General features: G+C 64.2%; 59 protein-coding genes and 1 other RNA gene (2 of these 60 cut by a window edge). 25 read left to right on the top strand and 35 right to left on the bottom strand.

Annotated features, from left to right (window positions below):
• From HHL22_RS07065 to HHL22_RS07050, 4 genes are all read right to left on the bottom strand, one after another.
• A protein-coding gene (locus tag HHL22_RS07065; RefSeq protein ID WP_169530226.1) for an RNA polymerase sigma factor crosses the window boundary here: on the bottom strand, window positions 1-560 show its 5' portion. It extends 31 nt beyond the left edge of the window; only the first 560 of its 591 coding nucleotides appear in the window; its start codon is at window positions 558-560; its stop codon lies off the left edge, out of view.
• A 104-nt stretch (window positions 561-664) separates the two neighbouring features.
• Window positions 665-2,050: a sugar porter family MFS transporter gene (locus HHL22_RS07060; protein ID WP_206680693.1), complete on the bottom strand. Its 1,386-nt coding sequence runs from the start codon at window positions 2,048-2,050 to the stop codon at window positions 665-667.
• A 159-nt stretch (window positions 2,051-2,209) separates the two neighbouring features.
• Window positions 2,210-3,010: a DeoR/GlpR family DNA-binding transcription regulator gene (locus HHL22_RS07055; protein ID WP_206680692.1), complete on the bottom strand. Its 801-nt coding sequence runs from the start codon at window positions 3,008-3,010 to the stop codon at window positions 2,210-2,212.
• Between the two features lie 171 nt (window positions 3,011-3,181).
• A complete protein-coding gene (locus HHL22_RS07050) occupies window positions 3,182-4,945 on the bottom strand; it encodes a class I mannose-6-phosphate isomerase (protein ID WP_169530224.1) in 1,764 nt (587 codons plus the stop codon).
• 347 nt (window positions 4,946-5,292) lie between these two features.
• Between HHL22_RS07050 and HHL22_RS07045 the strand changes: the two genes are divergently transcribed.
• The 3 genes from HHL22_RS07045 (at window position 5,293) to HHL22_RS07035 (ending at window position 10,150) form a co-directional block, all read left to right on the top strand.
• On the top strand, window positions 5,293-6,147 hold the full coding sequence (locus HHL22_RS07045; RefSeq protein WP_169530223.1) for an N-acetylglucosamine kinase: 855 nt from the start codon (window positions 5,293-5,295) through the stop codon (window positions 6,145-6,147).
• A 172-nt stretch (window positions 6,148-6,319) separates the two neighbouring features.
• A complete protein-coding gene (locus HHL22_RS07040; protein WP_169530222.1) occupies window positions 6,320-7,783 on the top strand; it encodes a T9SS type A sorting domain-containing protein in 1,464 nt (487 codons plus the stop codon).
• Window positions 7,784-7,954: 171 nt separating this feature from the next.
• Window positions 7,955-10,150, top strand: a complete 2,196-nt coding sequence (locus HHL22_RS07035; RefSeq protein ID WP_169530221.1) for a GH92 family glycosyl hydrolase — start codon at window positions 7,955-7,957, stop codon at window positions 10,148-10,150.
• An 80-nt stretch (window positions 10,151-10,230) separates the two neighbouring features.
• On the opposite strand, the gene HHL22_RS07030 is transcribed toward HHL22_RS07035, so the two are convergent.
• Complete coding sequence (locus tag HHL22_RS07030) at window positions 10,231-10,680, bottom strand: hypothetical protein (RefSeq protein ID WP_169530220.1); 450 nt, start codon at window positions 10,678-10,680, stop codon at window positions 10,231-10,233.
• Window positions 10,681-10,770: 90 nt separating this feature from the next.
• Complete coding sequence (locus tag HHL22_RS07025; protein ID WP_169530219.1) at window positions 10,771-12,114, bottom strand: alpha-amylase family glycosyl hydrolase; 1,344 nt, start codon at window positions 12,112-12,114, stop codon at window positions 10,771-10,773.
• 123 nt (window positions 12,115-12,237) lie between these two features.
• On the opposite strand from HHL22_RS07025, the gene HHL22_RS07020 reads away from it, so the two are divergent.
• Window positions 12,238-12,429 carry a hypothetical protein gene (locus HHL22_RS07020; RefSeq protein ID WP_169530218.1) on the top strand — a complete coding sequence of 64 codons (192 nt, stop codon included), beginning with the start codon at window positions 12,238-12,240 and terminating at the stop codon, window positions 12,427-12,429.
• A gap of 76 nt (window positions 12,430-12,505) precedes the next feature.
• On the opposite strand, the gene HHL22_RS07015 is transcribed toward HHL22_RS07020, so the two are convergent.
• The 5 genes from HHL22_RS07015 to HHL22_RS06995 form a co-directional block, all read right to left on the bottom strand.
• The gene (locus HHL22_RS07015) at window positions 12,506-12,970 is read right to left on the bottom strand and encodes a DUF305 domain-containing protein (RefSeq protein WP_317172634.1); all 465 of its coding nucleotides are present in this window, start codon (window positions 12,968-12,970) and stop codon (window positions 12,506-12,508) included.
• Between the two features lie 215 nt (window positions 12,971-13,185).
• Window positions 13,186-14,010 (bottom strand): 1,4-dihydroxy-2-naphthoyl-CoA synthase, encoded by an 825-nt coding sequence (gene menB, locus HHL22_RS07010; protein ID WP_169530217.1) that lies wholly within the window; start codon window positions 14,008-14,010, stop codon window positions 13,186-13,188.
• 120 nt (window positions 14,011-14,130) lie between these two features.
• The gene (gene menD, locus HHL22_RS07005) at window positions 14,131-15,981 is read right to left on the bottom strand and encodes a 2-succinyl-5-enolpyruvyl-6-hydroxy-3-cyclohexene-1-carboxylic-acid synthase (protein ID WP_241737987.1); all 1,851 of its coding nucleotides are present in this window, start codon (window positions 15,979-15,981) and stop codon (window positions 14,131-14,133) included.
• A gap of 149 nt (window positions 15,982-16,130) precedes the next feature.
• Window positions 16,131-17,390 carry a chorismate-binding protein gene (locus HHL22_RS07000; protein ID WP_169530215.1) on the bottom strand — a complete coding sequence of 420 codons (1,260 nt, stop codon included), beginning with the start codon at window positions 17,388-17,390 and terminating at the stop codon, window positions 16,131-16,133.
• Window positions 17,391-17,408: 18 nt separating this feature from the next.
• A complete protein-coding gene (locus HHL22_RS06995; protein ID WP_169530214.1) occupies window positions 17,409-17,822 on the bottom strand; it encodes a hotdog fold thioesterase in 414 nt (137 codons plus the stop codon).
• Between the two features lie 151 nt (window positions 17,823-17,973).
• On the opposite strand from HHL22_RS06995, the gene HHL22_RS06990 reads away from it, so the two are divergent.
• From HHL22_RS06990 to HHL22_RS06965, 6 genes are all read left to right on the top strand, one after another.
• Window positions 17,974-18,582: a histidine phosphatase family protein gene (locus HHL22_RS06990; protein WP_169530213.1), complete on the top strand. Its 609-nt coding sequence runs from the start codon at window positions 17,974-17,976 to the stop codon at window positions 18,580-18,582.
• A 159-nt stretch (window positions 18,583-18,741) separates the two neighbouring features.
• The gene (locus tag HHL22_RS06985; protein ID WP_169530212.1) at window positions 18,742-20,508 is read left to right on the top strand and encodes a pyruvate dehydrogenase complex dihydrolipoamide acetyltransferase; all 1,767 of its coding nucleotides are present in this window, start codon (window positions 18,742-18,744) and stop codon (window positions 20,506-20,508) included.
• Between the two features lie 184 nt (window positions 20,509-20,692).
• Entirely contained in the window at window positions 20,693-21,928 is a 1,236-nt protein-coding gene (locus HHL22_RS06980) for a hypothetical protein (RefSeq protein ID WP_169530211.1), read from the top strand.
• 94 nt (window positions 21,929-22,022) lie between these two features.
• Complete coding sequence (gene hslV / locus HHL22_RS06975; RefSeq protein WP_169530210.1) at window positions 22,023-22,562, top strand: ATP-dependent protease subunit HslV; 540 nt, start codon at window positions 22,023-22,025, stop codon at window positions 22,560-22,562.
• Window positions 22,563-22,665: 103 nt separating this feature from the next.
• A complete protein-coding gene (locus tag HHL22_RS06970; RefSeq protein ID WP_169530209.1) occupies window positions 22,666-23,637 on the top strand; it encodes a deoxyhypusine synthase family protein in 972 nt (323 codons plus the stop codon).
• A gap of 226 nt (window positions 23,638-23,863) precedes the next feature.
• Window positions 23,864-24,493 (top strand): OmpA family protein, encoded by a 630-nt coding sequence (locus tag HHL22_RS06965; RefSeq protein WP_169530208.1) that lies wholly within the window; start codon window positions 23,864-23,866, stop codon window positions 24,491-24,493.
• A 72-nt stretch (window positions 24,494-24,565) separates the two neighbouring features.
• Here HHL22_RS06965 and HHL22_RS06960 read toward each other — a convergent pair whose 3' ends face one another.
• The 8 genes from HHL22_RS06960 to HHL22_RS06940 all read right to left on the bottom strand — a co-directional run bounded on the left by HHL22_RS06960 (window position 24,566) and on the right by HHL22_RS06940 (window position 26,926).
• Window positions 24,566-24,799: a hypothetical protein gene (locus HHL22_RS06960; protein ID WP_169530207.1), complete on the bottom strand. Its 234-nt coding sequence runs from the start codon at window positions 24,797-24,799 to the stop codon at window positions 24,566-24,568.
• A gap of 129 nt (window positions 24,800-24,928) precedes the next feature.
• Complete coding sequence (locus HHL22_RS06955) at window positions 24,929-25,195, bottom strand: SDR family NAD(P)-dependent oxidoreductase (protein ID WP_317172644.1); 267 nt, start codon at window positions 25,193-25,195, stop codon at window positions 24,929-24,931.
• Window positions 25,196-25,239: 44 nt separating this feature from the next.
• Window positions 25,240-25,395, bottom strand: a complete 156-nt coding sequence (locus HHL22_RS06950) for an SDR family NAD(P)-dependent oxidoreductase (RefSeq protein WP_169530205.1) — start codon at window positions 25,393-25,395, stop codon at window positions 25,240-25,242.
• Between the two features lie 82 nt (window positions 25,396-25,477).
• A complete protein-coding gene (locus HHL22_RS23985) occupies window positions 25,478-25,582 on the bottom strand; it encodes a helix-turn-helix domain-containing protein (RefSeq protein WP_241737986.1) in 105 nt (34 codons plus the stop codon).
• 3 nt (window positions 25,583-25,585) lie between these two features.
• Window positions 25,586-25,867: a hypothetical protein gene (locus HHL22_RS23980; protein WP_241737985.1), complete on the bottom strand. Its 282-nt coding sequence runs from the start codon at window positions 25,865-25,867 to the stop codon at window positions 25,586-25,588.
• Window positions 25,815-25,982: a hypothetical protein gene (locus tag HHL22_RS23975; protein WP_241737984.1), complete on the bottom strand. Its 168-nt coding sequence runs from the start codon at window positions 25,980-25,982 to the stop codon at window positions 25,815-25,817. The genes HHL22_RS23980 and HHL22_RS23975 overlap by 53 nt, the downstream gene beginning before the upstream one ends.
• A gap of 3 nt (window positions 25,983-25,985) precedes the next feature.
• Window positions 25,986-26,150, bottom strand: coding sequence for a hypothetical protein (locus HHL22_RS23970; protein ID WP_241737983.1), 165 nt, complete (start codon window positions 26,148-26,150; stop codon window positions 25,986-25,988).
• Window positions 26,151-26,389: 239 nt separating this feature from the next.
• Entirely contained in the window at window positions 26,390-26,926 is a 537-nt protein-coding gene (locus HHL22_RS06940) for a DUF1572 family protein (protein WP_169530204.1), read from the bottom strand.
• 109 nt (window positions 26,927-27,035) lie between these two features.
• Here HHL22_RS06940 and HHL22_RS06935 point away from each other — a divergent pair, with 109 nt between their 5' ends.
• On the top strand, window positions 27,036-27,449 hold the full coding sequence (locus HHL22_RS06935; RefSeq protein ID WP_169530203.1) for a helix-turn-helix transcriptional regulator: 414 nt from the start codon (window positions 27,036-27,038) through the stop codon (window positions 27,447-27,449).
• Between the two features lie 77 nt (window positions 27,450-27,526).
• A complete protein-coding gene (locus tag HHL22_RS06930; protein WP_169530202.1) occupies window positions 27,527-28,288 on the top strand; it encodes an SDR family NAD(P)-dependent oxidoreductase in 762 nt (253 codons plus the stop codon).
• A gap of 106 nt (window positions 28,289-28,394) precedes the next feature.
• Here HHL22_RS06930 and HHL22_RS06925 read toward each other — a convergent pair whose 3' ends face one another.
• From HHL22_RS06925 to HHL22_RS06915, 3 genes are all read right to left on the bottom strand, one after another.
• Window positions 28,395-28,853: a hypothetical protein gene (locus tag HHL22_RS06925; RefSeq protein ID WP_169530201.1), complete on the bottom strand. Its 459-nt coding sequence runs from the start codon at window positions 28,851-28,853 to the stop codon at window positions 28,395-28,397.
• A gap of 129 nt (window positions 28,854-28,982) precedes the next feature.
• On the bottom strand, window positions 28,983-29,225 hold the full coding sequence (locus HHL22_RS06920; RefSeq protein ID WP_169530200.1) for a hypothetical protein: 243 nt from the start codon (window positions 29,223-29,225) through the stop codon (window positions 28,983-28,985).
• 9 nt (window positions 29,226-29,234) lie between these two features.
• On the bottom strand, window positions 29,235-30,167 hold the full coding sequence (locus HHL22_RS06915) for a DUF58 domain-containing protein (protein WP_169530199.1): 933 nt from the start codon (window positions 30,165-30,167) through the stop codon (window positions 29,235-29,237).
• 317 nt (window positions 30,168-30,484) lie between these two features.
• On the opposite strand from HHL22_RS06915, the gene HHL22_RS06910 reads away from it, so the two are divergent.
• A complete protein-coding gene (locus HHL22_RS06910; protein WP_169530198.1) occupies window positions 30,485-30,877 on the top strand; it encodes a DUF3276 family protein in 393 nt (130 codons plus the stop codon).
• Between the two features lie 155 nt (window positions 30,878-31,032).
• The gene (ychF, locus tag HHL22_RS06905; protein ID WP_169530197.1) at window positions 31,033-32,133 is read left to right on the top strand and encodes a redox-regulated ATPase YchF; all 1,101 of its coding nucleotides are present in this window, start codon (window positions 31,033-31,035) and stop codon (window positions 32,131-32,133) included.
• Between the two features lie 126 nt (window positions 32,134-32,259).
• Here the strand turns inward: ychF and HHL22_RS06900 are convergent, their stop codons facing one another.
• A complete protein-coding gene (locus HHL22_RS06900) occupies window positions 32,260-33,375 on the bottom strand; it encodes a mandelate racemase/muconate lactonizing enzyme family protein (RefSeq protein WP_169530196.1) in 1,116 nt (371 codons plus the stop codon).
• A 291-nt stretch (window positions 33,376-33,666) separates the two neighbouring features.
• Between HHL22_RS06900 and dnaN the strand changes: the two genes are divergently transcribed.
• Both dnaN and gldC read left to right on the top strand, forming a co-directional pair.
• On the top strand, window positions 33,667-34,791 hold the full coding sequence (dnaN, locus tag HHL22_RS06895) for a DNA polymerase III subunit beta (RefSeq protein WP_169530195.1): 1,125 nt from the start codon (window positions 33,667-33,669) through the stop codon (window positions 34,789-34,791).
• Window positions 34,792-34,924: 133 nt separating this feature from the next.
• Window positions 34,925-35,260: a gliding motility protein GldC gene (gldC, locus tag HHL22_RS06890; protein WP_169530194.1), complete on the top strand. Its 336-nt coding sequence runs from the start codon at window positions 34,925-34,927 to the stop codon at window positions 35,258-35,260.
• Between the two features lie 276 nt (window positions 35,261-35,536).
• Here the strand turns inward: gldC and HHL22_RS06885 are convergent, their stop codons facing one another.
• From HHL22_RS06885 to HHL22_RS06845, 9 genes are all read right to left on the bottom strand, one after another.
• The gene (locus HHL22_RS06885) at window positions 35,537-36,796 is read right to left on the bottom strand and encodes an arsenic transporter (RefSeq protein WP_169530193.1); all 1,260 of its coding nucleotides are present in this window, start codon (window positions 36,794-36,796) and stop codon (window positions 35,537-35,539) included.
• Complete coding sequence (locus HHL22_RS06880; RefSeq protein WP_169530192.1) at window positions 36,796-37,032, bottom strand: hypothetical protein; 237 nt, start codon at window positions 37,030-37,032, stop codon at window positions 36,796-36,798. The genes HHL22_RS06885 and HHL22_RS06880 overlap by 1 nt, the downstream gene beginning before the upstream one ends.
• 90 nt (window positions 37,033-37,122) lie before the next feature.
• Window positions 37,123-37,290 carry a hypothetical protein gene (locus HHL22_RS06875; protein WP_169530191.1) on the bottom strand — a complete coding sequence of 56 codons (168 nt, stop codon included), beginning with the start codon at window positions 37,288-37,290 and terminating at the stop codon, window positions 37,123-37,125.
• Between the two features lie 192 nt (window positions 37,291-37,482).
• Window positions 37,483-38,022 carry a hypothetical protein gene (locus HHL22_RS06870; RefSeq protein ID WP_169530190.1) on the bottom strand — a complete coding sequence of 180 codons (540 nt, stop codon included), beginning with the start codon at window positions 38,020-38,022 and terminating at the stop codon, window positions 37,483-37,485.
• 215 nt (window positions 38,023-38,237) lie between these two features.
• Window positions 38,238-38,777 (bottom strand): dCTP deaminase, encoded by a 540-nt coding sequence (gene dcd, locus HHL22_RS06865; RefSeq protein ID WP_169530189.1) that lies wholly within the window; start codon window positions 38,775-38,777, stop codon window positions 38,238-38,240.
• A 112-nt stretch (window positions 38,778-38,889) separates the two neighbouring features.
• A complete protein-coding gene (locus tag HHL22_RS06860) occupies window positions 38,890-39,894 on the bottom strand; it encodes a hypothetical protein (RefSeq protein ID WP_169530188.1) in 1,005 nt (334 codons plus the stop codon).
• A 101-nt stretch (window positions 39,895-39,995) separates the two neighbouring features.
• On the bottom strand, window positions 39,996-41,282 hold the full coding sequence (gene hemL, locus HHL22_RS06855; RefSeq protein ID WP_169530187.1) for a glutamate-1-semialdehyde 2,1-aminomutase: 1,287 nt from the start codon (window positions 41,280-41,282) through the stop codon (window positions 39,996-39,998).
• A gap of 2 nt (window positions 41,283-41,284) precedes the next feature.
• Window positions 41,285-41,665 (bottom strand): DUF2750 domain-containing protein, encoded by a 381-nt coding sequence (locus HHL22_RS06850; RefSeq protein WP_169530186.1) that lies wholly within the window; start codon window positions 41,663-41,665, stop codon window positions 41,285-41,287.
• 39 nt (window positions 41,666-41,704) lie between these two features.
• Entirely contained in the window at window positions 41,705-43,423 is a 1,719-nt protein-coding gene (locus HHL22_RS06845; protein WP_169530185.1) for a tetratricopeptide repeat protein, read from the bottom strand.
• A gap of 321 nt (window positions 43,424-43,744) precedes the next feature.
• Between HHL22_RS06845 and HHL22_RS06840 the strand changes: the two genes are divergently transcribed.
• Both HHL22_RS06840 and HHL22_RS06835 read left to right on the top strand, forming a co-directional pair.
• Entirely contained in the window at window positions 43,745-44,434 is a 690-nt protein-coding gene (locus HHL22_RS06840; RefSeq protein ID WP_169530184.1) for a DUF1361 domain-containing protein, read from the top strand.
• Window positions 44,435-44,972: 538 nt separating this feature from the next.
• Window positions 44,973-45,536 carry a hypothetical protein gene (locus HHL22_RS06835; RefSeq protein WP_169530183.1) on the top strand — a complete coding sequence of 188 codons (564 nt, stop codon included), beginning with the start codon at window positions 44,973-44,975 and terminating at the stop codon, window positions 45,534-45,536.
• 110 nt (window positions 45,537-45,646) lie between these two features.
• Here the strand turns inward: HHL22_RS06835 and HHL22_RS06830 are convergent, their stop codons facing one another.
• From HHL22_RS06830 to guaA, 3 genes are all read right to left on the bottom strand, one after another.
• On the bottom strand, window positions 45,647-47,188 hold the full coding sequence (locus tag HHL22_RS06830) for a glycosyltransferase family 39 protein (RefSeq protein ID WP_169530182.1): 1,542 nt from the start codon (window positions 47,186-47,188) through the stop codon (window positions 45,647-45,649).
• Window positions 47,189-47,303: 115 nt separating this feature from the next.
• Window positions 47,304-47,996: a type 1 glutamine amidotransferase gene (locus HHL22_RS06825; protein ID WP_169530181.1), complete on the bottom strand. Its 693-nt coding sequence runs from the start codon at window positions 47,994-47,996 to the stop codon at window positions 47,304-47,306.
• Window positions 47,997-48,180: 184 nt separating this feature from the next.
• Complete coding sequence (gene guaA / locus HHL22_RS06820; protein ID WP_394354445.1) at window positions 48,181-49,731, bottom strand: glutamine-hydrolyzing GMP synthase; 1,551 nt, start codon at window positions 49,729-49,731, stop codon at window positions 48,181-48,183.
• Between the two features lie 321 nt (window positions 49,732-50,052).
• On the opposite strand from guaA, the gene ffs reads away from it, so the two are divergent.
• From ffs to HHL22_RS06785, 7 genes are all read left to right on the top strand, one after another.
• An RNA gene (ffs, locus tag HHL22_RS06815) (signal recognition particle sRNA small type) lies at window positions 50,053-50,149 on the top strand.
• Window positions 50,150-50,275: 126 nt separating this feature from the next.
• Entirely contained in the window at window positions 50,276-50,479 is a 204-nt protein-coding gene (locus HHL22_RS06810) for a fructose-6-phosphate aldolase (RefSeq protein ID WP_169530179.1), read from the top strand.
• Between the two features lie 100 nt (window positions 50,480-50,579).
• Window positions 50,580-51,257, top strand: coding sequence for a cell division ATP-binding protein FtsE (locus tag HHL22_RS06805; RefSeq protein ID WP_169530178.1), 678 nt, complete (start codon window positions 50,580-50,582; stop codon window positions 51,255-51,257).
• A gap of 99 nt (window positions 51,258-51,356) precedes the next feature.
• Window positions 51,357-52,250, top strand: a complete 894-nt coding sequence (locus HHL22_RS06800; protein WP_169530177.1) for a glycosyltransferase family 2 protein — start codon at window positions 51,357-51,359, stop codon at window positions 52,248-52,250.
• Window positions 52,251-52,358: 108 nt separating this feature from the next.
• Entirely contained in the window at window positions 52,359-53,507 is a 1,149-nt protein-coding gene (locus HHL22_RS06795; protein WP_169530176.1) for a DegT/DnrJ/EryC1/StrS family aminotransferase, read from the top strand.
• The gene (locus HHL22_RS06790; RefSeq protein ID WP_169530175.1) at window positions 53,504-53,824 is read left to right on the top strand and encodes a hypothetical protein; all 321 of its coding nucleotides are present in this window, start codon (window positions 53,504-53,506) and stop codon (window positions 53,822-53,824) included. The genes HHL22_RS06795 and HHL22_RS06790 overlap by 4 nt, the downstream gene beginning before the upstream one ends.
• A protein-coding gene (locus HHL22_RS06785) for a Gfo/Idh/MocA family protein (protein ID WP_169530174.1) crosses the window boundary here: on the top strand, window positions 53,809-54,719 show its 5' portion. Its footprint extends 127 nt past the window's final position; only the first 911 of its 1,038 coding nucleotides appear in the window; the start codon lies at window positions 53,809-53,811; its stop codon lies beyond the right edge, outside the window. Before HHL22_RS06790 ends, HHL22_RS06785 begins: the two co-directional genes overlap by 16 nt.

Here is a 54,719-nt window from a genome sequence, read left to right as displayed (position 1 = left end):
AACACCAGCAGCAGCGCGGGCGGCAGCACCTGGCGCAGCCGCTTGATGGCCTGGTGCACCAGGTTGCGCACCGACTGCGGGTTGAGGTCCATGATTTCGGCGATGCGGTCGTAGCCGAAGCCGTCGAAAAACTTAAGATGTAGCGCCTCGCGGTGCCGGTTGCTGAGCTGCCCGAGGGCCGCCAGCAGCTGGGCTTGCTGCTCGCTGGTCAGCTGCTGGGCAATCAGGAAGTCTTCGGGCGAGTGCTGCACGGGAGCCTCGTCGAGGTAGCCGGTTTGCAGGGCCGAGCGGCGCTTCTGGGCCCGCCGCTCGTCGGTGATGTGGTGGCGCAGGGCGGTGAAGAGGTAGGGCCGGGTTTCGGCCACGGGCCCTAGGCCCTGGCGGCGCTGCCACAGCCGCTGAAACAGGTTCTGGATGCAGTCCTTCACGGCCTCCTCATCGCCCAGCAGGCGCATGCCATAGCGGTACAGCTCGTCGTAGTGCGCCAGGAAGATGCGCTCGAACGCCTGCTTGCTGCCCGCTAGAAAGTCGTTCCACAGCGGGGCATCGGGCGGCGTCATAGCAACGGAGGAGGTTAGCGCGGGAGGGGCCGAAAAGTTAAGGATGAAGTTTGCTTAAACGTATTAGCAAGCTCGGACAACTGCGCAGGGCAGCGCGGCCCCGCCTAGTGCCAGCTCCGCTCAATCTCCTCCAGCGAGCGCCCCTTGGTTTCGGGCACGCCCCGCCACACAAACAAGAAGGTGAAGGCCGACAGCGCCGCGTAGAGCCCGAACGCGCCCCCTAGGCCCGCCGCCTTCACCAAGGAAAGGAAGGTGTAGGAGATGAGCGTGCAGGCGGCCCACAGCGCCACCGTGGCCAGCGAGGCCGCCCGGCCGCGCACGGCGTTGGGGAAAATCTCGGCGATAACGACCCACACGCCCGGCCCCAGGCCCACCGCGAAGCAGGCCACGTAGAGCATGATGAAGCCCAGCAGCCACGGCCCCGACGCCCCCACGTGCAAGGCCGCCACCAGCGCCCCTAGGGCCAGCGCCATACCGCCCGAAGCCAGCAGTAGCAGCGGCTTGCGCCCCACCCGGTCGATAACGAACAGCGCCACGATGGTGCCCGCGAAGTTGATGCCCCCGATAAGCGCGTTGGCCCCGATGGCCGACGAGGCGCTTTGCCCGCTGTGCTCGGTGAGGATGAGGGAGCCGTAGTACAGGATGGTGTTGATGCCCGTAACCTGCTGCAACACCGCCAGCACCACCGCGATGCGCAGCGGCCGGCGCAGGCGCGGCTGACTCAGGCTGGCGGCCTCGCCCTGCTCTTCGGCCAGGGCAGCCTGGATTTCGGCGGCCTCAGCGGTAGCGGCGGCGGGGCCGTTGAGGCGGGTGAGGGTGCCGAGGGCCTCGGTGTCGCGGCCCTGGCCTAGCAGCCAGCGGGGGCTTTCGGGCACCAGCAGCAGCGTGAGCATGAAGAGCAGCGAGGGTACGGCGGCGGCGGCAAACATCCAGCGCCACGAGGCCAGACCCAAATCGGCGAGGTAGTAGCTGGCGACGTAGGCCAGCAAGATGCCCGTCACGATGGCCAACTGGTTGAGCGTGACCAGCCGGCCACGGATGCGGGCCGGCGCGATTTCGGCCAGGTAGAGCGGCACCAGCAGCGAGGCCACCCCGATGGCCAGGCCACCCGCCAGCCGCGCCAGCACAAACTCGGTGAGCGTGCGCGGCACTGCCGCCGCCAGCGCCGACACCGTGAACAGCGCCGCCGCCCCAAACAGTAAGCGTTTCCGCCCGTAGCGGTCGGTGAGCCAGCCGGCCACCGCCGCGCCCGCCACCGCCCCAAACAAAATAGCGCTGGCTGCCAGCTCGGTTTGCGCGTCGCTCAGGCCGAAGTCCTTCTTCAAGAACACCAGCGCGCCGTTGATAATGGCCGTGTCGAAGCCGAACAGCAGCCCGCCCAGAGCCGCCACGGCCCCGATGAGGTACACGTAGGCGGCATTGACGGGCGGGGCGGGCGGCCCGGCTACCGCTTGGCGGTAGGGAGGGCCGGGAGCAGCTTGCATGGACATAGCAGGGTGGGAAAAGGAAATAAGTGTTTGTTTGGAGGCGGCTCACCCCCCGGCCCCCTCTCCTTCAGAGAGGGGGAGCCTAACGAAAGCAAATGACCGCGCCGCCGTGGCTCCCCCTCTCTGAAGGAGAGGGGGCCGGGGGGTGAGGCCCTCCCACCTTCACACCCGCAGCACCTCGATGCCGAGGGCGCAGAAGGGCGCCACCTGCTCGTCGGTGGCGCCGGTGTCGGTGATGAGCCGGTGCACCTCGGCGGCGGGGCAAATGAGCGAGGTAGTGACGGTGCCGAGCTTGGTGTGGTCGGCCACCACGATGCGCTGCTTGGCCTGCCGCACCATCACCTGGATGATGGCCGCCTCCTCTGGGTGCAGCGAGGTGAGGCCCTTTTGGGCGTCGATGCCGTTGACGCCGATGAAGACCTTATCGACAAAAAACTGCCCTAGGGCCTGCGCCGTGGCCGGGCCCACCAGCGAAAACCAGCCGCCCGTGAGGAAGCCGCCCGTCACGAACACGCGCACGTCGCTGCGGTGGCTCAGCTCCATGGCCACGTTCACGGTGTTGGTCACGACCGTGACGCCCGCGCCCGGCCGCAAACTGCGCGTGACTTGGGTGGTAGTGGTGCCGGCCGTGAGCGAGATGATTTCGCCCGGCTGAATGAGGGCGGCGGCGGCCAGCCCGATGCGGCGCTTCTCGGCCAGGTTGCGGTCGATTTGCTCGTGGAAGCTAGAATCGTAGCGGAAGGGCTCGTAGAGCAGCGGCTCGCGGGGCACGGCGCCGCCGTGGGTGCGCCGCAGCCGGCCGCGCTGCTCCAGCTCCATAAGGTCGCGCCGCACGGTAGCCACCGATACGCCAAACTGCGCAGCGAGCTCATCAACGGCCACAGTGCCAGCTTGCAGCAGCTTTTCGACGATGGTTTGGGCGCGCACGGCCGCGGCATTATCGGGAGTAAGGAGGTCAGACACGGGAAGTAATGGTTTTAATAAGAACGTCATGCTGAGCGAAGTCGAAGCATCTCTACCGCGCCGTTCGGGTGTCGTTCAACGAAGCGGTAGAGATGCTTCGGCTGCGCTCAGCATGACCGCCTTTTTTTGCGCTATATTCTGTATCATAAGCAGTTGGGGCGGCCCTAGGGGCTAGGTGCGCACGTAGGCCTTCATGGTGGCGCATTCGGTGCCGACGGCCGGGCCGTGGGGCCGGATGGTGTAGGCGCCCACCGCGGCGGGCACGATAAACGTTTCGGCGTAGTGCACCACGTAGGGCTCGAAGGCGCCGGTGGGGCTTTCTACCACGGCCTCGGCGCCCTGCACCAGGTTGAGCACCTGCACGCCCCCTAGGGTATCGTGCGGCACCGGGCCCGTAAACCAGTGGCGGCGCGTTTCGATGAATTCGCGCTCGTGCAGGCCGGTGCGCTCCTCGCGCCAGCCTTCGCCGCGGGCTACCTCCTGCACCTGGTTGACGAGGTGCTGCTGCACCCAGGCGGTAGTGCGGTCGGGCTGGATGTTGGCCGCGCCGTGCGCCAGGTGGATGGGCCTAGGCTGGCCGTCGAGGCCCAGGCGCGCCCAATCCCAGAGCTTGAAGGTGAAGATGTAGGGCGTGGCCGAAATCTCCAGCACCATACCGCCCGCCCCCGAGCAGTGGATGGTACCCGCCGGAATGAGGAAGTGGTCGTGCCGGTGGGCCGGAAACTCGTTGATATACTCGGCCGCCAGAAACGGGGCCGCGGGGTCGTCCTGGGCGCGCTGCAAGTCGGCCAGCATAGCGGGCAGCTTCGCGCCCTCCTTGAGGCCCAGGTACACGGTGGCGCCGGGCGCGGCGTCGAGCATATAGTAGCTCTCGTCCTGGGTGTAGCTGAGGCCAAACTTATCGAAGGCGTACTCGGTGAGCGGGTGCACTTGCAGCGAGAGGTTGCCGCCACCCACGGTGTCGAGGAAGTCGAAGCGGATGGGAAACTCGGTGCCGAAGCGGCCGTGCACGGCCTCGCCCAGCAGCTCGCGCGGGTGGGCAAACACGAGGTCGAGGCTCGGGATTTCGACCCGCGCCGCGCCAAAGCCCAGCAGCAAAGAGTTTTCCTCGAGCACGCAGTCGAAGCCCCAGGCGTAGTTGGGCGGGCCGTCGGGCAGGTCGAGGTGCTCGCGCATCCACTGCCCGCCCCAGGGTCCGGGGTCGAAAAACGGCACCACCCGAAACGGCCGCCGCACGGTGGCCGCCAGTGCCGCCCGCAGGTCGGCGCCAGCAATGAGCTTAGGCGCGGCGGGGTCGTTGGTATCGAGCAGGAAGTCGGCGCGGGGCAGGGTTTGCTTCTTGAGGCGGTCGGCCGCGCGCCAGTCCACAAAGTAGGCCCGCTTGTACTTCAGGCTGGCTTTCTCGGCGAAATTGTCGCTTCCCAGGTTGGCGATGTCGCCGCGCCGCTGCCGCAGCTGGATTTCCCAGCGGGCCAGGTCGGCGTACACCAGCACGGTGGGGCTAGGGCACACCAGCGTGGCCCCGGTGCCCAGCACCAGCACCAGCTGCCCGGTGGCGGCGGCCAGCGTGGCCTGCGCCACCTGCATCTTCTGCGGGTCCAGGAAGTCGCGCACCGTCAGGCCGTTGAGCCGGCCGAATACCGGGTCGTCGGTGAGTGGGCCGGCCACCAGCGCGTCGAGGTCGGCGGGGGCGCGGTAGAGGTCGTCGGCCACCAGGCACAGCGCCGGGTGCAGGGCCTCGGTGAGGGCCTGGCGCAGCGGCCCTAGGGCGGTGCCGGGGTAGCACTCTACGGCCAGCACCAGCGGCTGGCCGGGAGTGGCATGGGCGGGTAGCGCCGCGCGCAGCGCCGCCCCGATGGCGGCCCACCCCGTTTGGCAAGCCTCGGCTTTGGCCACCGGCACAAAGGGAAACTTGTCGTAGTTGGAGGTGCGCATCGGGTAGAAGAAGGGTGGAGGGTGGAAAAGGAGACAAAGCAGGGAGTCGCGCCAGTACCGTGGACGCTGCGAGTCCGCGCGTACCACTGCTCGGCTGAGCAAACTCGCGGACTCGCAGCGTCCACGGTACTGGCTGGCGCAGTCACTCAAGCAGGCGGGGCTGCTGCGAGCTTGCGACTGCAAATATTGAAGGTAAAAATGTTTGTTTTGTGCCTAAACGAGCAAAATAATTTTTATTTTCTCCAATCTGCCCGTTTACTTTGCTATCCGCTTGGCCCGTGCTGCTGACAATTGCTTGCTAACCCAGGCCATTTTGCCCCTGCGGGCGCTACTCCTTTTCCCACCCTATGATTCTGATAGCAGACGGCGGCTCTACCAAAACCACTTGGTGCCTGGTTGATGCCCACGGCACGCGCTCCCTTTTCCACACCGAAGGCTACAACCCGGAGTTCATCAGCACGGCGGGCATCATCGCCTCGCTGCGCCAGCACCTGCCGGCCACGCTGGCGCCCAAAGCCATCACGGAGGTGCACTACTACGGCGCCAGCGTCGTGACGCCCGAGCAGGTGGCCACCGTAGCCGATGGCATGCAGGAGGTATTCAGCCAGGCCCGCGTGGTGGTGGGACACGACCTGCTGGCGGCGGCGCGGGCGCTGCTGGGCCGGCAGCCGGGCTTCGCGGCCATCCTGGGCACGGGCACCAACTCGTGCCTCTACGACGGCGAGCAGATTACCCACAACGTGGACTCCCTAGGGTACTTCCTGGGCGACGAGGGCAGCGGGGCCTTCCTGGGCAAGGCGCTGCTGCGCGACTATTTGCGCGGCCAGATGCCTGCCGAGCTGGAGGCCAGCTTCCGGGCCACCTACGGCCTGGGGCGCGATGCCATTTTAGACCGGCTTTACAACCAGCCGTTTCCGAACCGCTTCGTGGCCAGCTTCGCCAAGTTCGCCTCCGACCATTACCAGGCGCCCTACTGCCAGCAGCTGGTGGCCGAGGCCTTCGACCTGTTCTTTAAGAATATCATTTGCAAGTACCCGGCCTACGAGGCGCACACCTTCAACTGCGTAGGGTCGGTGGGCTACAACTTCCGCGAGGTGCTGACCCAGGCCGCCGCGGCGCACGGCATGGCGGTGGGCAAGATTATCTCTTTGCCCATCGACGACCTAGTTTCTTACCACCTGGACGAGTACAAAAACGGCTAGCGTGCGTCGTGCTAGTGGCAGCCTCACCCCCGACCCCCTAGCCCCCTGCGGGGGAGAGGAGTCACGACGGCGCATTTATGAACTCATTAGGCTCCCCTCTCCCGTAGGGGAGGGGTCGGGGGTGGGGCGGCCCTCACCCATCTATACCTTTTCCCACCCTTTCCCGCTCGTTATGAGGCGCATTTCTACCCGCACCCTAGGGGGGCTGCCCCTGGCCCTGTTGCTGGCCGTCAGCCTGCTCGCGGTCCCGGCCGCCCAGGCCCAGAACAAGTACCAGGTGGCTGGCGAAGCCATTCTCGACAAGCTCAACACCAAGTTTTACAACGCCAGCAAGCAGCTCTACGTGGAGCAGCTCAATGGTAATGAGGAGGTTATCGTGGAGCGCGGCGGCGTGAGCTACGTGTGGCCGGCCTCGCACATGCTGCGGGCGCTGCGCTACGGCGCCCTCGAAAACCCCACCAAGTACACCGCCCGCCTCAAGTCCTACGCCTACGCCCTCGACCAGTACCGCCAAAACGGCAAGTACGCCTCCGACATCGTGCCCGGCGCCGACCCGCTCTACGACGACAACGCCATCGTGGGCCTGGCCCTGTTCGATGCTTACCAGCAGGTACTGCCCACCGAAACCGGCCTGCGCGACCGCTCGCTCATCGGCCTCAACTACTGCCTGGGGGCGCGCGACGCCAACTGGGGCGTGCCCCAAAAGGAGGCCGAGCTGGGCTGGGGCAAGTTCTACTCGCAGGCCACGATTTTGCCCGCGCTGCACTGCGCCGAGCTGGCCAAGGACAACCCCGACCCGATGTACCTGGATATTGCCAAGGGCTACTACGAGCGCATCAACAACGTGAACTGGCGACTGCGCGATGCCGGCACCAACCTCATCAACCAGTTTTCCTTCAACAACAACGGCGCCTGGAGCCTGGCCGGCCACGGCGAAAACGGCGGCGGCTACCGCGCCTACCAAACTACGCCCGACATTCAGCTGGCTTTGCGCCTCTACCAGCGCACCGGCGACAGCCACTACCTCGATGACGCCACCCTGATGGCCAACGCTTGCCTGCGCCAGTGGTACACCCCCGGCCAGGGCGTGCGCGAAATTTCGTTTTGGGGCGGCAGCGACCTGGTAGAAATGTTGGTGGACTTCTATGAGGTGGACCACAACGCCAAGTGGCTCGACGCGGCCCGCAACATCGTGGACTACCTCATCGACTACGGCCGCGACCAGCTCGGCTACTACCCCGGCTCCTACAACGACTCGGACGGCACCTGGAGCATCGACCGCCGCTACCTCTTCCCCGGCTCCATCCAAATGATGGGCCAGGCCTGCGCCGCCGCCGCCATCCTGCGCGTGGCGCAAGTCACGGCCGCTACGCCGCTAGCTGCCACCAGCGCCGCCGCTGCCAAAGCCACCGACCTGTTTCCCAACCCCGCCACGAACCGCCTGACCCTGCAAACCAACCGCCAGCCAATAGCCGGCCAGGTGACGGTGGCCGATGCCCTAGGGCGCACGGTGCTGACTGCCAGCGCCCCGACCGCAACGCTCGATGTATCGTCGCTCGCGCCTGGCGTGTACACCGTGTCGTGGCTCAGCGGCGGGCAGCACTTGGCCAAGCGCTTTGTTAAGCAGGCCGAGTAGGTTGGCAAACGTAAGACCCCACCCCCGGCCCCTCCCCTCCGGGAGAGGGGAGCCACGGCGGCGCAGTCGTGAGCAATCGTTCGGCTCCCCTCTCCCCAAGGGGAGGGGCCGGGGGTGGGGTCCACCACCAGGGCCCATCCCACCACCTTCTAAGTCCTTTTCATCGATAACATGACGCAACCCCGCCTACGCTCTTTGTTTCTGCTCGCGGCCCTAGGGCTCGGTTCCTGCGCCCGCACGGTGCCCACTACCTCGGGTGGGGGCGACGCGGCCGGCCAGGGCCCCGCCCAGTACGTCAACCCGCTTATCGGCACGGCGGCATTTACCGACCCCAAGCTGGTGGGCTACGTGGCCCCGCCCGACTGGCACGGCGTGTGGGCCGGGCTGGCGTTTCCGGGCAGCGCCCTGCCCAACGCCATGGTGCAGCTTAGCCCCGTTACGGAGTTCAACACCGGCTCGGGCTACCAGTACGAGGATACGGTTATCCAAGGGTTTGCGCACACCAACAAAGGCCACTGGAACCTCTGCCACCTGCCGGTGCTGCCCGTGGTGGGCCCAGCCAAGGCCGATGGCAGCTACTCCTCGCGCTTCTCGCACGATACCGAAACGGCGGCGCCCGGCTACTACGGCGTGACACTGGACGACTACCACGTGCGCGCGCAGCTGACCTCGACCCTGCGCTGCGGCCTGCACCAGTACACCTTCGCCCAGCCCCAGGGCCGCAGCCTCGTGTTTAAGCTGGGCCGCTCCAACGAGCGCGTCAACGATTGGATTATCGAGAAAGTGGGCCCTAGGGTGGTGCAGGGCTTCCAGAAGACGGGCGGCCAAACCGCCTACTTCTACGCCCAGCTCAGCGATGATATTCAAGACATTGCCATCCAGGGCAAGGGTACCCGCGAGGGCCTGGCCGTGGTAAAGCTGGCCGACGGCAGCCGGAAGCCCGTGGAGCTGCGCATCGGCCTCTCGTTCGTGAGCACCGCCAACGCCCAGCAAAACCTGGCGCAGGAGCTGGGCACCCGCTCGTTCGAGGAGGTGCGCCGCGCCGCCACCGCCACCTGGAACCAGCTGCTGACCCGCGTGGCCGTGAAGGGCGGCACGGCGCAGCAGCAAACCATGTTCTACACCTGCCTCTACCGCTCGTTCTTGTGGCCCGCCTTGCGTAGCGACCTCAATGGCGAATACACCGACGTGAAAGGCCAGGTCGTGAAGGCCGACTTTCAGTACTACACCCTGCCCTCGCTCTGGGATACCTACCGCAACAAAGACGTGCTGATGAGCATGTTGGAGCCGGGCGTGACCACCGACATTATTAAGTCGATGCAGGACATCGGCGACAAGACGGGCTTCATCCCCACCTTCTTCCACGGCGACCACGCGGCCTCGTTCGTGGCCGGGGCCTACCAGCGCGGCGTCACCAATTTCGACGTGCAGGACGTGTACCGCCTGCTGCTGCGCAATGCCAACGTGGAGGGCGGCACCCGGCCCCACATCAAGGAGTATATCGAGAAGGGCTACATCTCGACCACCGAAGTAGCCGCGCCCAACGTGGAAACCCCCGGCAGCGCCGGCGTGTCGAAAACGCTGGAGTACGCCTTCGACGACTACGCCGTGGCCCAGCTGGCCCAGGCCCTGCACGACACCGCGCAGTACCGCACCCTGATGGCGCGCTCCAAAAACTACCGCAACGTGTTCGACCCCAGCACCAAATTCATGCGCGGCCGGCAAGCCAACGGCCAGTGGGTGCAGCACTTCAACCCGCAGTACCCCTACTACGAGTACATGTACCGCGAGGCCAACGCCTGGCAGGTGTCCTTCTTCGCGCCCCACGACATGCCGGGCCTGGTGCAGCTCTACGGCGGCCCTAGGCCCTTCGAGGCCAAGCTCGACTCGCTCTTCACCGTGCCCTGGAACCCCGCCTACATCGCCCGCAACGTGTCGGGCTTCATCGGCCAGTACTGCCAGGGCAACCAGCCCGACCACGAGGCGCCGTTTGCCTACTACTACGTGGACAAGCCCGAGAAATCGCAGCGCCGCCTCGATGAAATCATGGCCAAGTTCTACAACACCGGCGAAAAAGGCTTGGCCTTCTCGGGCATGGACGACGCGGGCGAGATGTCGGCCTGGTACGTGTTCAGCGCCGCCGGCCTCTACCCCCTCTCCGCCGCCGACACGCGCTATATCGTTACGGTCCCCCTGTTCGACGAAGTGCGCTGGACCATGCCGGGCGGCAAAGTGCTGACGATGAAAAAGTCCGGCCCCAGCCGCAACCTCAGCACCATCCAGGTAAACGGCACCGCGAACAACGGCTACTTCGTGCCCTACCAGCTATTCAACACCGGCGGGCAGCTGGAGGTCGTGACGAAGTAGGCGCCCGATTAAGACCCTAGGGCCCGCCGCACGCTACTAGCTGAGTCGGTAGGAGCGTGCGGTCTGCCGTGCTCCTGCGCTTAGCTCAGCAGCCAGCGCTGGTAGGTTTTGGCCGTAGGCACCGTGAGCCAGGCCAGCGCCAGTAGCAGGGCCGCGTAGCCTACCAGAGTTAGCGGCTGCGGCCGCAGCAGATACCAAGCTAATACCGGCAGGCCTAGCAGTGCTAGTAGGCTGTTGCGCATCACCAAGCGGCTCTGGTAGAGGCGCATATTTTCGGCGTAGGGTCGCCGCAGGTTGGGCCGGATGGCCCGGCTCAGCACATACAGCATCAGGCTAACTAGCGGGATGGCGCCTAGCAGGGCCAGCATGTTGGTGCCCGTAGCTAGGTGGGGCACTTCTTCGGCCGGACCGGCGAGTTGGCTGCGCACGGCCAGCAGGGTCGCGCCCATCAGCAGGCCCTGCCCGGCGTAGTGTAGCCAGTGCCTGCGCCGAAACTGCTGAATGTTGAACTGATACTCGGCGTCGGTCATGGCGGGCAAGAATGGCCGGGCAAGGGCCGCCCGGCTACCCCAAGCTACCACTGCCGCCGCATCCAGGCCCTAGAGCTTAGCTTACTTTCTTTAGCGCCCGTACTCATACACCACGTAGCCCCAGGGCTCTATTTGCCAAGGCTTGCTGGTGAGCGGCTCGGTGGTATACATAAACAGGTTGTAAGGCCGGCCCAGCAGCGCCTTTTCTTTTACGCTGATGGTCTGGGGCTTAGCTGAAAAGTTGAGGATAACCAGCACCTTTTTACCCGCTTTTTCGCGCACGTAGGCGTACACAGCGCGCTCATCGCCCGCTTGCACCTTGCGAAACGCGGCGTCGGCGGCCAGGGCGGGGTTGCGCTTGCGCAGGTCGAGCAGGGTTTTATAAAACTTGGCTCGCTCGTACTTGCCAAACGTGATGGGGTCTTTGTCGAAGAACTTGAGCGGGCGCCGCACGGGCTCTTCCTGCCCGCTGTAGATTTCCGGCACGCCCTCGCCCATGGTTTGCGTGAATACCGCGAACGGCGCGTGCTTGGGCCCAGCGAAAGTGCCGTAGTCGGCTTTGTTCCAGCTGTTTTCGTCGTGGTTGCTGGTGAAATACATCTCGATGGTGCCCCTAGGGTACTTGCGCCGCTGCTCCTGCCACACGCTGTCGAGCACCGTGGCGGGGCGCTGGCCGGCCGCCAGCTTCTCCATTGCGTGAAACATGTGCCAGGGGTACACCGCGTCGAAGCCCGAGCGGGGCAGGTAGGCGCTGTCGCCCTCGGCCAGCATAAACAGCGGCTTGGCCTGCCGCAGCTCCGGAATGGCGCGCCGCCAGAAAGCGCCCGGCACGTTCCAGGCCACGTCGCAGCGGAAGCCGTCGATGTCGCTGCTGCGCACCCAGTAGCGCATGGCCGCAATCATGCTGTCTTGCAGCTCGGGGTTTTTGTAGTTCAGCTGCCGGGTGTCGGTCCAGTCGAAGGGCACGGCGGGCTGCCCATTCTTGTCCTTGGTAAAAAAGTCGGGGTGGCGGGTCAGCCAGGGGCTGTCGGCGCCGGTGTGGTTGGGTACCCAGTCGATAATCACCTTCATGCCGCGGGCGTGAATCTCCTTCACTAGCCGCTGCCAGTCGGCCATGGTGCCAAACTCGGGGTTCAGCTTCTGGTAGTCCTGCACGGCGTAGTAGCTGCCCAGGCTGCCCTTGCGCTCCTTCTGGCTAATGGGGTTCAACGGCATGAACCACAGCGTCTGCACCCCCATCTTCTGTAGCCGGTCGAGGTGCTTGGCAAAGGCGTTGAGCGTGCCTTCGGGCGTGTACTGCCGCACGTTCACCTCGTAAATGTTGCCCTGCTCAATCCAGGCCGGGTGGGGGAGGAGTAAGGCCGGCGCCGCCTGCTGGGCCGCCGCGGGCCCCAGGCCAGCCAGTAGCGCCAGCAATAAGAGAAATTTCTTCATGGTAAAGTGAAATAGTCCGCAAAAATACCCTCAAACCAGTAAGAAATTGATTATTTTACTAGTGAGTGAGCACTTGCTAACCCCTTATTTCGTATATTTACACTACACCATTCGTCTAAAGCCATGACAGCTACCCTGCCCGCCGCCCCCGAGATGGTCACGTTCGAAGTTCGCCCCGTGGCTCGTCGCAGTGGCCCTACGCCCGCCGAAATCAAGGCGCGCGCCAAGGCCATCAAGAAGTACCGCAAGCACGAGAACCGCCGCTTCTTCCACGGCCTCTGCCAGTGCCTGCATGCCATTGGGTTCAGCTTCTAGGTTGGCCCTAGGCGGCATACAAAAGCCCTGCTATCAGCAGGGCTTTGTCGTTTATACTGGTGACGGCCACATTTGCCTACTCTTGCTTGAGGCGCTTGAGGTAGCCTTCCATCTGCTTAATCTCGCGCTTCTGGGCCGCGATGATGCTGTCGGCCAGCGTGCGCACCTGCGGGTCGCGGATGGCGGCGCGCTCGCTGGTGAGGATGGCGATGGAGTGGTGCGGAATCATGGCTTCCATCCAGCGCACATCGCCCACGAAAGCCTGCTGGCGCATCATAAACCACACCACCACGAACAGCGTGGTAAACGAGCCGCCAATGAAGAGGTTGACGCTGCGGTTGGGGTACATCTTCTGCATGAAGCCCAGCATGATGAGGCCCATCGGCAGCACCATCAGGCAGGTCATGTAGAAGCGCATCAGGCTGGGGTACACGTCGCTCCACTGGTAGGTATTGAGGTACATCACCGCGTACATCACCACAAATGAGGCGGCGAGCATCAGAAAGAACTTGGGGTAGTGGTTTTGCTGCATTTGTTGCATGGCCGAAAGGAATAACTGCTAATGAGCTGGCTAACGCTCAATTCAGCAAGTAGTTACGTTATGCTGCTGCGGGGCCCTAGGACTGGCTGGAGGTTGATGGGCCAGCTAAACCGCTTGTAGCCAGCCGCCTGGCAGCAAAAAGAAAAACGTACAGGATTTCCGCCATGGCGGAAATCCTGTACGTTTGAACAATCAAAGCTATACGCCCCTAGGACCTACGGAAACTTCGGAAACTTGTCGAAGTCGGGCTGGCGCTTCTCCAAAAAAGCGTTCTTGCCCTCCTTGGCCTCGTCCGAGAGGTAGTAGAGCAGCGTGGCGTTGCCGGCCAGCTCCTGAATGCCGGCCTGCCCGTCCAGCTCGGCGTTGAAGCTCGATTTGAGCATCCGCAGGGCCAAGGGGCTTTTCTGCAGGATTTTGTGGCACCAGCTCACGGTGGTTTCTTCCAGCTTATCGAGCGGTACTACCTTGTTTACCAGGCCCATGTCGAGGGCTTCCTGGGCATCGTACTGGTCGCAGAGAAACCAGATTTCGCGCGCCTTCTTCTGGCCCACGATGCGCGCCAGGTAGCTCGCCCCAAAGCCACCATCGAACGAGCCCACCTTGGGGCCGGTCTGCCCGAAGCGGGCGTTATCGGCGGCCACCGTCAGGTCGCACACCACGTGCAGCACGTGGCCACCGCCGATGGCCCAGCCAGCCACCATGGCAATAACGGGCTTGGGAATGGAGCGGATAAGCTTCTGCAAGTCGAGCACGTTGAGGCGAGGCACGGTGTCCTCGCCCACGTAGCCGCCGTGGCCGCGCACGCTCTGGTCGCCGCCGCTGCAAAAGGCGCGCCCGCCCTCGCCGGTGAGGATGATGACGCCAATGTCGGTGCGGTCGCGGCAGATGTGCATGGCCTCAATCATCTCCTGCACCGTGAGCGGCGTGAAGGCATTGTGCACCTGCGGCCGGTTGATGCTGATTTTGGCGATGCCCCCGTGCTGGGTGAAGAGGATTTCCTGGAACTCCTTAATCGGGGTCCACTGGATGGATTCTGACATAAAATGGGTCGTTGCACTCTGCGTCCTCTGCGCAAACACTGCGCCCTCTGCGGGAAAGTTGTTCGAATGTTTTAGCCCGCAGAGGGCGCAGTGTTTGCGCAGAGGACGCAGAGTTGTTCTTTAAGAAAAAGCTTGCTTAACGGCGGCGCGGTACTGCTCGAAAAAGGCGGCATTAGTCTGCGAGTCGGTGAAGACTTCGAGCACCGCCGCGCCGCTTTCAACTGCAAAGAAAACCGGTAGCGCGGCCGCAAGTTCGGCAAAAGTGGAAACCGGGAAATACTGGAACTTGAAATCGCGGCACAGGTTTTCGGCCGTGAGCGCCTGCGTGGTTTCAAAGAACTCGTCCAGCTCGGGCTGCTGCCGAGGGCCGTCGATGAGGCGGAAGATGCCGCCGCCGTGGTTGTTGAACAGCACCACCCGCAGATTGGGCGTGGGGTAGTTGTGCCAGAAAGCGTTGCGGTCGTAGAAAAACGCCACGTCGCCCGTGAGCAGCACCACCGGGCGCCCCGGCTGGGCCAGGGCCGCGCCCACCGCCGTGCTGGTGCAGCCGTCGATGCCGCTGGTGCCGCGGTTGGCAAACACGTCCACGCCGCGCCCCTCGGGTAGCCCCACGATATTGGCGTAGCGCACGGCCATGCTGTTGGCCAGGTGCAGGGCCGTGCCATCTGGTAGCGCCCCTAGGGCCTCTCGCAGGGCCGAGAACTCGTTGAACGGCTGGTTCCCGGTTGCGAAGAACTGCGCCAAAAACCCGGCCGCCGCCGCATCGGCCTGCTGCCAGGTGAAGCTAGGTGTGGTGAGCCCACTTGGGTTCGACTCAGCCGCAGTGCTCGTGGAGAAGGGGGAATTCGAACCTTGGTCTAGATTAGCAGAGAGGATGGGATTCGAACCCTCGATGAGCTGTTGACCCATACGCAACTCGCGTACCTCATCGCGGTGGTAGTCCTTGGTATCGTACACCGTGAGCTGCTGGAAGAACACGGCCGGCGGCACCCGGATGATGCGCGTGAGGCTGCGAAAGGTATCGGCCACTTCGCCCGCGGCTTGCAGGTGCCAGTGCGCCCTAGGGGCCGCCTCGCGCAGAAACAGCTTGAGGCTCTTGGAGATAAGCGAGAGGCCAAAGGTGATGAGTAGGTCGGGCCGGAGGGCCTCCTTGTCGGCTTGGGAGAGGCCCGCCAGGAAAATATCCTGCCGGCGCACGGCCGGCACCTCGCCCAAATTGGCAATGGTATCGGCCACGATGGGCACTTGCCGCACCTGGGAAAACTCGTAGAGGGCGGCCGTCAGGGTGGGGTCGTGGGGCTGCTGGCCGGCCACCACCACGACGCGCCCGGCCTCGCGCAGCTGGCGGCGCAAATCCAGGATTTCGGCCGGGGGCAGCTGGGCGTTGGCGGCGTCCTCACGGATTATTTTGACGTCGGTTTCGTACTGCAGCTCCTCGCCGGCCCTAGGGTAGAAGGGCTCGCGCAACGGAATATTGACTTGCACCGGCCCGGCCGGAAAGGCGCGCGTGAGGTTAAGCGCCTCGTTGATAACGCGCGCGGCGTGCCACTTGGCGTCGGGGTGGCTGGTATCGGCTGGGAAGTCGAAGGCGGCCTTGGCGTGCGCGCCGTAGAGGTGGCGCTGCCTAATGGTTTGGCCGTCGAGCTGGTCTATCCATTCGGGCGGCCGGTCAGCGGTGAGTACCAGCAGCGGCACCTGCTGAAAAAAGGCCTCGGCCACGGCCGGCGCGTAGTTGAGGCCCGCCGTGCCGCTGGTGCACACCAGCACCACCGGCCGGCGCGTGGCCTGCGCAATACCCAGCCCGATAAACGCCGCCGCCCGCTCGTCGGGCACCACCCGCAGCCGCCCCCGGTAGGCTGGGTGCCGGGCAAAGGCCAGCGTGAGCGGCGCCGAGCGCGAGCCCGGTGACAGAATAACGTCGGTAATACCGTGGCGGGCGCAGATTTCGGCAATGTTGGTAACGGCTTGCAAGGCGGGAAAGCGGGAAGAGCTAGAAGAAAGAGAGCTTACAAAGAACGTCATGCTGAGCTGGCCGAAGCATCTCTACCACGTCGTTGAACGACGCCCGAGCGGCGCGGTAGAGATGCTTCGGCCAGCTCAGCATGACGTTCTTTTTTCCCCTAAGTTGCCCTGCCTCGCATCAATTCACTCCCCACCGTTTGCATTTTCAGCTCGGTTTCCTGCCACTCGCGCAGTGGGTCCGAGTCGATGGTGAGGCCGGTGCCGGCGTAGAGCACGGCCTGCTCGGGCCGCAGCTGTAGGCAGCGCAAGTTCACGAACAGGCGCGAAATGCCGGGCGCCGCCACGTTCACCGGCCCCAGGAAGCCGCTGTAGTAGGCGCGGTCGTAGCCCTCGTGCTGCTGCAAGAACCCTAGGGCCGCCGCCTTGGGCATGCCCCCCACGGCCGAGGTGGGGTGCAGCAGCCGCAGCATGTCGGTGCCCAGGGCGGCCGGGTGCGGCACGTTCTTAAAATCAACCTCAAAGTCGGTGCGCAGGTGTAGCAGCTGGCCGGCGGCCACCGTGCGGGGCCCTTCCTCCAGGTAGTCGCGCAGGCGCAGCTGCTTGAAGCAGCTCACGATGTAGCGCGCCACCAAGGCTTGCTCCTCAATCTCCTTTTGGCGCCAGATGGCCGCCTGCGGAGCCTGGCCGGCCACGGCGGGCTGGGTGCCGGCCAGGGCCATGGTGCGAAAAAAACCGTCGGCCGACACCTCGGCCAGTATCTCGGGCGAGGCCCCCAGCCAGGTGCCCGCGCCCGGCACACTCACCAGGCTCACCAGGGCCCTCGGGTGCTGCCCCGCCAGGTGCCGAAACGCAGTCAGCGCGTCGAAGCCCGGCGGCAGCGGGCGGGTGGCGGCGCGCGAGGTAACTACCTTGGTTACCTGCCGGCTGGCGATGGCCGCCACGCCCTGGCGCACCAGCTGCTCGTAGGCGGCGGCCGGGGCGGTGGGCGGGGCGGGGCGGGGGCTGTAGTGCCAGGCCAGGGGCGCGGCGGGCTCGGGCGCGTGGGCCAGCCAGGCGGTGAGGCTCGGCACCAGCTCGCGGGCGGCGGGCGCCACGGCCACAGCGGCGGGCTCGGCCAGGTCGTACTGCACATCGGCGGGCAAAAAAAACGCCGGGTTGTGGTCGGAATCCTGGAAGGGAAAGAAGGCGAAGCCCGCGGGCGCCTGCGCATCTAGGGCGGGCGGCAGGCCGGTGTAGGCCGCCTCCAGCGAGCGGGCCACCAGCAGGCGCGGGTGCGGGGCGCCCGGCTCGCGCCACAGGGCCAGCGGCCGGCCCGTGCGCAGGGCCCCCGCCACCACGTGGCGCAGGCGAGCCCAGAAATCGAGGGCGGCCGCGGTGGCGGGCCAAGCTAGTAGCCGAAGGGTAGGAGAAAAGGGCATGCAGCCAGTACGGGGAGCCTATAAATCAATTACCGCCATCGTAATGCGGCTGATGCACACCAGCTTATCGGTGCCTTCTTCGGTAATTCTAATTTCCCACACCTGGGTGCTGCGGCCCACGTGCAGCGGCCGGGCGCGGCCCACCACGAAGCCCGATTGCACGCCGCGCAAATGGTTGGCGTTGATTTCCAGGCCCACGCAGGCCTGCCGGGTGCGGTCGGGCAGGCGGGTGGCCGCCCCGATGCTGCCCAGGGTTTCGGCCAGCGCCACCGAGGCCCCGCCGTGCAGCAGGCCCATGGGCTGGTGGGTGCGGCCATCCACCGGCATGCGGCCCTCCAAATACTCGTCGGTGAGGGCCGTCAGCTCGATGCCGAGCGCATCGGCCAGGGTGGGGCGCTGGCTGGTCCAGCGCTGAATATCGGCGAGGGTCATGACAAGGAGCAGAAAAGAAAAGCGGGGCAAAGATGCGGCCCGCCCGGCCGTTGGCGGCAGTAATTTAAATGCGCGGGCCGGCGCGGGCGTTTGCCATTCAACCCCAACTTTGCGGCATTGTTCCGCGCCGCTGGCGCACCCTCCCGCGTTCATGCAGCAGATTTACCTCCTCCGCCACGGCCAAACCGATTTCAACGTGCAGGGCATCGTGCAGGGCAGCGGCATCGACTCCGACCTCAACGCGCGGGGCCGCCGCCAGGCCGAGCTGTTTTGGGAGCGGTATAAGGACGTGCCCTTCGACCGCGTCTACACTTCGGCGCTCAAGCGCACCCAGCAGTCGGTGCAGCGCTTTCTGGCCCTAGGCCTGCCGCACGAGGCTACCGCGGCCCTCAACGAAATCAGCTGGGGCACCCGCGAGGGCAGCCGCATCAGCCCCGAGGAAGACGCCGAGTACGCCCACGTGCTGGCCGAGTGGTTGGCCGGCAACGAGCACGCCCACCTGCCCGGCGGCGAGAGCCCCGCCCAGGTGGCCGCCCGCCAGCGCCCATTCATCGAGGCACTGCAACGCCAGCCCGCCGAGGGCATTGTGCTGGTGTGTATGCACGGCCGGGCCCTGCGCGTGCTGCTGTGCCAGCTGCTAGGCTACCCCCTGCGCTGCATGGACGGCTTCGAGCACCACAACCTGGGCTTGTATAAGCTGCACCGCATTGGTGCGCGCTACACTATTCGTAATTTCTTGAACGTAAGCCACTTAAACTAAAAAATGCGTCTTGTGGCCCGGCGGCTGGCGGCCGGGCCGCCGCTGCCCAAGGGCTGGCAAAATTTGCCAGTGCTTACTTTAAGCAGCAATGGCCCGCATTTATGTTCTAATTTTGGCCTTCTCAACCCTGACCCTCGCAACTGCCTAGCCCTCCCCATCATGGCTGTAGTAATAAAAATGCCCAAAATGAGCGATACGATGACCGAAGGCGTCATTGCATCCTGGCTCAAAAAAGTAGGTGACAAAGTAAAATCGGGCGATGTGCTGGCCGAAGTCGAAACCGACAAGGCCACCATGGAGCTGGAAAACTACGAGGATGGCACCCTGCTCTACGTCGGCCCCAAGGAAGGCGACGCCGTGGCCGTGGATGGCGTGCTGGCCGTAGTAGGCAAGGAAGGCGAGGACTACGCCAACCTGCTTGGCGGCCAAAGCGGCGGTGCCGCCGCCCCGGCCCCCGCGCCCCAGCCAGCCCCGGCGGCCGCCCCGGCCCCTAGCCCTGCTCCGGCGCCCCAAGCCGCTGCCCCGGCTCCCGCGCCGGCCGCTGCGCCGGCCGCGCCCGCCAATGGCAAGAAAGCCACTGTGGTGCGCATGCCTAAAATGAGCGATACGATGACCGAAGGTACCATCGCCAGCTGGCTGAAAAAGGTGGGCGACAAGGTGAAGTCGGGCGACGTGCTGGCCGAGGTCGAAACCGATAAGGCCACCATGGAGCTGGAAAACTACGAGGACGGCACCCTGCTCTACACTGGCCCGAAAGAGGGGGAGGCCGTAGCCGTGGATGGCGTGCTGGCCATCATCGGCGAGGAAGGTGCTGACATCCAGGCCCTGCTAGGCGGCCAGAGCGGTGGCGCTGCCCCGGCCCCGGCGGCCCCCGAAGCTGCCGCGCCCACCGCCGCCCCGGCCCCAGCCGAAGCACCCGCCTCGGGCGGCGCCAGCAATGGTCGCCTGCTGGCCTCGCCCCTGGCCAAGAGCATTGCCAAGGAGAAAGGCGTGGACTTGCGCCAGGTGAAGGGCAGCGGCGAAAACGGCCGCATCGTGGCCCGCGACCTCGAAGGCGCCCAGCCGCAAGCCGGCGCTAGCTCGTCGGCGGCCCTAGGGGCTGCCCCGGCCACCCAAACCAACGCGCCGCTCACCACGGCCGCCACCCAGCCAGCCGGCCCCGCCAACCTGCAGGCCGACGCCATCCAGGGCAACGCGCCCGAGATTGCCCCGGCCAAGCCCGCCGCCGTGCCCGCCGCCCAGGAAGGCACCTACACCGATACCCCGGTGTCGCAGATGCGCAAGGTCATTGCCCGCCGCCTAAGCGAGAGCCTCTTCACGGCCCCGCACTTCTACCTCACGATGGAAATTGTGATGGACAAGGCCATGGAAACTCGCACCAAGCTCAACGAGCTGTCGCCGGTGAAGCTCTCGTTCAACGACATGGTTATCAAGGCTTGCGCCGTGGCCCTGAAGCAGCATCCGGTTATCAATTCGTCGTGGCTCGGCGACCGGATTCGCCAGAACAAGCAGGTGAACATCGGCGTGGCCGTGGCCGTGGACGAGGGCCTGCTGGTGCCGGTAGTGCGCAACGCCGACGGCAAGGGCATGTCGCAGATTGCCACCGAGGTGAAGGAACTGGCCGGCAAGGCCAAGAGCAAGAAGCTGCAGCCCGCCGAGTGGGAGGGTAGCACCTTCACCATCAGCAACCTGGGCATGTTCGGCATCGACGAGTTCACCGCCATCATCAACCCGCCGGATGCCTGCATCCTGGCCGTGGGCGGCATCAAGCAAACCGCCGTGGTGAAGGACGGTGCCCTGGCCATCGGCAACGTGATGAAGGTGACCCTGAGCTGCGACCACCGCGTGGTGGACGGCGCCACCGGCGCGGCCTTCCTGCAAACCGTGAAGGCTTTGCTGGAGGACCCCCTGCGGATGCTGATTTAAAGCTTATCAAGTGCTGGCAAGCTGAGCCCCGAGTTGTCTACCATAGACAACTCGGGGCTTTTTGCTTATCTATAAAATAGTATTTTTCTTAGTTATTATTGTTGGGTTGATTTATTTTGAAATAGCTGCGCCAACTACTAGTTTTGCAAGGATTTCCAATTATTCAATCAGCTTTTTTAATTCAATGAAGAACGTTTTTTTACTACTGAGTACGGTTGCTAGTTTAGGTACTTTTTCGGTATCTGCGCAGCATATTACCGACCGCGACGTGAAGTATGACTACCAGCGCTTGCCCCTCACGCCGCTCGACAAATCGATAAAGACCTACCAAGTGGCGGTGCTGGCTCCTTACGAAGCCGACAATGCCAAGGCTGAAGCTGAATACAAGCGGGCGTTAGCCAACCAGGACTCGGACTTTGCCCAGGCCCAGGCCACCCACGAAAAAGCCGTGGCCCAGGCCAAGGCCGAGTATGAAATAAAGCTGGCCGAGTATAATAAGCAGTCGCTAGCCCAAAAAATGCTTAATAAGGGCGTGCTCAACGAGGGCAAGCCCGTGCTGAGCCTACCCTACCCACCCCAGAAAACCCCGCCCCAGCCGCCGTTGCTGCGCCCGGTGGTAGATAAGAGTGCGGTGGCCGGCAACCTGCACTTGGCTGGCTACAACCGGGGCGGCCAGGGGGCAACTATCACCGTCACGATGTACGGCATGGAAGCTACCGACCCGAAAAAAGACGAATCGGGCTCTGCGTATCTGAGTGGCGCTTCTACGCCCAACAATCCCACCTATTTGGTTGACTACCGCTACCCGGTGGGCGTAAAGGTGGAGGTGCCGGGCAAGGGCACGGTGCTGGAAGAAACTATTCCGGCTACCACTGAGTACCAGCACTTCCGCACTACGCAGGCGGCTTTCATGTCGCCCGAGCAGCGCAAGCTGGCGCTCGACCCGCTGGAGCTGAAGCTGCGCGACGAGAACCTGAAGCTGGCCCAGCAGTACCTCGACAGCCAGTTTGGCACCACGCCCGTGTCGCGCACTACCGTGCTCTACACCGTGGAGCCAAAGAAAATGACTTACGACGAGTATGCGCCCGCTTACGAAGCAGCCATAGTGGGCTATAAGAAGCTGGCTGAGGGCATGGCCGACAGCCGCCAGTACTTCACTACCGCCCTCACGCAGTGGGACAAGGCGCTGGCCGAGGCCAAGCCCAGTGATAAGAATGCCCGCATTAACGGCGACATCACCACGGCTACCTACTTCAATGCCGCCGAAGCTGCCATCTGGGCCGGCGACCTGACCCGCGCCGACGGCTACCTGATGAAGCTGAATACGTTTGACCTCTCGCGCCGTGAGAAACGCACCTTGGCCGACCTGGAAACGCTAACCAAAGACGAAAAGAAGCGTCGCACCGCCAACGGCATATAGGGCTGGCTTAGCGAAGGCGGCGTAATTTTGCGCGGCGAAACACAGGCAGGTGGTCACTTCGGCCACCTGCTTGCGTTTAATCCCTTTTTTCGCTATGACCAGAATCCGTTCCACCACCGTGCTTGGCGTGCGCCACAACGGTCAGATAGCCCTAGGGGCCGACGGCCAGGCCACCATGGACAAGCACGTGGCCAAAAACAACGTGCGCAAAGTGCGCCAACTCAACGACGGCAAAGTGGTTACCGGCTTTGCCGGCTCCACGGCTGATGCCTTTATGCTGCTCGACCGCTTCGAGGAGAAGCTCTCGTCCTATGGCAGCAACCTCAAGCGCGCCGCCATTGAGCTGGCCAAGGACTGGCGCAAAGACCAGTACCTGCGCAAGCTCGAAGCCATGATGGTGGTGGCCGACCGCGACGAGCTGCTGATAGTAAGCGGCACCGGCGACGTGCTGGAGCCCGATATGGACGTGGCCGCCATCGGCAGCGGCGCTATGTACGCGCAGTCGGCCGCCCTAGCCCTCAAAAAGCACGCGCCGCACCTCACGGCCCGCCAGATGGTAGAAGAGGCCCTGCACATCGCGGCCGATATCTGCATCTATACTAACCACAATCTGATAATCGCCGAACCGGCGTAATTCTCCAGGGTCATGCTGACGAAGGAAGCATCTTGTCAGGATGAACCCCGTAAAGCCGTGCCTGACAAGATGCTTCCTTCGTCAGCATGACAACGCTCTCACCATGCAAATCACCAACTTCCTCAAGCACCACTACCGCCACTTCAACGCCGCTGCGCTTATCGACGCGGCCGAGGGCTACAATAAGCACCTGGCCGATGGCGGCAAGATGATGATAACCCTGGCCGGCGCCATGAGTACGGCCGAGATGGGCATCCAGCTGGCCGAGCTGATTCGGCAGGATAAGGTGCAGATTATCAGCTGTACCGGCGCCAACCTCGAAGAAGACATCTTCAATCTGGTGGCTCACGACTTCTACGAGCGCGTGCCCCACTACCGCGACCTGACGCCCGCCGACGAGCAGGCCCTGCTGGAGCGCCATATGAACCGCGTGACTGACACCTGCATTCCGGAGGAGGAGGCCATGCGCCGCCTCGAGCACACGGTGCTCAAGTTCTGGGAGAAGGCCGATAAGGAAGGCAAGGCGTACTTCCCGCACGAGTTCTTCTACCAGATTTTGCTGAGCGGCGAGCTGGAGCAGTACTACCAGATTGACCCCAAGGACTCGTGGATGCTGGCCGCGGCCGAGAAAAACCTGCCTATCATTTGCCCCGGCTGGGAGGATTCGACCCTAGGCAACATCTTCGCTGGCCACGTTATCTCGGGCGACGTGCAGAACGTGCACACCGTGCGCACCGGCATCGAGTACATGATTTTCCTGGCCGACTGGTACACTAAAACCGCTACCGAGGAAAGCAAAATCGGCTTCTTCCAGATTGGCGGCGGCATTGCCGGCGACTTCCCCATCTGCGTGGTACCCATGCTACACCAGGACTTGCAGCGCCACTCGGTGCCGCTGTGGGGCTACTTCTGCCAGATTTCGGACTCGACGACCAGCTATGGCAGCTACTCTGGGGCCGTGCCCAACGAGAAGATTACCTGGGGCAAGCTGGGCGAGAAAACCCCCAAGTTCATTATCGAGAGCGACGCCACCATCGTGGCCCCGCTCGTATTTGCCATGGTGCTGGGGCAGTAGGCCCTAGGGTCGCTTTGGAGTTTTGAGCCTGCTGCTTGTTGAGCAGCAAGCCTTTCTTTTATTGGCGAGCTGGTGGCCAAGTACCTAATCTAGCCCATAAATCCTGCCAACGAAGCGGGAAATCCAGGCGCTGGCTAAAGGCGCATAAGCCAGCCCAATGGCTTTAGTAGCAACCAGGATTATGCGCAAAACTCAACTTTCTGGGCGGATAAAGCGTAGAAATCCAATGAAAAATGTAATTATCCCCTTTTTCGCGGCGGCTTCCCTGGCTTTCACGGCCTGCGAGCAAACCACTCCTTCCGAAGCTGCCCAGCACAACCAGGCTGGTGAAGCCACCGCCGATACGGCCGTGGTCTTTCGCGATGGTAAGTCGGCCGCTACTGTAGCGGGCAATGCCGCTGGCAGCGTGGCTAATGCCTTCGATATAAGCAAAGCCAAGCTGAAGAGCGTAAAATTTCCGGAAGTGCGCCTGCCCAATATTACCGTTACCGAGGACAGCACCTACAGCGTGTACGCCGTGAGCGACGATGTGCTGTTCGATACCGATAAGGCTACCATCAAGCCCACCGCTGCCGCTACGCTCGACGAGATTGCCAACTCCATCGGCACCCGCTTCGCCAGCCGCGATGTGCAGGTAACGGGCTTTGCCGACTCGCGCGGCGATGCCAGCTACAACATGCAGCTGGGCCAGGAGCGCGCCAACGCCGTGAAGGCCTACCTGGTGAAAAACAGTAAGCTCACTAAGAACAGGGTGGACACCGAGAGCTTCGGTGAGCAGAAACCGGTAGCCACCAACGCCACCCCCGCCGGGCGCCAGCAGAACCGCCGCGTGGAAATCGTGGTGCGCAAGAAGTAGCCGCTGACAGCCACCAAAAGCCCCGTTGCCGGTTGCGGTAGCGGGGCTTTTTGGTGCGCACGGCCCTAGGGATTATGCTGCCAGCGCGGGGTTGGTGGCCGTGGCCATGGCCTGCCACTGTTGCATCTGCTGCTGCACAAAGGCTATTCTCTGCGCCGCGAGTTGGTAGGCGTCGGCCCCTAGGAACAGGTGCGGGGGCGGGTGTTCGGCCTCGCTTACCTCGATGAGCACCTGGGCCACCTTCAGTGAGTAGCCGGGCTGCCGGCCGTTAGTGGGCTGCTGGTGCGCGGCTTGCGAGTGGCGCATGGCCTGGTAGGCGGCCAGGAGCTGCTGGGGCGTGCCCAGCGAGCCACCCTTCGGAAACCCGGTGCGGAAGTAGCCGGGCTACATCACTATAGCGTGTATGTCAAATTGTTGCGTATCAGCGGTATATGACTAGGTAAGGATGACTGCCACGAACTTGATGCCGCAGCAGATGCCCCAGCCGGCAAAGCTGCCCGTGTAGCTACCCACCAACGAGATGTTGAACACCCGGCCCGTGCCCTGCCGCCGCAGGTGCGGCGTGGCGCAGCACCTGCGGCGGCAGGGCGCGTTGACGTTGAGACGCTGCCGCGCTTCTTGGTTGCTCAGCTCTTCGGGGCTGCCAACCTGGCCATAGCCGGCGTTGTTCACCACTGCGTCGAGGCGGCCGAAGGTGCTGATGGTTCAAGTAATAGCCCGCTGCACGTCGGCATCGTTGGCCAGGTTTACCTGCAGCTGGCCGTACCCACCGCTTCGGTGAGAGACGACAGGCGGCGCGAGGTGGCAGCTACGCGATGGCCTTCGCGCGGCAGGCGCTGCACCAGCGCCAGGCCTAGGCCCTGCGAGGCTCCGGTAACGAACCAGCTTTTAGGAGAACTCATAAAGCAGTCGTTGTTGATACCGCAAAACAAGCGCTGCCCCTGGCCCGGCGGCTTACCCGCTTCAAACCGATGCTTGCAAAAATCAAACTGCCCGCACGGCCGAGGGCGCCATCCCAGCGTGCTTGCGGAAGAAGTTGCTGAAGTGCGCCGGCTCCTCGAAGCCCAGGCAGTAGCCAATCTCGGCCACCGGTCAGCTGGTGTGCCGCAGCAGGGCGTAGGCCTCCTGCACCAGCTGGCCGGCAATGAGCTGGGTGGTAGTCTTGTTCGTCACCTGCCTAAGCGCCCGGTTGAGGTGCACTGCCAACTGCCCGGCAAAGGCCTCGGCCGAGCGCAGGCGCACCCGCTGGCCCGGCAGCTCAATCGGAAACTGCCGCTCCAGCAGCTCCGTGAACAGCGCGGCGAGGCGCGTGGCGGCCGTGCTACCGTGGTGGAGCGCGGCGGCCGGTTGCAGCTTGAAGGTGCTGTGCAGCAAGCACGTGGGTGCGCAGCAGGTCGTACCTGAGGGCGTAGTCGGCGTGCAGCCCGGCCAGCACTTTCTCAAACAGCAGCCCTAAGGCCGCGGCCTGGGCCTCGCCGAGCTGGTACACCGGCTAGCCACCCGGCCGAAATATGGCCAGCTCGGCCAGCGGCGTGCTCAGCTGCCGCTGCAAAAAAGCCTCGGTGAAGATGTAGAAGAAGCCCGTCAGGTTGGCATCGAGCAACTCCCAGTCGTAGGGCACCAGCGGGTTGCCGAAAAACAGGGCGTGGCCGCTCAACGCAAGGGTTTTATCGGCAAAATAGTAGCGGCTGCGGCCTGCTACCAGCGTGACTTTGTAGAAGTCCTTGCGGCTGTACGGGAGATTGCCCGCTGTCGGCCCGCGAAGTCGTCGAGCCGAAACACGTTGAAGTGTCCCATGTCCCGCCGCAGGTCGGCGGGCAGCCAGTGCAGCTTCTGCTGGTAGCAATCTTCAAGGGTGTGCAGCTGGAGTATGGCGCGAAGTTGCGTGAATCAAACCTAGGGCTGGCGCCCCGCTTGCGCCTCCTTGTCCGCGTTGAACGCCGCCGACCCGCCCCGCGCAATGGACAGCGACTGCCAGGCCTCGCTCTGCACCAGCTTGCCCATGAGCAGCAGCTGGCCCACGTGCGAGGGGTAGTGCGCCAGCTGCCGGTTGATAGCTTCCACTACGCTGTGCGGCTCGTGGCGGATGTACACCGTACAACTCAAGTCGGCCTCGGTCAGCGACTCTAGGGCGGCGAATAGGCACTGCCAGCCGGCTTCCCAGCGGGCCAGTACCTCGGCGCGGGTCGCCAAGTCGTTGTCGAACTCGGCTTCGCGCTGGCGCCAGGACTTCTCGCCGTCACTGGTCAGAAAGTCGGTCCAGCGCGACAGCATGTTGCCGGCCAGGTGCTTCACGATGCTGGCCATGCTGTTGCAGGCGGGGTTGGGCTGCCAGCCCAGCGCCTCATCGGGCACCTGCGCCAGGGCTTTCTCCCCTAGGGCCTTGTACGCGGCAAACTGTTGGCGAGCGCTGGCGAGGTAGTCGGCGGGCATGGCGAATCAGGGTATTTGAAGAAGCCGGTAAGGTAGAAAGTATTTTGAAGCCGCGTGCGTAAACTGGATGTAGCGGCCGCCATTTGGCCGCGCTCGCTGTTAGCTACCTATGCCTACCACGCCCATTCCGAAGAAAATCCTGGCTCGCCAGCACGAGATTGTGGCCGACTTCACCCGCCTCGTACACGCCCACGTCGACGACCTGGTAGCCGGCCGCGCCACCGAGGCGCTCGAAATCCGCGATTTTGCCAGCCAGCTCTGCCTGCATCCTACCCATCTGAGCAACACCATCAAGCAGGCTACCGGCGCGGCCGCCTGCGCCATCTACGAGCGCCGGCTGGTAGCCGTGGCCCAGGCGCTGCTGCTGGAGCCCGGCCGCACCATTGCCGACGTGGCCGCGCAGCTCACCTACGACCCGTCCAACTTCACCAAGTTCTTCAAGCACTTCGTGGGCATCACGCCCCGGCAGTTCCGGGAAGAGGCCTGGGCCGCCCGGCGCGAAAAAGCGGAACTACTCACCTAAAAAACTGGGCTACTCACCAGCGCCGGGCCGGCCCGCGCCCAGACCTTTGCCCCCACAATAACCCCTTCTTTTTCTACATGAGCGATACCAAAATAGCCTTGGTAACCGGCGGCAGCCGCGGCCTGGGCAAGAACATGGCCCAGCACCTCGCCCAAAAAGGCCTCGACGTGCTGCTGACCTACCACAGCCAGCAGGCCGAGGCCGAGGCCGTGGTGGGCGAAATCACGGCCCTAGGCCAAAAAGCCGCCGCCCTGCAGCTCGATGCCAGCAACGTAGCCAGCTTCGACGCGTTTTTCGAGCAGGTGAAGACCACCCTGCGCGGCACCTTCGACGCCGACGGCTTCGACTTTCTCATCAACAACGCCGGTACTGGTCTCTACGCGCCCATCGCCGACACCACGGAGGCGCAGTTCGATGAGATTGTCAACATCCACTTCAAAGGCCCGTACTTCTTGACGCAGAAGGCCTTGCCGCTGCTCCGCGATGGCGGCGGCATCGTCAATATCTCGTCGGGCCTTACGCGCATGGCCAACAACATGTCGTCGGCCTACGCCAGCGCCAAGACGGCCCTCGAAACCCTAACCCGCTACCAGGCCAAGGAGCTGGGCGCCCGCCGTATCCGCGTCAACACCGTGGCCCCCGGCGCCATCGAAACCGACTTCGGCGGCGGCCGCACCCGCGACAACAAGGAAGTGAACGCCCACATCGCCAGCCTCACCACCCTGGGCCGCGTGGGCCTGCCCACCGACATCGGCCCGGTAGTAGCCTTTCTCTGTACTCCTGACGCCTACTGGATTGATGCCCAACGCATTGAGGTGAGCGGCGGCCAGGCGCTGTAGCCGGCAGCTTTAAGCTTCGGGAACGTTAAAAAGGCCGCCCAATTGGGCGGCCTTTTTAGGGTTGGCCTGGTGGTAGGTAGTTATTTGGAACCCTAGCCAAGTCGGGCTACAGTCCCTGGAAAACCGGCCGGTACGGGTTCCAGATGCCCCACGGAATCATGAGCAGCACCAGCAGCAGGGCGATGCCAAGGTAGATAAAAGCCTTTTTGTGCTTCAGCGTGTCGGTAGGGGCGTTTTTGAGCGCAATGCGGCCTACCTGGGCCAGGATGGCGGCCAAAATCATCACGGCGATGTGCTCGACGCCGAAGAAGCGGGCCTCGGTATTGTGCATGCCGTACTGCTTGAGGCCATTGAGGCCCCAGGGGCTAACCCCGAAGTACAGCCCTAGGCCCACGATGACTTGCAGCCACATAAAGCCCGAGAAGGCGGCGGTCACGGCGTTGTCGCCCTTGGTAAAGGGGCGGTTGCCCGACCAGCCCGCGTAGGCTTTGAACACGGCCAGCAGGCCCGCGCCAATGACGAACCAGCGCAGCCAGGAGTGCAGAAAGAGAAGAACTTGGTACATAAAAAGTCAAGTAAAACCGGTTAGGCCGGCACCGTGAAAACTGCGGCAAAAGTAGGGCCTGCCGCCAGCGCCCCAGTGAGCTGCCCTAGGGGTATGGCTGCCAAGTATTGGTGGCCAACGGGTTAGCTCTTAAAATTCGCCGGGCTCGGGCGTGGGGGCGGGCGCGCCGCCGCGGGCCCGCTCGCGGCGCAGTTCGTCGGCAATGCCCACCCCTAGGGCCACGAAGATGCTGATAAAGGGCAGCACCATGCCAAATAAAAACCAGCGCCGAAACGAGCGCCCCCGCGAGTACGCCACGTAGCCCGTGATGAGGGCCAGCAGCGCGTCAATGGCCAGCACCAGCAGCACCGTCCCAAAAATTACTTTTCCCATATTATCAACTTAGCGGGCTTTGCCGCGCTTCACCAGATACGCTTGCAGCACCTTCGCGAACGGCTCGCGGACGTCGACGGGCACAAAATCAATCTTGAGCTGCCCGCAGCGCAGCGCCAGCTCGGCCTCAAACTGCTGCATGGCGGCCTGGTACTGGGCCCGCACCTGGGTTGGTTGCAGCCGAATCTCCTGGCCCGTTTCCACGTCCTCGAAGATGTAGGGGCGATTTTCAAACTCGAAGTTGCTTTCGGTGGCCCGGTCGAGCACGTGAAACAGCAGCACCTCGTGGTGCTGGTGGCGCAGGTGCTGCAGGGCGGCCAGCGCGGCCGCCTGCTCCTCGGCCCCGCGCCCCAGCATGTCGCTGAATAGAATAACTAGCGAGCGCTTCGGAATTTGCTGCGCGATGGTGTGCAGCACGCCCGCCACGTCGGTGTGGCGGCGGGTGGCCGGGGTGGGGGCGGGGCGCTCCAGCAGCTGTTGCAGGGCCAGCAGCAGCGTGTGGCGGTGGGTGCTGGTGCTGCGCACGGGCGTTTGCAGCTCTACCTGCTCGGCAAACGTGACGAGGCCCACCGCGTCGCGCTGGCGAGTGAGCAGGGTAGTAAGGGCCGCCGCCGCCAGCACCGAAAAACGCAGCTTGTCGTGGCCCGGCACCGGGTAATACATGCTCGGGCTCACGTCGAGCAGCAGATGGGCGCGCAGGTTGGTTTCCTCCTCGTAGCGCTTCACAAACAGCTTGTCGGTGCGGGCCAGCACCTTCCAGTCGAGGTGGCGGGTGCTCTCGCCGGGGTTGTAGAGCCGGTGTTCGCTAAATTCGACCGAAAAGCCGTGGTAAGGCGACTGGTGCAAGCCCGTCACGAAGCCATCGACCAGCTGCCGGGCCAGCAGTTCCAGGTTTTCGAACGAGCGAATGGCGGCCAGGTCCAGCCCGGAGGAGGTAGGCATAGAAAATTAGGGGTTTCAGATAAAAGGCATTTGGCAGCGGCTTTGCAAAGTTGCCAGAGCCGTAGGTAGGCTAGTAAGCTGGCTATGAGTGCCTGAGCTACCAGACCAGCCTAAATGGCCGCCAGGCGAGCCTTGAACAGGTGTTACGTATTGATTAACACCAACGCGGCGAATGCAGTTTCAGCGCTTATTTTTGACTTAAAGCAGCGACCCTTATGCCTAGCCGAAGAACGAGCACGGGCGCTTTAGTTACTTGAATTTATCCGCATCCTCGCTACTTAATTTTCTCGCACCCCACCTTTTTACAAAGCTAGCTCGTGGACGAAAGATACCCGAAAGACCAGGAAGAAATTTACTCCTACCGCATGAAGGCCGGTAAGCGCACGTATTTTTTCGATGTGAAGGCTACCCGTGGCCAAGACTATTACCTCACCATTACGGAAAGCAAGCGCCGGCCCGGCGCCGACCCCGACGGCCCCGCCAGCTACGAAAAACACAAGATTTTTCTCTACAAGGAAGACTTCAACAAGTTTATTGATGCCCTGCACGACGCCGTAGACTACGTGCGCGACGAGCTGCTGACCCCCGAGGAAGTAGCCGAGCTGGACCGCCCCCGCCCCGAGCGCGCCGATAGCCCCGACGGCCAATTGCCGCGGCCCGACGGCCAGCAGCCCGACGCCCTGCCCGACCTCGGCGACAGCACCTACTAAACAGCCGGTCTAACCCTTGCTGCCTTTTGCCGCGCCACTGCCCCTAGGGGTGGTGGCGCTGGCATTTAGGGCCGCCCCGCGCCGCCGCCGTACCTTTGCCCCGTGAGCCGTGAATAACTCATAACTCATCATTCATAACTCATAACTTCAAAGAAATGGGCCTCCGCTGCGGTATTGTCGGCCTGCCGAACGTCGGCAAATCCACGCTTTTCAACGCGTTATCCAACGCCAAGGCCGAGTCGGCCAATTATCCCTTCTGCACCATCGAGCCCAACGTGGGCGTCATTACGGTGCCCGACGAGCGCCTGCAAATCCTGGAGGCGCTGGTGAACCCCAAGCGCGTGCTGCCCACCATCATCGAGTTTGTGGACATTGCGGGCCTGGTGAAGGGCGCCAGCAAGGGCGAGGGCCTAGGCAATAAATTCCTGGCCAACATCCGCGAGGTGGACGCCATTATTCACGTGGTGCGCTGCTTCGACGACCCCAACATTGTGCACGTAGCTGGCGGCGTCGACCCCGTGTTTGACAAGGACGTGATTGATACCGAGCTGCAGCTCAAGGACTTGGAGAGCGTCGAGAAGAAGCTGGTGAAGAGCGAGCGCAGCGCCAAAGCCGGCGACGCCGCCGCCAAGAAGGAAGTGGCCGCCCTGCAAAAGTTTAAGGCCGCCCTCGACGCTGGCCAGAACGCCCGCGCCGTAACGGCCACCGAAGACGAGAAGGAGGCAGTGGCCGACTTGCAGCTGCTCACCATTAAGCCCGTCATCTACGTGGCCAACGTGGACGAGGGCAGCATTGCCGCCGACGGCAATAAGTACGTGGATGCCCTGCGCCAGCACGTGGCCGCCGAGCACGCGCAGGTGGTAGTGGTGTCGGCCGCCATCGAGTCGCAGATTGCCGAGATGGAAGACCCCGAGGAGAAGGAGTTGTTTCTCAGCGAGTACGGCCTCCAGGAGTCGGGCCTCAACAAGCTCATCCGCGCCAGCTACGACCTGCTGAACCTGATTACTTACTTCACGGCCGGCGTGCAGGAGGTGCGCGCCTGGACCATCCACCGCGGCGACAAGGCCCCGGCGGCGGCCGGCGTCATCCACTCCGACTTCGAAAAGGGCTTCATCCGTGCCGAGGTCATCAAGCTGCCGGACTACCAAGAGTATAAAACCGAAGTAAAAATCAAGGAAGCCGGCAAGATGGCCGTCGAAGGCAAAGACTACGTGGTGCAGGACGGCGACATCATGCACTTCCGGTTTAACGTCTAGAACCGCAGATTTAACTGATTTAACGGATTGCGCAGATTCTTAAAACGGCCTTGGTGCTCTGAAAAGAGGTGCCAAGGCCGTTTTTATATAAATAGGCGTGACCGCCTTTCTCAGCATTTAATTAGCTCACAGCGTCACCCGCTCCGCCCTTTCCAGCCATTCGGGCGCAATGCTGGCCCCTAGGCCCGGCATAGTCGGCACCTCCACCACGCCGCCGGGCTGGTAGCGGATGCCGCCCACCACGGGGTCGGCGGTGAACATAAGGGGCGTGTCGAAGTCGCAGTGCTGAATGGCGGGGTGCAGCAGGGCCAGGTGGGCGGCGGCCGTCATGCCCAGGCGCGACTCCAGGAAGCCGCCTACCTGCATAGTTAGGCCCGCGGCGGCGCCCAGCTCTACAATCTTGCGTGCCCGGTGAAAGCCCGACGACTTGCCCAGCTTGATATTGAGTTGCTGGCAGGCCCCTAGAGCAATGAGGCGGGCGGCATCGTGCTCGTCGCCACAGCTCTCGTCGGCCATGAGGGGGATGGGCGAGGCGGCCCGCACGCGCGGCAGCTCCATGAAGCGGTAGCGGGCAATGGGCTCTTCGCAGTGCTCGATGTTGAATTCGCCCAGGGCCTGCAACACGGCAATGGCGTAGTCGGCAGTGCGCCAGCCCTGGTTGGCGTCGATGCGCAGCGGGTGCGCCGGGCCGATGCCCGCCCGAATGGCCCGGATGCGCGCCACATCAGCCTCCAGCGTTTCGCCCAGCTTTACCTTGATGGCCGGGAATCCCTCGCGCTGAAATCGCACGGCGTCGGCCTGCATCTTGGCGGCGGGGCCTAGGCTCACGGTCATGTCGGTGTGCAGCACTTTGTCGGCGCGGCCGCCTAGCAGCGCGTAGATGGGCAGGCCCGCGTACTGCCCCGCTAGGTCGTGCAGGGCAATATCAAAGGCGCTTTTAATGCTGCTGTTGCCGTAGATGAGGCGGTCTAGCTCGGCCAGGCAGCCGGCGATGTCGAGCGCGTCGCGGCCCCGCAGCACCTGCGCGAAGTACTGGCCCACGACAAAGCAGGTGTCCTGGCTTTCGCCGTTGATGGTGAGGAAGGGGCTGCACTCGCCAAAGCCCACCCGGCCATCGGCGGTGCGCAGCGTGACGACCACGTTTTGCACATGTGTGAGGGGGCCTAGGGAAATGACGAACGGCTCGTGCAGCGGCACCAGCAGCTTATAGAGGCTAACGGACTGGATGAGGGAGCCGCGCATGAAAGTTGAGTAGGTGGTTGGCTGTTAGGTTAATAAGTCAACTAGTGCGTTATTTTTAATAGGACGTCATTCCGAGCTTGCCGAGGAATCGCGCTCGCGCCGCCTAGGGTCGTTATAAACAACAACCGTTCAACGACGCGAGCAAGATTGCTCGGCAAGCTCGGAATGACGTTCGCATCTGCCCAGCCAGCTGCTCCTTACCTACCCATCCCCGGCAAGATAAGGACTGGCATTGGGTGCCCGCCCGGCGTATCTTTGCCCCCTTCCAAACCCTAGCCCAGCCCCACCTTTATGAAGTTCATTGTTTCGTCCTCGGCCCTGCTCAAGCAGCTCCAGAGCATCAACGGCGTGGTTACGAACAACCCCGTGGTGCCCATCCTGGAGAACTTCCTATTCGAGATTGAGCCCGGTAAGCTCACCATCACGGCTTCCGACCTGGAGACGAGCATGATAACCGAGCTGCCCATCGAGGCGCGCGACTCGGGGCGCATCGCGGCGCCGGCCCGCATCCTGCTCGATACGCTGAAGAATCTGCCCGACCAGCCCGTAACCTTCACGCTGGACGAAGAGACCTACACCATCGAAATCAGCTCGGCCAACGGGCGCTACAAGCTGGCCGGCGAAAACGCCGCCGACTTCCCCCGCGTGCCGGTGGTGAAGGGCTCGGCCCCGGTCGAGATGCCGTCGTCGTCGCTGGCGCGGGCCATCAACAAAACCATCTTCGCGGTGAGCACCGACGAGCTGCGGCCGGCCATGACGGGCATCCTGGTGCAGCTAGCCGACCAGCAGGTAACCTTCGTGGCTACCGACGGGCACCGCTTGCTGCGCTACCGCCGGCAGGACGTGGGCGCGGGCCAGACGGCCAACCTCATCATTCCGCGCAAGGCATTCAACTTGCTCAAAAGCTCGTTGCCCAGCGAGGCCACGCCGGTACGCGTCGAGTTCAACCAAAGCAACGCCTTCTTCTCGTTCAACCAGATGCGCCTGGTGTGCCGCCTCATCGACGAGCGCTACCCCGACTACGAGAACGTTATCCCGGTTAGCAACCCCAATAAGCTGACCATCAACCGCCAGGAGCTGCTGAACTCGGTGCGCCGCATCAGCATCTACTCCAACAAAACCACCCACCAAGTGCGCCTGCGCCTCACCGGCTCCGAGCTGGTGATTTCGGCCGAGGACCTGGATTTCAGCAACGAAGCTAAGGAAACCCTGGCTTGCCAGTACGACGGCGAGGACATGGAAATCGGCTTCAACGCCCGCTTCCTGCTCGAAATGCTGAGCAACATCGACTCCGAGGAAATCACCCTGGAGCTAAGCACCCCCAACCGCGCCGGCCTGCTGATGCCCACCCAAAGCGAGGAAAACGAGAACATCCTGATGCTGGTAATGCCAGTGATGCTCAACAACTACGTGTAGTATTTTCAACCAGTTAGGAACGTCATGCTGAGCTTGCCGAAGCATCTCTCCCACGCCACCTGAGTTCGTTCAACGACGTGAGAGAGATGCTTCGGCAAGCTCAGCATGACGTTTTTTTTACTCAATTGCTCTTATGAAGAAATCAGAAATTCGCTTCAGCATTGCCCTCGACGACCAGAAGGTGCCCGAAGCCATCAGCTGGCAGGCCACCGACGCGGGGCAGGACCTGAATTTTGCCAAAGCCATCAACGTCGCCATCTGGGACCGCAACGCCGATGCCACGATGAAAATCGACCTCTGGACCAAGGACATGCCTACCGACGCCATGAAGTACTTCGTGGTAGACAACATTGGCTCGATGGCCGAAACCATTATGACGGCTACCGGCGATAAGCAGATGGCCGACAAGATGCGCGCGCTCTGCAAAGAGCTGGGCGACTACCTCGACGAGCAGGGCGCTTCGAGCTAGGCAGTAGTTTTGGCTAGCTAGCGGCCTAGGGCCGCGCGAACAAAAAAGACCCCGGCGCGCAATGCGGGCCGGGGTCTTTTTTATTTGCGAAAGCTACTCAGGAACTAGCCCCGGACAACTACTGCTAGGCGGCGCGGCCGAGCGTAAAGCTTGGCGCGAAGCCCGGTGCCAATAACCGGCAAGCCGCGGAAAGACTTAAGGAAGCTGCAACTGGTTATGAGATAAAAATTATGAATATAACCAACTGAGGCATAAGGAATTTAACTGAGGGCTTGCCTAGTACGGCACTACGAACAGCGACCCAATCGCCAGCAGCAGGGGCACCGTCATTACCAGGGCGCCGAGCTTGAGGAACTGCCAGGCGCTAACGGTGATGTTTTCGCGCCGCAGCGCCACCAGCCACAAAATGGTGGCCAGCGAGCCGGTAACCGATAGGTTGGGGCCGAGGTCGATGCCGATGAGCACGGCGCTTTTCAGGGTTTCGGACACGTGGGCCGTTTGCAGCACGTTGCCCGCCAGCAGGCCGGCGGGCAGGTTGTTCAGCACGTTGCACAGCAGGGCCACGCCCACGCCGCTCACCCAGGTCGTTTTGGTAGCCGCGTGCTCGGCGCCGGTGTTGAGTAGGGTAGTCAGCCAGCGCGTTACGCCCGTTTTGGTGAGGGCCTCCACCAGCACAAATAGGCCCGCCACCAGCGGCAGCACCGACCAGGAAATACCTTTCAGTAAATCGAGGGGGCTTTTGTGAGCGCTCACCAGCACGATGATAGCCGTGAGGCTGCCCGTGATGGCCGTGGGCAACCCCAGCTCGAGGCCCCGCGCCGAGGCAAAGAGCAGCGCCAGCGCCGTGGCGCCGATGCCCCCAAGGGCCACCTGGCCGCCGCGGCTGAGGGCGGGTAGCGCCACGTTTTCTTCGATGCGGCGGCCTAGGGCCTGCTTCTGGGTGAACAACAGCAGGAAGTACGTGGCCCCGATAGCCACGGCCGACGGCAGCAGATAGCGCGGCAGCCAGGTGAGCAGCGGCGGCATGTGCGCGCCGTAGATGACCAGGTTGGCAGGGTTGGAGATGGGCAGTACGAACGAGGCCGCGTTGGCGATAAAGGCGCAGCTGAAGAGGTAAGGCAGCGGGTTCTTGACCTTGGCAGCCCGCACGGCGCTGGCCACGGCCGGCGTCAGCACCACCGCCGTGGCATCGTTGGAGAGGAAGGTGGTGACGACCACGCCCACCAGGTAGATAAGCAAAAACAGCCGCCGGGCCGAGCCCTTGGACAGCCGGGTGGCGTGGGCGGCCAGCCACTCGAAAAGCTTTTCCTCGCGGGCGGTTTCGGCCAGCAGCATCATGCCGGTCAGAAACAGGTAGACATCCAGCCCTTTGGCTACGCCGGCCAGGCCTTCCGAGGGAGTGAGCAGCCGCAACACCAGCAGCAGCCCCGCCCCGCCCGCCGCCCACACGAACTCGGGCACGCGCAGGGGCCGCAGGATAACCAAGGCAATGGAAATGGCCGAAATGGCCCAAATAAGGAGGGTGCTGGGGGGCATCAGGAGCTGGGTGACGAAGAAGTAGCAACTGGTTTGGCGTTGCGACTGGGCCCAAGCTGCGTGCCCAGAATGCCGTTGGCTTCCCGGGCGCCGAAGCTGGCCGCAGAGCTGCCCAGGCGCGGCCGGGATGGCTGCTGGCAGGGCGCCAGGGCCGGCGCGAGGTGGTGGCAGCCGCGGCGGCCGGTGGCGCCGCCGGCCGCCGCGGTAAGCGGGCAAAAAGGTAGAAAGTCGGCCATGCGGGGGCAGAAGGGCTACGGAATGAAAGAGGGGCGGGCAGGGGCCGTAGGGGCAGTGGCGCCACCAACTGGCTGCTGCGCAAGGCGCGGCTAACCGGCCGGCTGGCGGGCCGGGCTGGCGGCGGGCGCCCGGTCGCGCGTTTCGGGCATCAGCACCCAAAAAAAACCCAAACCCACCAAGGCAATAGCCGTCAGTACGTAAAAAGTGAAGTTGTCGCCGTGGGTTTTGGCCAGGTAGCCGGCAACCGAGTTGCTCAAAAACGCGCCGATGCCCTAGGCAGAAGCTATCTCTACACACCTGGATGCGGAGTGCCAAACCGCCTTAACCCCCTCGCTAGCCCTCGCAGCCACCAGTCGGGCAGCGCAATCGGTGAGTTCTTGCGAAGCGGTAGCTGCTAAAAAAAACGCCCTGGCATAATGCCAAGGGCGTTTTTTGCTGTGAAGCGCTGGTTACTGGCGCACGGCGGCGCGGCCGGGCTTGGCGCCCGCCTTGCCCTGGCCCATCACGGCCTCATTTGGCCGCACCGGGGCGGGGTGCTGGATGGCCTCGTTCAGCAGCGAGGCCGAAGCGTTGTGGGCGTAGTCGTGGTCGAGCTGCGCGTAGCGCTTGCGGGCGTCGAAGTAGTCGGTGTACTGGTCGCTGCTGAGCAGGGCCTGAAACTGCTGGTCGCGGGTCTGGTTGAGGGCGGTGGTTTGGCGGCTGGCCTCGGCGGGGTTGCGGGCCTGCTCGCGCTCGATGGCGGCCAGCTTGGTGGTGTAGTCCAGGTTTATCTGGCGGGTGCGGTCGGCCAGGAAGCTATTCAGGTGCAGGTCGCGCACCATGTGGGTGCTCAGGTTTTCGGCCCGGTCGGTGGTAGCGGAGTTTAGGCGCGGGCTGGGCTGGGTTTTGTCCTGCGCGGCGGCGGGCGAGGGCGACGGAACGGAAACTTGCTGCGCGGCGGCAAGCAGCGGCCCTAGGGCCAGCGCAACGGCAAAAACGGGCTTACGCATCGGGGAAAAGCAAAGGGATGAGAGCAGGAAAAGGCCAACTATCGGGCCAAGGCGGCGCACTAGCTGGCTTTTTTTAACGCGGAAGCGTTGGCGGAGGTTGGGCCCCGGCAGGCGCACCGGGGCGGCTAGCGGGCCGCGGGCCGGGCCAGGGCCGGCCGGGCGCCTAGGGCCAGCCGAGCCCTAAAGGGCCGTTATGCCGCCGCTAAGCGCCTGGTTTAAAACTTGTTTTTCCACATCATGCTCTCCACCGGTTGGTCGGTGCGCTCGTTGTATTTGGCCGAGGGCTTGCGGTTGTAGAACGTGTGCACGTCGCCCTGCAGACCGAAGTAGATAAGCTGGCCCACGGGCATGTTGCGGTACACGCGCACAGGCATCGACACGCTGATTTCCAGCGTCCAGTGGTTGCAAAAGCCTACGTCGCCCTTGCCGGCGGTGGCGTGAATGTCGATGCCCAGCCGGCCCACGCTGCTCTTGCCCTCCAGAAAGGGCACGTGGGCGTGGGTTTCGGTGTACTCGGCCGTTACGCCCAGGTAGAGCACGCCGGGCTGCAGCACAAAGCCTTCGTCTTCAGGTATTTCGAAGGTGGTGATGGTGTTGTGCCGGCGGGCGTCCAGCACCGGCGCGTCGTAGGTGGCCAGGTAGCGGCCCAGGTGTACGTCGTAGGAGTTGGTGCCCAGGCAGCTAGGGTCGAACGGCTCGATAACAATGGTGCCGCGGGCCATTTCGGCTTGAATTTGCTGGTCAGTCAGTATCAAAATCGCAGATTTAACGGATTTAACGGATTTCGCAGATACGCTTGCCTTTGGCAAGCTGGCTACGCGAGTGGGGGCGAGTTGCCGGATGGGCAGGTGCTTGGTGGTGAAATGGTTAGCGGCGCGGGTGGCGGTCAGTTTCCTCGTCCTCGTCGGGCTCCTCGTCCTCGTCGTACTCGTCGGCGGGCAGCTCGGTGGTGCGCTGGGGGCGCAGGCGGCTCAGCAGGCTGGGGCGCGGGGCGGCGGGCTCGTCGGGGGCGGGGTAATCGGCCGCCGGGTAGTCGGCGCTAGCGTCGGTTTCGGGGTAGAAGGTAGCCGGCGTGGCTTCGAGGGCGCGCACCTGGCGGCGCAGGCGGTGCAGCTCGGGCAGCAGGCTGCCCACCGTGTACAGCAGCAGGCCGAATGAGCCCAGGCTGAGCAGCAGCGTGAGGTAGCCCACCCAGCCGGGGCCGCTGCCGGGCGCCTCGGCCCGCGCGGCGGGGCTGGTCAGCGGCTCTTCGGGGGCGGGGCTGCTACCGCTGCCAGCGGCCGGGCTGCTGGTAGCCGCGTTGCTGGCGCTGGCACTTTCCTGGGGCAGGGGGCCGTGGGTGGTGAGGGGCGCGGCGGGGGCTAGGGGCTCCTCGGGCTCGGGGCCGGCGGGCGGGGCGGCGCTGCCACTGGCGTTGAACTGGGCCGCCGCCTGCTTGATAACGCGCTGCTCGGTGCGGATGAGGCTGCGCTTTTCATCAAGCGGCAGGCCCCGAATGAAGAACTCGAAATTGCGGTCGCGCAGCACGCCGCTCAGCTGCTTCTCAAACTCGGCCAGCGTGAGCGAGTTGCCGCCAAAGCGGGTTTTGTAGCGCTCGGCCACGCCGTTGTAGTTGGCAAACAGCCGCTGCAGCTCGGCGTTGTTTTCAAAGTTGGTAAACTCCTTGCGCGCGGCGGCCGTGCGCAGGCTGGCGGGGTACTTCTGGCGGGTGAAGTGCTTGTCGTACACCGTTTCGAAGGTGCGGAAGTTCAGCTCGTCGATGGTGCGGTCGAAGAGCTGCTTGTTGGCCTGGGCGGGGGTGAGGCCCGCGCCGTCCTTGGGCTGGGCGGCGGCCAGCAGCGGCAGCCATAGCAAGAGCAACAAAAAACGCATAGGCAGGAAAGCGCAGGATGCGCAAAGTTGGCAAGGTTTGGCAAAGGTCGGCCCCCAGGCTGCTTGGCCAAACCCTGCCCTAGGGCCGCCGGGGCCCAAAACTACGCGTGCGCCTCGATGAGCGATTCGCGGCAGGCTGTTAAATACTTGTCCACCAGCTCATCGGTGATGGCCGTGGACACAAACAGCGCCTCGTATTGCGAGGGCGCCAGGTAGATGCCCCGGCGCAGCATGGCGTGGAAGTAGCGCCCGAAGGCCGGTAAATCGGACTGCTTGGCGTCTTCGAGATTGCTAACGGGCCTAGGGGTGAAAAAGAGGCTGAACATGGAGCCCACCCGGTTGACGGTGTAGTGCAGGCCCAGTTCCTGGGCAATCTGGCGGGTGCCGTCGGCCAGGCGGGCGCTGGTGGCTTCCAGCTGCTCGTACACCTCGGGGTGCGCGTGCAGGTAGCGCAGCTGGGCCAGGCCCGCGGCCGTGGCCAGGGGGTTGCCCGAGAGCGTGCCCGCCTGGTACACCTTGCCGGCCGGCGCCACCTGGTTCATGATGTCGGCGCGGCCGCCGTAGGCCCCCACCGGCAGCCCGCCGCCAATAATCTTGCCTAGGGTCGTCATGTCGGGTACTACCCCGTAGAGCTGCTGCGCGCCGCCGGGTGCCAGGCGGAAGCCCGTCATCACCTCGTCGAAAATGAGCACAATGCCGTGCTGCGTGCACAGCGCCCGCAGCCCCGCTAAAAAGCCCGGCGCCGGCTCCACCAGTCCCATGTTGCCCACCACCGGCTCCACGATGATGGCGGCCAGCTGGTCGGGGTTGGCCTCGATGGCGGCGTGCACAGCCGCCAGGTCGTTGTAGGGCACCGTGAGCGTATCCTGGGCCACGCCCTGCGTCACGCCCGGCGAGTCGGGGGCCCCTAGGGTAAGCGCGCCCGAGCCGGCCGCAATCAGAAACGAGTCGCCGTGGCCGTGGTAGCAGCCCTCGAACTTGAGGATTTTGGCGCGGCCCGTGTAGCCGCGCGCCACCCGCACGGCCGACATGGTGGCCTCGGTGCCCGAGTTTACCAGGCGCACCTTCTCCACGCTGGGCACTAGTTCAATCAGCAGCTCGGCCAGCTCGATTTCGCGCCGGGTGGGCGCGCCGTAGCTCAGGGAGTGGGGGAGGGCCTGGCGCACGGCCTCCAGCACCACCTCGGGGGCGTGGCCGAGTATCATGGGGCCCCACGAGTTGATAAAGTCAACGTACTGGTTGCCATCGGCATCGGTGAGCCAGGCGCCCTGGGCCGACTGCATAAACAGCGGCGCCCCGCCCACGGCGCGGAAAGCCCGCACCGGCGAGTTTACCCCACCCGGAATGACGCCTTGGGCGCGGGCAAAGAGGGTTTCGGAAGTAGTCATAATTATTCGTACTGCTGCGACTCGTGCAGCAAATGATTCTTCATTTCTTCGGCGGTTACCACCACCGAGTTTAGGTCAGTGCCAGGGAAGCCAGCTACTTTAAGCTGTTGCTCCTGCCACTGGTTTAGCAGTAAGTAGAAAGCATTAAGCTTTACCCGTTCAAGAGCGTAGGCCTGCCAATCGTTTACGAGAAAATACTCGGCGAATTCTCGCTCGGGAAATATTGCCAAGGCTGCTTTCCCGGCATTGTTAACCGAGGTTGCGACGCCTGTTGCGGCCTTAATAAGCCACACTTCCTCAAAATCAGCTGCCCGCCTAATGAGGTAGTTATACCGCTCCTGAGCGGATAAACTGAAAACACTGTTAAGCTTAGCTTGGTGCATGATGCCTGGGCAGTTGATGCCGCATTTTAAACATAGAACCTAGCGAGCCGGCTGCAAATCCAGGCCGCTGAGCCGAAGTAGAGGCACCACCTGGTTGTCGTGGGCGCCGCCGGGGTAGGCGAGGCCCTCGAAGATGGCGCCCGGCAGGGGCGGCGCGGCGGCCAGCCCGGCTTGGAAGCTGGGGCCAAATTGCGTCAGCGCGTTGCCAAAAAAGAGCAGCAGTTCGAAGCCCTGGCTGGCGAACACCGACGGCGGCAGCCGTTGCTTGGCCAGATACAGCTGGCGGAAGCGCCGGTAGCTGGGCCGCAGCTCGTCGAAGTACTGCGGGTGGTAGAAGTAGGCGCCACTGAGCTGCCCCAGGCCCAGGCTGGGGTTGTCGAGCCAGGCGCCGGGCACCAGCAGGGTGGGGCGGCTGGCGGCGGGCACGGCCCCTAGGGCCGCCAGGGTGGCGGGGCCTACTTTGGGGTCGTCGGAGGCTACTACCAGCGCGCCGGCGCTGCCTAGCTCGGCGGGCAGCAGGGCAGCGCTGAGGCTGGCCGGGTCGAGCGGGTTGAAGGGATGCACGGCCAGCAGCTTGCCCCCGTCGGCCTCGTAGGCGGCCTGGTAGGCGGCGGCAAACGCGGCGTCATCCTTGCCCATTTCGTGCAGCAGCACGGCGGGGCGCCCGGCGCCCAGGGCCGTGGCGGCAAACTGCGCCGCCGCGCGCCCCTGGGTGGCGGCGCTGGCCGCGTAGAGGTAGTGATAGGGATTATCGGCCACCAGGTCTAGGTCTTGCGACAGCGGGTTGACGCACACTATCTGGTGCTCGCGGGCATAGCGGGCCAGCAGCTTGGCCCCCGACTTATACACCGGCCCAATGAGCAGGTCCATGCCCGCCAGCTCGGGCAAGGCCAGCACGCTCTTGAGCGCCAGCGTGTCGGCGCCCGTGTCGTAGGCAAACAACTGCACCGGGCGGCCGGCGCGCTGCAGCGAGTCCTGGGCCAGGCGCAGGCCAGCGTAGAGGTCGGTCACGAACTGGTTGTCGCGCCGGGTTTGCCAGCTGTTATCCTGCAGCAGAAAGGGCAGCAGCACGCCCACGTTGTAGCTGCCTTTGCGGGCGGCGGCGCGCGGCGCGGCGGCCGGCGCCAGGGCCGCCGCGTACTTGGCGCGGTCGAGGCCAAACTGCGCCACCACCGCGCCCAGCTGCTGGCGGTCGGCGTCGGTAGGGGCGGGGCTGCGGGCCAGGAAATCGGCGTAGAGGCGGCCGATGAGCTTGCTTTGGGGGTAGCGCTTGCTGAGGCGCTGCCAGGTGGCGCGGTCTTGCAGGCGGGCCAGGTAAGTGGCTTGCATGGCCTCGCGCGGGGCGGCGTACTGCGCGGCGGGCAGTTGCCCTAGGGTGCGCAGGGCGGTGTCGTAGTCGCCCTGCTCGAACGAGGCCTGGCCCTGCAGGTACAGCACTTCGCCCAGGCCGTAGTAGGTCGGGTACTGGTTGCGGATGAGGTTGAGCATCTGCTCGGCCTCGGCCCACTGGCCGGCGCGGCCGGCCGCCACGGCGTAGAGGTAGCCCGCGTCGGCGGCCTGGGCAAAGTGGTTGACGGGCTGGGCCAGGGGCTCCAACTCGCGCATGGCGGCGGCAAAGTGGCCCTGGTCGAGCTGGGCGCGGCCGGTGCGGTAGCGGGCTAGCTGGCCCTGGGCGGCGGCCGGCAGGCTGGCTAGCGCGGCCAGCAGCCCCGGCAGCAGCGCCCGCCGCAGCCAGGTAGGGCAGGTAAGTGGCATCATAAGCGAAAGTGGGCGCGGCCAGTGCGCCGCGCCAACGGCCCGGCAAAGGTAGGGCCGGGGCGCAGGGGCTAGGGAAGAAAGTGGTTGGGCGATTGGGTAGATTAGTAAGCGGTTGAGTTGAAAAGGCGGTCAGGCGGAGCTTGCCGAAGCATCTTGCTCACTTCATTAACCAACGACAACCAGATGCTTGCTAGTGAGATGCTTCGGCAAGCGGACGCCAGATGAGCATGACGGTCTTTCTACTTCGCTCGCCTACCTCACTGGCGTTGGTTGCTACTTTCGCATATCTCAACCAACCGCCGCCCGCCGATGTTGACTACCATGCCGTTGCCGTTTTCGTCGCCCACCCTGCGCCACCGCCTGCCGCTGCTGCTGGCCCTGGGGCTGTCGCTGGCCCTCAGCTTCGCCCTCATCGCGGCGCGGGTGGCTATCACGCGGCAGTGGCAGTTCGTTTTCCTGCTCTGGAATTTGTTTTTGGCAGCCATCCCCTTTGCCCTGAGCGCGGCGCTGCACCTAGCGGCCCGCGCCCCCAAGGCCCGGCTGCTGCTGCCGGTGGGGCTGATGTGGCTGCTGTTCTTCCCCAACGCGCCCTACCTCGTCACCGACCTCTTCCACCTCGAGCCGCACCCCGGCGTGCCCTACTGGTACGACCTAGCCCTCATCATGTCGTGTGCCTGGAACGGGCTGATGCTGGCCTTCGCCTCGCTACTCGACATGCACGCGCTGGTGCGCCAGCGCCTAGGCTTCTGGGTGGGCTGGAGCTTTGCCACGGTAGCCCTGGGCCTCAGCGCCTTCGGGGTGTACCTGGGCCGCTACCTGCGCTTCAACTCCTGGGACATCCTCAGCAACCCCTTCTCCCTGTTCTACGACATCGTACAGCGCATCCTGCACCCCTTTCACAACTGGCAGACCTGGGGCGTGACGGTGGTTTTCTGGGCCTTCCTGCTCATCGCCTACGCCACCGTGCGCCTGCTGGGCCGGGTGGAGGTAGCGGTGGAAAACGAGGGGTAACTGGAGGCGTAATGCCCTAGGAGGTCGGCCGCGATTGAATAGCCCGCAGTGCGAGCGGTTTTGCTGCTTTTAGTTTGGAATAACTAGCTAGAAACCAGCCGAAAACCGCGGCAGTTGGCTCCTTCAAGGCTAGTGCGTCAGAGTAACCTAGGTATGTTAAACCGAGGTATATAGCTACTAATTCAGTAGGGCCGAGCCGCATACATCGGTATTTCAGAATCGTGCTAGAGCTTTACCAAACGCCCCCTGTATCAGCCTGCCAGTATCCCGCTGGCTGTGATGCGGGAGGAGAGTATCTACTAGCGGCTACATGGAAGCGGTCACGAATAATTCTTCGGTACTTGACCCCGCTGCCTCCCCGGCGGAAACGGTTACGGTAGTCGGCCAGCTGTATCACCGGCAACGAGCGCTTGGCTACATACTAGCCAGCTTCGTGGGCAGTGGCTTGCTGACCGCGGCTTTGGCCTGGGTGCTAGGCCCAAAAGAAAACGTCTTGTGGCTGCCAGCCTTACTCTTTTTCCTGTTGCCTTTTGCCAGTATGTACGGGTGTCGAAGCGCCTACATCAAGCCGGCTTTGCTCATGTTCACGCCCCTAGGGATATTTCTGCAGGCCAGCGACAAGCAATACCAGGCCGCGTGGGCCGACTTAGCGGCATACCAAGTTGAGTTTTTGCTGGGCAATTTTATCGGGGACGGCTACCGGCTGAAGCTCTGGGATAGTCAGGGCAATACGGAGGCCTTCATTTTTTTGGAGAAAAAGCTGTTTAACGACGAAAGCGACCTGCGCCCCGATTTAGCCCTGGCGTACCTGTGCCGCTACATCGGGCGGCACAACCGGCAGGCGGCATACCCCATTACCTACCGGCCGACCCTACTGGCGCGCAAGGCCGGTACCATACTACTGACGTGCATGGTGCTGCTGGTAGCAGTCGACCTTTGGCTGCGGTGGCAACATCGAAACACCAAAAGCATCTTCACGTGCCTGGCGGCGGTAACCCTGGCGCTCCAGATGCTGGGCCAAAAGAAGCAAAATGACCGCTACGCCCGCTACCTGCAAGCCTGGGAAGCGGAAGGATACAACGCGGCCGAAGCAAGCCGGTAACCGAACGCGGCCAGCGCGGCCACCAGCACCCTAGGGGCCGTTTGCTTGCCCAAGCCCATTTTGAAGCGGAGTTGCTTGCCGCCGGAGGCGAGCCACTCAGCGCATTATTGCTACCGCCCACCCTCCCAGGCGGCTAGCTCCTGGGCCCGCTCAGCCCGCACCAAGGCCAGCAGGGCCGGCGTGGGGCCTAGGGCCAGGTAGATGGTAGTACCCTTTCCGAGCGCGTAGGGGTTTGTGATTTCGCCCACCTGGCGCAGCTCCCGGAAGTAGGGCACCAGATGGGCCGGGTTGCCCTCGCCTACCAGCAGCATTTGCGGCCAAGGCTGCACCGGCGGAAACCAGTATAAGTAGCTGCCATTGAAGCTAGTAGCGGCGGGTAGGTGGCGGCCGCGGTTGTAGTAGTTGATGGCGCCGGCTTGGCCGTAGTTGTCGCACTTGATGAGGGTATTGGCGCGGGTGGCGGCGGGCAGCGCCTGGTAGGCCCGGTACACCTTGTCGCCCAGCTCCTGCCAGCCCAGCATGTCGGCGTAGTCCTGGGGCAGGGGGCGGGTGCGGCCGTCGTTGCCGCGGAAAACGCCGATTTTCTGATAAAACGGCTGCTGCCCCAGGGCCGCCATGCGAGCCGGCGGTAGCACCGGGTAGATGATGGGCGCCACCCGCACGTTGAGCAGTACCGGCAGCACCAGCAACGCCACCTGGCCCAGCCGGGCCGCCCAACTGCCGCCGGCCAGCTGCGCCTGCCACCACACCGCCCCCACCGCAAACAAGGCCGGGTAATAGCCTAGGGCATAGTAGCTTTTGCCGTGCAGCAGCGTCAAAATCAATAGGCCGCCCGCGTACACCAGCCCCACTACCCGCGCCGCGGGCTGGGGCCGGCCCAGCAGCGCGGCGCCCAGCCCCGGCACCCACACCAGCAGCGCCGCCGCGCACTGCAGCAGCTGGTCGCGCCAGAAATCGGCGGCGCTGACGTGCACCAGCTGGCTGCTGTGCAGCAGGGCCATGTGGTGGCGGAAGGGCAGCCCGTGCGCTACTTGCCACAGCAGGGTGGGGGAGGCCACCAGCAGCCCTAGGGCCGCCGCCCGCCAAAAAGCCCCCTGCCGCAGCGTGCGCGGCGCGGCCACGAGCAGCGCGCCCACCACGGCCGCGCCAAAGAAAAACGTCGTAAACTTATTGAGCACGCCCAGCCCCAGCACCACCCCCAGCCAGTACAAGTGGCGCGGCCGGCCGTCGGGCTGCTGGTAGCGCACCAGCAAGTAGGTAGCCAGCGTAAAGCTCAGTACCTCAAACGAATTGGGCTGAAACAGCAGGTTGAGCCGGCCGTAGGCGGCGCACAGGTAGCACACGCCCGCCAGCGCCTGCGCCCAGGTCCCGCCGCCCAGCCGCCGCGCCAGTAGCACCACCACATACACCGTGCCCGCGCCCCAGAGCAGCGGCCATAGCTTCACCCAAAAAAAGCCGCCGCCTAGCCCTAGGCTCACCCAGCTCTGCAGCGCCGTAAGCGGCGGCACCTCCAGGTAGCCCCAGGCCAGGTGCCGCCCGTAGTCGAGGTAGAGGTACTCGTCGCGGTGCAGCTCGTAGCGCCCGTAGCCCGCCAGCAGCAAGCCCGAAATAAATTTAACCAAGGCGAAGAGCAGAGGCAGGTGGCGGCGCATGAACTTAATAAACAGCGGGCGAAGAGCTAGCGCAAAACTAGCGCCCGGCTTGCCGCCGCCCAACCACCGGCTGCCGAAGTGGCCGGCGGGCACCCTAGGGCTCTGCGCCGGGTGGCTAGCCGGCTTCGCGCTCGTGCAGCGCCACTAGGTTTTGCAGCAGCTGCGCTAGCAGCAGCCGGCCTTTCCACACCGATTTCAGCTTGCGGCGAATCTGGGCGGCCGTTTGTACAAACTCCTGCTCTTCGGCCGTCTCGTGGTTTTCGAAGGCCAGCAGCTGCTCCACCATTTCCGCCGTCATTTCGGGGTGAAACTGCAAGCCAACCACCCCATCGCCCCACACGAAGCCCTGCGCTGCGCAGCCCGCAGACAGGCCCACCCTCACTGCGCCCGGCGGCACCGTAAACGTATCGAAGTGCCAGTGCAGCACTGTGGCTTTATCGGGCCAGCCGCGTAGTAGCGGGTGGCTCAGGGCCTTGGCCGCGAAGCGCACCGTCCAGAAGCCGATTTCCGGCGCCGGGTTGCGCCGCACCTCGCCCCCCAGGGCCTCGGCCACTAGCTGCGCCCCCAGGCAAATGGCCAGCGTGAGCTTGCCCGCCCGCAAGGCTTCGTGCAGAAAGGCCTTTTCGGCCGCTAGCCACGGAAACGCGGCCTTGTCGTGTACGCTCATGGCCCCACCCAGCACCAGCAGCCCATCAAACGCCCCTAGGGCCGGAAAAACCGGGTCGGGCTCAAATAGCTTGGTGAAGGTCAGCGTATGGCCGTGCGCGGCCAGCCACTCGGCGGCATGGCCGGGCCCCTCATCAGGCATATGTTGCAAGCAATGCCAGACCACTGATTAGCACGGATTTAAGCGGATTGCACGGATTTTGTGGACGATTCTTCTCTTGTGTTTCGGTGTTTCGAGCGCAGCAGGCAAAGTGTTTTGAGTGGGTGCCCTTCGGCGGCGTCCACAAAATCCGTGCAATCCGCTTAAATCCGTGCTAATCAGTGGTCTACTCCCACTCAATGGTGGCCGGGGGCTTGCTACTGATGTCGTACACCACGCGGTTGATGCCGCGCACCTGGTTGATAATCTTGTTGCTGACTTCGGCTAGGAAGTCGTAGGGCAGGTGGGCCCAGTCGGCGGTCATGCCGTCCACGCTCGTCACGGCGCGCAGGGCCACCACGCGCTCGTAGGTGCGCTCGTCGCCCATCACGCCCACGCTCTGCACGGGCAGCAGGATGGCGCCCGCCTGCCAGGTGGTATCGTAAAGGCCGCGCTCTTTCAGAAGACTAATAAACACGCCATCAGCGCGTTGCAGCAGGTCTACCTTCTCGGGCGTGATGTCGCCCAGGATGCGGATACCCAGGCCGGGGCCGGGGAAGGGGTGGCGGTGCAGAATGACCTCGGGCAGCCCTAGGGCGGCGCCCACCTCGCGCACCTCGTCCTTAAAGAGCATGCGCAACGGCTCCACAATCTTTAGGTTCATCTTCTCGGGCAGGCCGCCCACGTTGTGGTGGCTCTTGATGGTCACGGCCGGGCCCTTCACCGATACCGACTCAATCACGTCGGGGTAGATGGTGCCCTGGGCCAGCCAGCGGGCACCCTGCACCTTCTGCGCCTCGCGGTCAAATACCTCGATAAACGTGCGCCCGATGGCCTTGCGCTTGGCCTCGGGGTCGCTCAGGCCGGCCAGGGCGGCGTAGAACTCGGGTGCGGCCTGCACGCCGGTCACGTTCAGCCCCAGACCCTCGTAGGCCTGCAGCACCTGGGCAAACTCGTTTTGGCGCAGCAGCCCGTTATCCACGAAGATGCCGTGCAGCCGCGGCCCGATGGCGCGGTGCAGCAGCAGCGCCGCCACCGAGCTATCCACCCCGCCCGAGAGCCCTAGGATAACCTGGTCGTCGGGCCCAATGGTGTTCTGCAGCGCCTCCACCATCGAGTCCACGAAGTGGTCGGGCGTCCAGCTTTGTGCGCACCCGCAGATGCCCACCACGAAGTTTTCGAGCAGTTGCTTGCCCTCGGTCGAGTGCGTCACCTCGGGGTGAAATTGGATGCCGTAGGTGGGCTGGCCGGGCAGCTTGTAGGCGGCCACGGCCACCTCGGGCGTGCTGGCAATTACCTCATAGTCAGCCGGCAGGGTCTTAATCGTGTCGCCGTGCGACATCCACACCTGCGTGTCCTGGTGCAGCCCGGCCAGCAGTGGCGACTCGCCGTCGAGGCTGCTGAGGCGAGCGCGGCCGTACTCGCGGATGGTGGCCGGCAGCACCTCGCCACCCGCCTGGTGGGCCAGCAACTGCGCCCCGTAGCAAATGCCCAGCACCGGCACCCGGCCCAAAATGCCCCCTAGGTCGGGGTTGGGGGCGTCGGCCTCGCGCACCGAGCAGGGCGAGCCGGACAGAATGACGCCCCGCAGGCTGTCGTCGCCGGCGCGCAGGCGCTCGGCTAGCTGGGGGGCGTGGGTGTAGGGGTGAATTTCGCAGAACACGTGCAGCTCGCGGATGCGCCGGGCAATGAGCTGGGTGTACTGCGAGCCGAAATCAAGAATGATAAGTTGCTCCAAGACCGCAGATTTAACGGATTTAACGGATACGCTTGCCGGTGGCAAGCTGACGACGCGGGTAGGCGGGGGCGGGCAGTTTAGTTGGATTTGCTGGCCCTAGGGGCCAGCAGACGGCCTTACGTACCCGCTGCAAAAGTACCTTATTTCACGGGCTCGGCCCACAATCGCGCCACTACCTGCCCCTAAACGAAGCGCACCCACAAAAAATTAACTGCTCATAACTGCTTATCCCCTAACTAAAAACGCCCGCGTAGTCAGCTTGCGCAGCAAGCGTATCCGCGCAATCCGTTAAATCTGTTAAATCTGCGGTCTATCTTTGCAGCGGCGAGTCAGAACGACCAGCTCCTGCTGAACTCCCCCAGGGCCGGAAGGCAGCAAGGGTAGGTGGTTGAGCGGTGCGATTTTGGCTCGCTTTTTTTTGTCTTTTCCTAATGGTTTCCAGCCGGCCCCGAGCCGCGCTCCTGCCCGCTCAGTAGGCAGCCAGCGCGTAGCTTTGGGCCGGCTTTTTTAGGTGGCTCGGTGTTCCCAAATTAGCCCAACACCCATGTACATCATTAAAGTAAAGGGCAAGGCCAAGATACCTGACTACATCCAGCTGCGCGACGAGCAGTTTGTGCTCATCGCGTACTTCCGGGCCGACCGGCCGCTCAAAGACTTGCACCGCTACGGCCTCGAAGGGCGCGAGGAACCCCTGGCGGCCCTCATCGCGCAGCTGGAGTTTGGCAAGCTGCGCAAGCTGGAATTATAGTGCCTAGTGACGAATGATAAGTGACCAATTACCGGACAGGTAGCTGTCATTAGTTATTCAGTACTAGCAAATTGTCATTAGTCGTTAGTCATTAGTCATTATGACAGAGCCGGTAGTTGAGTTGCGCGAGGCCACCATTACGCAGGAAGCGCGGGCGGTACTGGAAGGCGTGTCGTTTGAGCTGGATAAGGGCGAGTTTGCCTACCTGGTGGGGCGCACCGGCTCGGGCAAGTCGTCGCTGCTCAAGACGCTGTATGCCGACTTGCCACTGGGCGCGGGCAGCGGCGCCGTGGCGGGCTTCGCCCTGGGCCGCCTGCCCCAGGGCAAGGTGCCTTACCTGCGCCGCCGGCTGGGCATCGTGTTTCAGGATTTTCAGCTGCTCGGCGACCGCACGGTCGCTGATAACCTGCACTTTGTGCTGAACGCCACCGGCTGGCGGGGTAAGGCCAAGCGGCAGCAGCGGGTGCAGGAAGTGCTGACGCAGGTGGGGCTGAGCAACGTGGGCAACCGGCTGCCGCACCGCCTCTCGGGCGGCGAGCAGCAGCGCGTAGTCATTGCCCGCGCCCTGCTCAACGAGCCGCTGGTGCTGCTAGCCGACGAGCCTACGGGCAACCTCGACCCCGAAGTGGCAACGGAGATTATGGAGCTGTTTCGGGAAATAAACCACGCGGGCACGGCCATCCTGATGGCCACCCACAACTTCCAGCTGCTCGACAAGTACCCCCACCGCGTACTCACCTGCCGCGACGGCCAGCTGCTGGATTCGGCGGCTCGGTAGCGCCGGGCTTCTGCTGAGCGAAGCAGCCGCGCCAAGCGGCAGCCGCGCGCTGGCGAATCGTTTACTGACCTGCCAAGCAGGCGCTTGGCGTTACGGTGCATGCCTGGCCTGTCCATCCTCATCCCGCTCTACAACTACGACGCCACCGCCCTGGTGGCCGAGCTCCAGGCGCAGCTAGCGGCCTGGCCGGGCCCGGTTGAAATCTGCCTGCTCGACGACGGCTCGGGCGAGGAATTTCGGCGGCGGCACCGGCCCCTGGGGGCGCTGCCCGGCGTGCGCTACGCCGAGCTGCCGGCCAATGGGGGCCGCGCGGCCGTGCGCAACGCGCTGGCAGCCAAGGCCGCGCATGAGTGGCTGCTGCTGCTCGACAACGACAGCCGCCTGCCCGACGGCCAGTTTTTGGCGCGCTACGCCGCGGCGCTATCCCTAGGGGCGCCGGTGCTGATTGGGGGTACGGCCTACGAGGCCGCGCCGCCCGCCGACCCGGCCCTGCACCTGCGCTGGCGCTACGGCCGCGCCCGCGAGATGCGCCCGGCCGCCGAGCGCCAGCGCGACCCCGGCGGGCAGCTGGCCATCAATAATGCACTAATTAAAAAGGAGGTGCTGCTACGCTTTCCGCTCGACGAGCGCCTGAGCGGCTACGGCCACGAGGATACCCGCCTGGGCCTGCAGCTGGCGCGGGCCGGCCTGGGGGTGCGCCACCTCGATAACCCCGTGCTGCATGCGGGCCTGGAGCCGGCGACCGCGTTTCTGGCCAAAAGCCGCCAGGCGGTGCGCAACCTGGCCCAGGTGCTGCGCGCCGACGGCCTGGGCACCGGCACCCGCCTAGTGCGCGCGGCCACCCGGCTGCGCCAACTGGGGCTGGCCGCGCCCGCCCGCGCCGCGCTGGCGGCCCTAGGCCCCCAGCTGCAGCGCAACCTGCTGTCGGCCCGCCCCCGCCTGCGGGCGCTGGATTTGCTGAAGCTGGGCTGGCTGCTGGCGGAGGATTGGTAGCGCCAGGCGCTGGGCGCGGCCAACGCTCGCCGGCGCTAGCTTGCCGACCGAAGCCCTAGGCCCCGCGCGCAAGCTGAAACTTAGCTAAGCTGCCGCAGGCGCGAATTGATGAGCATGCCCACCGAGATTATCCCTATTCACCTGCTCGACCTGGCGGCCGAGCACGCCCCCTACCAAGCCGAGCTGGATGCCGCCTGGCAAGCCACGCTGCGCGAGGCGGCCTTCATTCAGGGGCCGGCCGTGGGGGCGTTTGCCCAGGCGCTGGGGGCGCACCTGGGCGGGGCCGCGGTGGTGCCCTGCGCCAACGGCACCGACGCCCTCACCCTGGCGCTGCTCAGCCTGGGCCTGCCGCCCGGCGCCGAGGTTATCGTGCCCGCCTTCACCTACGTGGCCACCCTGGAGGCCGCCGCGCTGCTGGGGTTGCGCCCCGTGCTAGTGGATGTCTTGCCCGATACCTTCAACGTGGACCCGGCGGCCGTGCGGGCGGCCCTGGGGCCGCGCACCGGCGCCGTAGTGGCGGTGCATCTGTTTGGGCAATGCGCTGAGGTAGAAGAACTAGCGGCCATTTGCCGGGCGGCGGGCGTGGCGCTGATTGAGGACAATGCGCAGGCCCTAGGAGCTACCTACACCTTTGCCGATGGTAGCGCCCGCTACGCTGGCACGGTGGGGGAGGTGGGCACCACCTCGTTTTTCCCCAGTAAAAACCTGGGCTGCCTCGGCGACGGCGGCGCCCTGCTCACCCGCGATGCCGCCCGCGCCGCCCGCCTGCGCCAGCTGGCCAACCACGGCCAGCGCCAGAAGTACGTGCACGAGCTGGTGGGCCTCAACTCGCGCCTCGACACGCTGCAAGCGGCCCTGCTACTGGTGAAGCTGCGCCACCTGCCCGCCGCCCAGGCCGCCCGCCAGGCCCACGCCGCCCGCTACGACGCCGCCCTAGGCCCCCTGCCCGTCCTGCAGACCCCCGCCCGCGACCCGCGCAGCACCCACGTTTTCCACCAGTACACCATCAAGGTAGCCAACGGCCGGCGCGACGCGCTGCAGGCATTTTTGCGGCAAAAAGGAGTGCCCACGGCCGTGTACTACCCACTGCCGCTGCACCTGCAGCCCGCCTACGCCTACCTGGACTACCGGGCCGGCGATTTTCCGGTGGCCGAGGCGCTGTGCCAGCAGGTGCTGGCTCTGCCGGTGCACCCGGCCCTAGGCGCGGCGCAGCAGGCGTACATTGTGGCCGTTTTGCAGGAAGCCGACCAGTTATGAAGACGGTGCAGTATTCAGAATTTTGGTATGCTACGATACTGGGGCTTGCGAACTGCGTGGCGGTGGTACCGGCTGGTTTTTTTAGCTGGCAGGCGTTCGGCGAACGGGGGCACCAGGCAGGGCTAAGCTGGGGCGCAGCCACGCTACTGCTGCTCTTCCAAATGCTGGCAGTTAGCTGCGTAGGTTGGGAACTGTTATTATTGAAAATGCGCCGGTTAGAGCCAGCGGTTTCAGAAACCAGTCCGCTGATTATTTTTTGTGTAGGGGTTGTAGCCCTAGTGCTGGTAGCAGGTTTAGTATCATGGATGAATCAGTAGGGTTAGATTCACCCATTCGCTTCGCTATTTGCGGGGTGGGGCACATTGGGCGGCGCCACGCGGCGCTGGTGGCCCGCCATGCCGGCGCCCGGCTGGTGGCGCTCATCGACGAGCAAGCAGCCCTAGGGCCCGAGCTGGCCGCCGAGTTTACCGAAGTGCCGTTTTTCACGTCGCTAGCTGACTTCTTGCAAAGCGGCCCCGCCGCCGACGTCCTTACCGTGGCCACGCCCAACGGCCTGCACGCCGCCCAGGCCCTGGCCGGTCTGCGCCACGGCCTGCACGTGGTGGTAGAGAAGCCCCTAGCTTTGCGCGCGGCCGACGCGGCGGCTGTGGTGCGCGCCGCCCAGCAGCAGCAGCGCCTGGTGTTTGGAGTAATGCAGAACCGCTACTCGCCGCCTGCCGCCTGGCTGAAGCAGGTGGTAAGCGAGGGCCGCCTGGGCCGCATCTTTCTGGTGCAGCTGGGGTGCTACTGGAACCGCGACGCCCGCTACTACCAGCCCGGCGGCTGGCGCGGCACCCAGGCCCTAGACGGCGGCACGCTCTTCACCCAGTTCAGCCACTTCGTCGATTTGCTTTACTGGGTGTTTGGCGACGTTACCAACCTGAGCGCGCGCTTCCGCGACTTCACCCACCAGCACCTCACCGAGTTTGAGGATAGCGGCCTGGTTACTTTCGACCTGCTGAGCGGGGGCAGCGGCACGCTCAGCTACAGCACCGCCGTGTGGGACCGCAACCTCGAAAGCTCGCTGACGGTGGTGGCTGAGCGCGGGTCGCTGAAAATCGGGGGGCAGTATTTGGAAAAAGTGGAGTACTGCCACTTGCAGGACTACACCATGCCCCTGTTGCCGCCCACTAACCCCGCCAACAGCTACGGCGCCTATCAGGGCTCGGCCGC

The organism is Hymenobacter polaris, assembly GCF_012927305.1.
Lineage (GTDB): Bacteria > Bacteroidota > Bacteroidia > Cytophagales > Hymenobacteraceae > Hymenobacter > Hymenobacter polaris.
Note: the sequence above shows the minus strand (reverse complement) of the source record. Positions and strands in the feature narration are given on the sequence as shown.

Bases quoted from the DNA above. Each gene is read 5' to 3' on its own strand.
- HHL22_RS07060 (WP_206680693.1), bottom strand. From the start codon at position 2,050: ATGTCCATGCAAGCTGCTCCCGGCCCTCCCTACCGCCAAGCGGTAGCC.
- HHL22_RS07050 (WP_169530224.1), bottom strand. From the start codon at position 4,945: ATGCGCACCTCCAACTACGACAAGTTTCCCTTTGTGCCGGTGGCCAAA.
- HHL22_RS07045 (WP_169530223.1), top strand. From the start codon at position 5,293: ATGATTCTGATAGCAGACGGCGGCTCTACCAAAACCACTTGGTGCCTG.
- HHL22_RS07040 (WP_169530222.1), top strand. From the start codon at position 6,320: ATGAGGCGCATTTCTACCCGCACCCTAGGGGGGCTGCCCCTGGCCCTG.
- HHL22_RS07035 (WP_169530221.1), top strand. From the start codon at position 7,955: ATGACGCAACCCCGCCTACGCTCTTTGTTTCTGCTCGCGGCCCTAGGG.
- HHL22_RS07030 (WP_169530220.1), bottom strand. From the start codon at position 10,680: ATGACCGACGCCGAGTATCAGTTCAACATTCAGCAGTTTCGGCGCAGG.
- HHL22_RS07025 (WP_169530219.1), bottom strand. From the start codon at position 12,114: ATGAAGAAATTTCTCTTATTGCTGGCGCTACTGGCTGGCCTGGGGCCC.
- HHL22_RS07020 (WP_169530218.1), top strand. From the start codon at position 12,238: ATGACAGCTACCCTGCCCGCCGCCCCCGAGATGGTCACGTTCGAAGTT.
- HHL22_RS07015 (WP_317172634.1), bottom strand. From the start codon at position 12,970: ATGCAACAAATGCAGCAAAACCACTACCCCAAGTTCTTTCTGATGCTC.
- menB (WP_169530217.1), bottom strand. From the start codon at position 14,010: ATGTCAGAATCCATCCAGTGGACCCCGATTAAGGAGTTCCAGGAAATC.
- HHL22_RS07000 (WP_169530215.1), bottom strand. From the start codon at position 17,390: ATGCCCTTTTCTCCTACCCTTCGGCTACTAGCTTGGCCCGCCACCGCG.
- HHL22_RS06995 (WP_169530214.1), bottom strand. From the start codon at position 17,822: ATGACCCTCGCCGATATTCAGCGCTGGACCAGCCAGCGCCCCACCCTG.
- HHL22_RS06990 (WP_169530213.1), top strand. From the start codon at position 17,974: ATGCAGCAGATTTACCTCCTCCGCCACGGCCAAACCGATTTCAACGTG.
- HHL22_RS06985 (WP_169530212.1), top strand. From the start codon at position 18,742: ATGGCTGTAGTAATAAAAATGCCCAAAATGAGCGATACGATGACCGAA.
- HHL22_RS06980 (WP_169530211.1), top strand. From the start codon at position 20,693: ATGAAGAACGTTTTTTTACTACTGAGTACGGTTGCTAGTTTAGGTACT.
- hslV (WP_169530210.1), top strand. From the start codon at position 22,023: ATGACCAGAATCCGTTCCACCACCGTGCTTGGCGTGCGCCACAACGGT.
- HHL22_RS06970 (WP_169530209.1), top strand. From the start codon at position 22,666: ATGCAAATCACCAACTTCCTCAAGCACCACTACCGCCACTTCAACGCC.
- HHL22_RS06965 (WP_169530208.1), top strand. From the start codon at position 23,864: ATGAAAAATGTAATTATCCCCTTTTTCGCGGCGGCTTCCCTGGCTTTC.
- HHL22_RS06960 (WP_169530207.1), bottom strand. From the start codon at position 24,799: ATGCGCCACTCGCAAGCCGCGCACCAGCAGCCCACTAACGGCCGGCAG.
- HHL22_RS06950 (WP_169530205.1), bottom strand. From the start codon at position 25,395: ATGAGTTCTCCTAAAAGCTGGTTCGTTACCGGAGCCTCGCAGGGCCTA.
- HHL22_RS06940 (WP_169530204.1), bottom strand. From the start codon at position 26,926: ATGCCCGCCGACTACCTCGCCAGCGCTCGCCAACAGTTTGCCGCGTAC.
- HHL22_RS06935 (WP_169530203.1), top strand. From the start codon at position 27,036: ATGCCTACCACGCCCATTCCGAAGAAAATCCTGGCTCGCCAGCACGAG.
- HHL22_RS06930 (WP_169530202.1), top strand. From the start codon at position 27,527: ATGAGCGATACCAAAATAGCCTTGGTAACCGGCGGCAGCCGCGGCCTG.
- HHL22_RS06925 (WP_169530201.1), bottom strand. From the start codon at position 28,853: ATGTACCAAGTTCTTCTCTTTCTGCACTCCTGGCTGCGCTGGTTCGTC.
- HHL22_RS06920 (WP_169530200.1), bottom strand. From the start codon at position 29,225: ATGGGAAAAGTAATTTTTGGGACGGTGCTGCTGGTGCTGGCCATTGAC.
- HHL22_RS06915 (WP_169530199.1), bottom strand. From the start codon at position 30,167: ATGCCTACCTCCTCCGGGCTGGACCTGGCCGCCATTCGCTCGTTCGAA.
- ychF (WP_169530197.1), top strand. From the start codon at position 31,033: ATGGGCCTCCGCTGCGGTATTGTCGGCCTGCCGAACGTCGGCAAATCC.
- HHL22_RS06900 (WP_169530196.1), bottom strand. From the start codon at position 33,375: ATGCGCGGCTCCCTCATCCAGTCCGTTAGCCTCTATAAGCTGCTGGTG.
- dnaN (WP_169530195.1), top strand. From the start codon at position 33,667: ATGAAGTTCATTGTTTCGTCCTCGGCCCTGCTCAAGCAGCTCCAGAGC.
- gldC (WP_169530194.1), top strand. From the start codon at position 34,925: ATGAAGAAATCAGAAATTCGCTTCAGCATTGCCCTCGACGACCAGAAG.
- HHL22_RS06885 (WP_169530193.1), bottom strand. From the start codon at position 36,796: ATGCCCCCCAGCACCCTCCTTATTTGGGCCATTTCGGCCATTTCCATT.
- HHL22_RS06880 (WP_169530192.1), bottom strand. From the start codon at position 37,032: ATGGCCGACTTTCTACCTTTTTGCCCGCTTACCGCGGCGGCCGGCGGC.
- HHL22_RS06870 (WP_169530190.1), bottom strand. From the start codon at position 38,022: ATGCGTAAGCCCGTTTTTGCCGTTGCGCTGGCCCTAGGGCCGCTGCTT.
- HHL22_RS06860 (WP_169530188.1), bottom strand. From the start codon at position 39,894: ATGCGTTTTTTGTTGCTCTTGCTATGGCTGCCGCTGCTGGCCGCCGCC.
- hemL (WP_169530187.1), bottom strand. From the start codon at position 41,282: ATGACTACTTCCGAAACCCTCTTTGCCCGCGCCCAAGGCGTCATTCCG.
- HHL22_RS06850 (WP_169530186.1), bottom strand. From the start codon at position 41,665: ATGCACCAAGCTAAGCTTAACAGTGTTTTCAGTTTATCCGCTCAGGAG.
- HHL22_RS06845 (WP_169530185.1), bottom strand. From the start codon at position 43,423: ATGATGCCACTTACCTGCCCTACCTGGCTGCGGCGGGCGCTGCTGCCG.
- HHL22_RS06840 (WP_169530184.1), top strand. From the start codon at position 43,745: ATGCCGTTGCCGTTTTCGTCGCCCACCCTGCGCCACCGCCTGCCGCTG.
- HHL22_RS06835 (WP_169530183.1), top strand. From the start codon at position 44,973: ATGTACGGGTGTCGAAGCGCCTACATCAAGCCGGCTTTGCTCATGTTC.
- HHL22_RS06830 (WP_169530182.1), bottom strand. From the start codon at position 47,188: ATGCGCCGCCACCTGCCTCTGCTCTTCGCCTTGGTTAAATTTATTTCG.
- HHL22_RS06825 (WP_169530181.1), bottom strand. From the start codon at position 47,996: ATGCCTGATGAGGGGCCCGGCCATGCCGCCGAGTGGCTGGCCGCGCAC.
- HHL22_RS06810 (WP_169530179.1), top strand. From the start codon at position 50,276: ATGTACATCATTAAAGTAAAGGGCAAGGCCAAGATACCTGACTACATC.
- HHL22_RS06805 (WP_169530178.1), top strand. From the start codon at position 50,580: ATGACAGAGCCGGTAGTTGAGTTGCGCGAGGCCACCATTACGCAGGAA.
- HHL22_RS06800 (WP_169530177.1), top strand. From the start codon at position 51,357: ATGCCTGGCCTGTCCATCCTCATCCCGCTCTACAACTACGACGCCACC.
- HHL22_RS06795 (WP_169530176.1), top strand. From the start codon at position 52,359: ATGAGCATGCCCACCGAGATTATCCCTATTCACCTGCTCGACCTGGCG.
- HHL22_RS06790 (WP_169530175.1), top strand. From the start codon at position 53,504: ATGAAGACGGTGCAGTATTCAGAATTTTGGTATGCTACGATACTGGGG.